Annotated in this window: 54 protein-coding genes and 1 pseudogene (2 of these 55 running past the window's edge); 28 read left to right on the top strand and 27 right to left on the bottom strand. The window is 65.7% G+C overall.

All coding sequences use genetic code 11. From position 1 onward, the window contains the following. Both ACV7NN_RS08670 and ACV7NN_RS08665 read left to right on the top strand, forming a co-directional pair. On the top strand, window positions 1–3,678 hold the 3' portion of the coding sequence (locus ACV7NN_RS08670; protein ID WP_463349168.1) for an RHS repeat domain-containing protein. It extends 2,697 nt beyond the left edge of the window; the window shows 3,678 of its 6,375 coding nt (coding positions 2,698–6,375); the start codon falls outside the window, past its left edge; its stop codon occupies window positions 3,676–3,678. A 974-nt stretch (window positions 3,679–4,652) separates the two neighbouring features. After that, window positions 4,653–5,201 (top strand): hypothetical protein, encoded by a 549-nt coding sequence (locus tag ACV7NN_RS08665; RefSeq protein WP_463349167.1) that lies wholly within the window; start codon window positions 4,653–4,655, stop codon window positions 5,199–5,201. Between the two features lie 37 nt (window positions 5,202–5,238). On the opposite strand, the gene ACV7NN_RS08660 is transcribed toward ACV7NN_RS08665, so the two are convergent. Beyond that, window positions 5,239–6,108 (bottom strand): IS3 family transposase, encoded by an 870-nt coding sequence (locus ACV7NN_RS08660; protein ID WP_463349166.1) that lies wholly within the window; start codon window positions 6,106–6,108, stop codon window positions 5,239–5,241. Beyond that, window positions 6,108–6,395 carry a transposase gene (locus ACV7NN_RS08655; protein ID WP_463349165.1) on the bottom strand — a complete coding sequence of 96 codons (288 nt, stop codon included), beginning with the start codon at window positions 6,393–6,395 and terminating at the stop codon, window positions 6,108–6,110. Before ACV7NN_RS08655 ends, ACV7NN_RS08660 begins: the two co-directional genes overlap by 1 nt. Between ACV7NN_RS08655 and ACV7NN_RS08650 the strand changes: the two genes are divergently transcribed. After that, the gene (locus ACV7NN_RS08650; RefSeq protein ID WP_463349164.1) at window positions 6,383–7,561 is read left to right on the top strand and encodes an RHS repeat-associated core domain-containing protein; all 1,179 of its coding nucleotides are present in this window, start codon (window positions 6,383–6,385) and stop codon (window positions 7,559–7,561) included. The two genes, ACV7NN_RS08655 and ACV7NN_RS08650, sit on opposite strands and share 13 nt — an antisense overlap. Before the next feature lie 710 nt (window positions 7,562–8,271). Then, window positions 8,272–8,766, top strand: a complete 495-nt coding sequence (locus ACV7NN_RS08645; RefSeq protein WP_463349163.1) for a DUF4265 domain-containing protein — start codon at window positions 8,272–8,274, stop codon at window positions 8,764–8,766. A gap of 430 nt (window positions 8,767–9,196) precedes the next feature. Here ACV7NN_RS08645 and ACV7NN_RS08640 read toward each other — a convergent pair whose 3' ends face one another. Then, window positions 9,197–10,048: a tyrosine-type recombinase/integrase gene (locus ACV7NN_RS08640; RefSeq protein WP_463349162.1), complete on the bottom strand. Its 852-nt coding sequence runs from the start codon at window positions 10,046–10,048 to the stop codon at window positions 9,197–9,199. Between the two features lie 417 nt (window positions 10,049–10,465). On the opposite strand from ACV7NN_RS08640, the gene ACV7NN_RS08635 reads away from it, so the two are divergent. Then, window positions 10,466–10,858 carry a VOC family protein gene (locus tag ACV7NN_RS08635; protein ID WP_463349161.1) on the top strand — a complete coding sequence of 131 codons (393 nt, stop codon included), beginning with the start codon at window positions 10,466–10,468 and terminating at the stop codon, window positions 10,856–10,858. Window positions 10,859–10,995: 137 nt separating this feature from the next. On the opposite strand, the gene ACV7NN_RS08630 is transcribed toward ACV7NN_RS08635, so the two are convergent. Further along, window positions 10,996–12,003, bottom strand: coding sequence for an alpha/beta hydrolase fold domain-containing protein (locus ACV7NN_RS08630; RefSeq protein WP_463349160.1), 1,008 nt, complete (start codon window positions 12,001–12,003; stop codon window positions 10,996–10,998). A gap of 231 nt (window positions 12,004–12,234) precedes the next feature. Here ACV7NN_RS08630 and ACV7NN_RS08625 point away from each other — a divergent pair, with 231 nt between their 5' ends. Beyond that, the gene (locus tag ACV7NN_RS08625; protein ID WP_463349159.1) at window positions 12,235–12,861 is read left to right on the top strand and encodes a class I SAM-dependent methyltransferase; all 627 of its coding nucleotides are present in this window, start codon (window positions 12,235–12,237) and stop codon (window positions 12,859–12,861) included. A 23-nt stretch (window positions 12,862–12,884) separates the two neighbouring features. On the opposite strand, the gene ACV7NN_RS08620 is transcribed toward ACV7NN_RS08625, so the two are convergent. Further along, window positions 12,885–13,274 carry an MmcQ/YjbR family DNA-binding protein gene (locus ACV7NN_RS08620; RefSeq protein ID WP_463349158.1) on the bottom strand — a complete coding sequence of 130 codons (390 nt, stop codon included), beginning with the start codon at window positions 13,272–13,274 and terminating at the stop codon, window positions 12,885–12,887. A 374-nt stretch (window positions 13,275–13,648) separates the two neighbouring features. Between ACV7NN_RS08620 and ACV7NN_RS08615 the strand changes: the two genes are divergently transcribed. Continuing rightward, window positions 13,649–13,933, top strand: coding sequence for a putative quinol monooxygenase (locus ACV7NN_RS08615; protein ID WP_463349157.1), 285 nt, complete (start codon window positions 13,649–13,651; stop codon window positions 13,931–13,933). Between the two features lie 188 nt (window positions 13,934–14,121). On the opposite strand, the gene ACV7NN_RS08610 is transcribed toward ACV7NN_RS08615, so the two are convergent. Next, a complete protein-coding gene (locus ACV7NN_RS08610) occupies window positions 14,122–14,289 on the bottom strand; it encodes a hypothetical protein (protein WP_463349156.1) in 168 nt (55 codons plus the stop codon). Window positions 14,290–14,623: 334 nt separating this feature from the next. Here ACV7NN_RS08610 and ACV7NN_RS08605 point away from each other — a divergent pair, with 334 nt between their 5' ends. After that, a complete protein-coding gene (locus ACV7NN_RS08605; RefSeq protein WP_463349155.1) occupies window positions 14,624–15,202 on the top strand; it encodes a dihydrofolate reductase family protein in 579 nt (192 codons plus the stop codon). 214 nt (window positions 15,203–15,416) lie between these two features. On the opposite strand, the gene ACV7NN_RS08600 is transcribed toward ACV7NN_RS08605, so the two are convergent. The 3 genes and pseudogenes from ACV7NN_RS08600 to ACV7NN_RS08590 all read right to left on the bottom strand — a co-directional run. Beyond that, complete coding sequence (locus tag ACV7NN_RS08600; RefSeq protein ID WP_463349154.1) at window positions 15,417–15,791, bottom strand: hypothetical protein; 375 nt, start codon at window positions 15,789–15,791, stop codon at window positions 15,417–15,419. 165 nt (window positions 15,792–15,956) lie between these two features. Beyond that, on the bottom strand, window positions 15,957–16,226 hold the full coding sequence (locus ACV7NN_RS08595; protein WP_463349153.1) for a hypothetical protein: 270 nt from the start codon (window positions 16,224–16,226) through the stop codon (window positions 15,957–15,959). Between the two features lie 27 nt (window positions 16,227–16,253). Beyond that, a pseudogene (locus tag ACV7NN_RS08590) lies at window positions 16,254–16,421 on the bottom strand (cupin domain-containing protein); the annotation flags it as partial. A 540-nt stretch (window positions 16,422–16,961) separates the two neighbouring features. Here ACV7NN_RS08590 and ACV7NN_RS08585 point away from each other — a divergent pair. Beyond that, complete coding sequence (locus ACV7NN_RS08585) at window positions 16,962–17,507, top strand: HIT family protein (RefSeq protein ID WP_463349152.1); 546 nt, start codon at window positions 16,962–16,964, stop codon at window positions 17,505–17,507. A gap of 239 nt (window positions 17,508–17,746) precedes the next feature. Here ACV7NN_RS08585 and ACV7NN_RS08580 read toward each other — a convergent pair whose 3' ends face one another. From ACV7NN_RS08580 to ACV7NN_RS08560, 5 genes are all read right to left on the bottom strand, one after another. After that, entirely contained in the window at window positions 17,747–18,280 is a 534-nt protein-coding gene (locus ACV7NN_RS08580; protein WP_463349151.1) for a hypothetical protein, read from the bottom strand. A 577-nt stretch (window positions 18,281–18,857) separates the two neighbouring features. Further along, on the bottom strand, window positions 18,858–19,313 hold the full coding sequence (locus tag ACV7NN_RS08575; protein WP_463349150.1) for a YybH family protein: 456 nt from the start codon (window positions 19,311–19,313) through the stop codon (window positions 18,858–18,860). A 10-nt stretch (window positions 19,314–19,323) separates the two neighbouring features. Further along, a complete protein-coding gene (locus tag ACV7NN_RS08570) occupies window positions 19,324–20,127 on the bottom strand; it encodes an alpha/beta hydrolase (protein WP_463349149.1) in 804 nt (267 codons plus the stop codon). A 28-nt stretch (window positions 20,128–20,155) separates the two neighbouring features. After that, window positions 20,156–20,950, bottom strand: coding sequence for an SDR family NAD(P)-dependent oxidoreductase (locus tag ACV7NN_RS08565; RefSeq protein ID WP_463349148.1), 795 nt, complete (start codon window positions 20,948–20,950; stop codon window positions 20,156–20,158). Between the two features lie 61 nt (window positions 20,951–21,011). Beyond that, the gene (locus ACV7NN_RS08560) at window positions 21,012–21,824 is read right to left on the bottom strand and encodes a helix-turn-helix domain-containing protein (protein ID WP_463349147.1); all 813 of its coding nucleotides are present in this window, start codon (window positions 21,822–21,824) and stop codon (window positions 21,012–21,014) included. A 1,052-nt stretch (window positions 21,825–22,876) separates the two neighbouring features. Between ACV7NN_RS08560 and ACV7NN_RS08555 the strand changes: the two genes are divergently transcribed. The 4 genes from ACV7NN_RS08555 to ACV7NN_RS08540 all read left to right on the top strand — a co-directional run bounded on the left by ACV7NN_RS08555 (window position 22,877) and on the right by ACV7NN_RS08540 (window position 27,705). Then, complete coding sequence (locus ACV7NN_RS08555; RefSeq protein WP_463349146.1) at window positions 22,877–23,077, top strand: hypothetical protein; 201 nt, start codon at window positions 22,877–22,879, stop codon at window positions 23,075–23,077. A 296-nt stretch (window positions 23,078–23,373) separates the two neighbouring features. Next, window positions 23,374–24,057 carry a hypothetical protein gene (locus ACV7NN_RS08550; protein WP_463349145.1) on the top strand — a complete coding sequence of 228 codons (684 nt, stop codon included), beginning with the start codon at window positions 23,374–23,376 and terminating at the stop codon, window positions 24,055–24,057. Between the two features lie 1,567 nt (window positions 24,058–25,624). Further along, complete coding sequence (locus ACV7NN_RS08545; RefSeq protein WP_463349144.1) at window positions 25,625–26,791, top strand: DUF3238 domain-containing protein; 1,167 nt, start codon at window positions 25,625–25,627, stop codon at window positions 26,789–26,791. A 23-nt stretch (window positions 26,792–26,814) separates the two neighbouring features. Next, complete coding sequence (locus ACV7NN_RS08540) at window positions 26,815–27,705, top strand: tetratricopeptide repeat protein (protein ID WP_463349143.1); 891 nt, start codon at window positions 26,815–26,817, stop codon at window positions 27,703–27,705. A gap of 4 nt (window positions 27,706–27,709) precedes the next feature. Here ACV7NN_RS08540 and ACV7NN_RS08535 read toward each other — a convergent pair whose 3' ends face one another. From ACV7NN_RS08535 to ACV7NN_RS08520, 4 genes are all read right to left on the bottom strand, one after another. After that, entirely contained in the window at window positions 27,710–29,998 is a 2,289-nt protein-coding gene (locus ACV7NN_RS08535) for a cell wall-binding repeat-containing protein (RefSeq protein ID WP_463351266.1), read from the bottom strand. Between the two features lie 399 nt (window positions 29,999–30,397). Beyond that, window positions 30,398–31,102: an ABC transporter ATP-binding protein gene (locus tag ACV7NN_RS08530; protein WP_463349142.1), complete on the bottom strand. Its 705-nt coding sequence runs from the start codon at window positions 31,100–31,102 to the stop codon at window positions 30,398–30,400. 8 nt (window positions 31,103–31,110) lie between these two features. Further along, window positions 31,111–32,145 (bottom strand): ABC transporter permease, encoded by a 1,035-nt coding sequence (locus tag ACV7NN_RS08525; RefSeq protein WP_463349141.1) that lies wholly within the window; start codon window positions 32,143–32,145, stop codon window positions 31,111–31,113. Window positions 32,146–32,360: 215 nt separating this feature from the next. Then, a complete protein-coding gene (locus ACV7NN_RS08520) occupies window positions 32,361–32,939 on the bottom strand; it encodes a TetR/AcrR family transcriptional regulator (RefSeq protein WP_463349140.1) in 579 nt (192 codons plus the stop codon). Window positions 32,940–33,109: 170 nt separating this feature from the next. On the opposite strand from ACV7NN_RS08520, the gene ACV7NN_RS08515 reads away from it, so the two are divergent. Next, window positions 33,110–34,768 carry an MFS transporter gene (locus tag ACV7NN_RS08515; RefSeq protein WP_463349139.1) on the top strand — a complete coding sequence of 553 codons (1,659 nt, stop codon included), beginning with the start codon at window positions 33,110–33,112 and terminating at the stop codon, window positions 34,766–34,768. A 28-nt stretch (window positions 34,769–34,796) separates the two neighbouring features. Here ACV7NN_RS08515 and ACV7NN_RS08510 read toward each other — a convergent pair whose 3' ends face one another. Further along, window positions 34,797–35,003 (bottom strand): DUF1653 domain-containing protein, encoded by a 207-nt coding sequence (locus tag ACV7NN_RS08510; protein WP_463349138.1) that lies wholly within the window; start codon window positions 35,001–35,003, stop codon window positions 34,797–34,799. 204 nt (window positions 35,004–35,207) lie between these two features. Continuing rightward, window positions 35,208–36,395, bottom strand: a complete 1,188-nt coding sequence (locus tag ACV7NN_RS08505; RefSeq protein WP_463349137.1) for an AI-2E family transporter — start codon at window positions 36,393–36,395, stop codon at window positions 35,208–35,210. Between the two features lie 250 nt (window positions 36,396–36,645). Between ACV7NN_RS08505 and ACV7NN_RS08500 the strand changes: the two genes are divergently transcribed. Next, window positions 36,646–37,938: a PucR family transcriptional regulator gene (locus tag ACV7NN_RS08500; protein WP_463349136.1), complete on the top strand. Its 1,293-nt coding sequence runs from the start codon at window positions 36,646–36,648 to the stop codon at window positions 37,936–37,938. On the opposite strand, the gene ACV7NN_RS08495 is transcribed toward ACV7NN_RS08500, so the two are convergent. The 3 genes from ACV7NN_RS08495 to ACV7NN_RS08485 are packed head-to-tail and all read right to left on the bottom strand — an operon-like array spanning window position 37,821 to window position 39,897. Further along, complete coding sequence (locus tag ACV7NN_RS08495; protein WP_463349135.1) at window positions 37,821–38,621, bottom strand: glycosyltransferase family protein; 801 nt, start codon at window positions 38,619–38,621, stop codon at window positions 37,821–37,823. The genes ACV7NN_RS08500 and ACV7NN_RS08495 overlap by 118 nt on opposite strands. After that, the gene (locus ACV7NN_RS08490) at window positions 38,621–39,223 is read right to left on the bottom strand and encodes a TetR/AcrR family transcriptional regulator (protein ID WP_463349134.1); all 603 of its coding nucleotides are present in this window, start codon (window positions 39,221–39,223) and stop codon (window positions 38,621–38,623) included. The genes ACV7NN_RS08495 and ACV7NN_RS08490 overlap by 1 nt, the downstream gene beginning before the upstream one ends. A 47-nt stretch (window positions 39,224–39,270) precedes the next feature. Continuing rightward, window positions 39,271–39,897 (bottom strand): TMEM175 family protein, encoded by a 627-nt coding sequence (locus ACV7NN_RS08485; protein ID WP_463349133.1) that lies wholly within the window; start codon window positions 39,895–39,897, stop codon window positions 39,271–39,273. Window positions 39,898–40,305: 408 nt separating this feature from the next. Here ACV7NN_RS08485 and ACV7NN_RS08480 point away from each other — a divergent pair, with 408 nt between their 5' ends. Further along, entirely contained in the window at window positions 40,306–42,888 is a 2,583-nt protein-coding gene (locus ACV7NN_RS08480) for a helix-turn-helix transcriptional regulator (RefSeq protein WP_463349132.1), read from the top strand. A gap of 7 nt (window positions 42,889–42,895) precedes the next feature. Here the strand turns inward: ACV7NN_RS08480 and ACV7NN_RS08475 are convergent, their stop codons facing one another. Continuing rightward, complete coding sequence (locus tag ACV7NN_RS08475) at window positions 42,896–43,372, bottom strand: iron chaperone (protein WP_463349131.1); 477 nt, start codon at window positions 43,370–43,372, stop codon at window positions 42,896–42,898. Window positions 43,373–43,488: 116 nt separating this feature from the next. Between ACV7NN_RS08475 and ACV7NN_RS08470 the strand changes: the two genes are divergently transcribed. The 10 genes from ACV7NN_RS08470 to ACV7NN_RS08425 all read left to right on the top strand — a co-directional run bounded on the left by ACV7NN_RS08470 (window position 43,489) and on the right by ACV7NN_RS08425 (window position 52,645). After that, complete coding sequence (locus tag ACV7NN_RS08470; protein ID WP_463349130.1) at window positions 43,489–44,193, top strand: DUF805 domain-containing protein; 705 nt, start codon at window positions 43,489–43,491, stop codon at window positions 44,191–44,193. A gap of 59 nt (window positions 44,194–44,252) precedes the next feature. After that, the gene (locus tag ACV7NN_RS08465; protein ID WP_463349129.1) at window positions 44,253–45,008 is read left to right on the top strand and encodes an IclR family transcriptional regulator; all 756 of its coding nucleotides are present in this window, start codon (window positions 44,253–44,255) and stop codon (window positions 45,006–45,008) included. Between the two features lie 92 nt (window positions 45,009–45,100). Continuing rightward, entirely contained in the window at window positions 45,101–46,270 is a 1,170-nt protein-coding gene (locus tag ACV7NN_RS08460) for a 4-hydroxybenzoate 3-monooxygenase (RefSeq protein ID WP_463349128.1), read from the top strand. Window positions 46,271–46,284: 14 nt separating this feature from the next. Beyond that, window positions 46,285–47,049 (top strand): protocatechuate 3,4-dioxygenase subunit beta, encoded by a 765-nt coding sequence (gene pcaH / locus ACV7NN_RS08455; protein WP_463349127.1) that lies wholly within the window; start codon window positions 46,285–46,287, stop codon window positions 47,047–47,049. After that, window positions 47,042–47,620 (top strand): protocatechuate 3,4-dioxygenase subunit alpha, encoded by a 579-nt coding sequence (pcaG, locus tag ACV7NN_RS08450; protein ID WP_463349126.1) that lies wholly within the window; start codon window positions 47,042–47,044, stop codon window positions 47,618–47,620. The genes pcaH and pcaG overlap by 8 nt, the downstream gene beginning before the upstream one ends. Next, entirely contained in the window at window positions 47,613–48,752 is a 1,140-nt protein-coding gene (locus tag ACV7NN_RS08445) for a lyase family protein (RefSeq protein ID WP_463349125.1), read from the top strand. The genes pcaG and ACV7NN_RS08445 overlap by 8 nt, the downstream gene beginning before the upstream one ends. After that, a complete protein-coding gene (gene pcaDC / locus ACV7NN_RS08440; RefSeq protein ID WP_463349124.1) occupies window positions 48,749–50,011 on the top strand; it encodes a bifunctional 3-oxoadipate enol-lactonase/4-carboxymuconolactone decarboxylase PcaDC in 1,263 nt (420 codons plus the stop codon). Before ACV7NN_RS08445 ends, pcaDC begins: the two co-directional genes overlap by 4 nt. Next, window positions 50,004–50,786 carry a CoA transferase subunit A gene (locus ACV7NN_RS08435; RefSeq protein WP_463349123.1) on the top strand — a complete coding sequence of 261 codons (783 nt, stop codon included), beginning with the start codon at window positions 50,004–50,006 and terminating at the stop codon, window positions 50,784–50,786. The genes pcaDC and ACV7NN_RS08435 overlap by 8 nt, the downstream gene beginning before the upstream one ends. Before the next feature lies 1 nt (window position 50,787). Continuing rightward, window positions 50,788–51,438 (top strand): CoA transferase subunit B, encoded by a 651-nt coding sequence (locus tag ACV7NN_RS08430; protein WP_463349122.1) that lies wholly within the window; start codon window positions 50,788–50,790, stop codon window positions 51,436–51,438. Beyond that, window positions 51,431–52,645 carry an acetyl-CoA C-acetyltransferase gene (locus ACV7NN_RS08425; RefSeq protein WP_463349121.1) on the top strand — a complete coding sequence of 405 codons (1,215 nt, stop codon included), beginning with the start codon at window positions 51,431–51,433 and terminating at the stop codon, window positions 52,643–52,645. Before ACV7NN_RS08430 ends, ACV7NN_RS08425 begins: the two co-directional genes overlap by 8 nt. Window positions 52,646–52,925: 280 nt before the next feature. On the opposite strand, the gene ACV7NN_RS08420 is transcribed toward ACV7NN_RS08425, so the two are convergent. From ACV7NN_RS08420 to ACV7NN_RS08410, 3 genes are all read right to left on the bottom strand, one after another. After that, a complete protein-coding gene (locus ACV7NN_RS08420; RefSeq protein WP_463349120.1) occupies window positions 52,926–53,897 on the bottom strand; it encodes an aldose epimerase family protein in 972 nt (323 codons plus the stop codon). A 219-nt stretch (window positions 53,898–54,116) separates the two neighbouring features. Then, a complete protein-coding gene (locus ACV7NN_RS08415; RefSeq protein WP_463349119.1) occupies window positions 54,117–54,329 on the bottom strand; it encodes a hypothetical protein in 213 nt (70 codons plus the stop codon). Then, entirely contained in the window at window positions 54,326–54,997 is a 672-nt protein-coding gene (locus ACV7NN_RS08410; RefSeq protein ID WP_463349118.1) for a sigma-70 family RNA polymerase sigma factor, read from the bottom strand. The genes ACV7NN_RS08415 and ACV7NN_RS08410 overlap by 4 nt, the downstream gene beginning before the upstream one ends. Before the next feature lie 136 nt (window positions 54,998–55,133). Between ACV7NN_RS08410 and ACV7NN_RS08405 the strand changes: the two genes are divergently transcribed. Both ACV7NN_RS08405 and ACV7NN_RS08400 read left to right on the top strand, forming a co-directional pair. Beyond that, window positions 55,134–56,273, top strand: a complete 1,140-nt coding sequence (locus ACV7NN_RS08405) for a lactonase family protein (protein WP_463349117.1) — start codon at window positions 55,134–55,136, stop codon at window positions 56,271–56,273. Window positions 56,274–56,384: 111 nt separating this feature from the next. After that, window positions 56,385–56,894, top strand: partial view of an adenosine deaminase gene (locus ACV7NN_RS08400; RefSeq protein WP_463349116.1) — the 5' portion only. The gene runs 513 nt beyond the window's last position; 510 of the gene's 1,023 nt are visible here — the first part of the coding sequence; it begins with the start codon at window positions 56,385–56,387; its stop codon lies off the right edge, out of view.

The raw sequence follows: 56,894 nt of genomic DNA, 5'->3' as shown, positions 1-56,894 counted from the left end.
GACACGGTCACCACCCCGTGGGCTTCAGCGGTCACCGCGAACAACGGCACGATCACCGCTAGGCTCACCGGCGACGCTGATGTGCTGACCACCGAACCGGTCTCCACCGGCGGCAACCGCACCACCCACACCGTCACCACCTTTGACCCCGCCACCGGTCTGCCCACCCAGGTCAACGTTGCCCCGTCCGATGCCCCGCACACGTGCACCACCACCAGCTACCTCAACAACACTGCTGTCGGGATCATTGGCGCCCCCTATGAGATCAAAAAGGTGGGGGTGGACTGCGCCAACCTGGCGTCCGCGTCGTACCCGGCGGATCTGATCAGTGACACGAAAACCGCGTACGACACGTTCGCGTTCGGCACCATCCCGATCAAGGGCGACCCGACCGAGACCGACACCGTCAACGGGTACGTGTCCGGTGCGGCGACCTGGGCGAAAACCGCCCGAACCGGCTACGACATCATGGGTCGCCCGCTGGTGGTCACCGATGTCCTCGGCCACACCACCACCACCGCCTACACCCCGCCCGCAGGAGCTACCGCCGGGTCCGGGGCGACCACGGCGATCACGGTGACGAACACCGCCCCGTTCAGCTGGCCGGTCGTAACCGTGTATGACCCGCGCTGGGAGGTCGAAACGAAAGTCACCGATCAAAACAACAAGGTGACCACCGCCACCTACGACGCGTTAGGTCGGCGGGTCGGGGTGTGGTTGACCGACCGCGCCCAAGCCTCCTTCCCGTCCGCACCGTCGATCGGGTACGCGTACACGCTGTCGAAAACGGCACCGAACACGATTGCGACCACCACCCTCGGCGCGAACAACACCGTCACCTCCTACCAACTGTTCGACGGGCTCGGCCTGCCCATCCAAACCCAGTCCCCGTCCGGCGCCGGCGGCATGTTCGCCGCCGACACCATGCGCGACTCCGCCGGCCGAGTTCGGCTCACGAACAGCGCGTATTGGACCACCGCGTCCGCCCCGTCAGCGACCCTGTTCCTGCCGTCCAGCGAATCCGCGATCCCCGACGAAACCACCACCAGCTACGACGGTGCCGGCCGCCCCACCACCAGCACCGTCTACTCCCTCGGCGTGCAAAAGTCCGTCACCAGCAACAGCTACACCGGCGTCGACCGGGTCGACACCACCCCACCCGCTGGCGGCACCCCCACCACCACGATCAGCAACAGTCTCGGCGAGCAAACACAGCTCACCCAATACTTGAACTCCACCCCCACCGGCGCTTCCTTCGAAACCACCAACTACACCTACGACGTGCAGGGGCAGATGGCGTCCATGGTCGACCCCGCCGGCAACCACTGGACCTGGTCCTACGACGTGTTAGGCCACCAAACCACGGCGGTCGACCCCGACACCGGCACCACTACCAGCACCTACGACGACGCCGGCAACCTCCTCACCTCGACCGACGCGCGTGGGGTCACCCTCGCCTACACCTACGACGCCCTCAACCGGAAAACCAGCCAGCACACCACCAGCCCAACCGGGCCGATCCTCGCCGCCTGGACCTACGACGCCGCGGCGAAAGGGCAACCGGCCGCGTCGACCAGTTACGTCGGCTCCACCGCCAGCACCCCCGGTGCCGCCTACACCGCCACGGTGACCGGGTACGACGGCGGCTACCGACCCACCGGAACCACCATCAGCATTCCCGCCGGGGCTCCCGCGTTCGCCGGCACCTCCTACACAACCGGGCTGCAGTACTACCAGAACGGTGCCCTCGGCGATGCGTCCTACCCGGCCGAAGGGAACCTGCCCGCCGAAGACGTCATCACCCAATACAACGTCGTCGGCCTCGCCTCCAGCCTCTCCGCCACCGCCAACATCGTCACCGGCGTCTCCTACACCGGCATCAACCAAATCGCCCAAATCCACCGCACCGGCACCAACACCGCCGACAGTAGCTACCAATACGACCCCGCCACCGGCGCCCCCACCGACATCAAAGACACCACCGGCACCGGCAGCACAACCACCACCCAAGCCGACCGCGCCTACACCCACAACCCCGCCGGCGACACCACCGCTATCGCCACCACCGGGGCTGCCGGGGCCGACAACCAATGCTTCAGCTACGACTACCTGCACGATCTCACCCAAGCCTGGACCCCCACCACCACCAACTGCACCACCGCACCATCCGCAGCGACCATCGGGGGAGCGGCCCCGTACTGGACCGACTACTCCATCGACGCCGCCACCGGCAACCGTACCCAGGTCACCCACAACGACACCACAGGCACCGGGACATCGACGACGGACACCTACGCCTACCCGGCCGCCGGGGCTGCGAACCCGCACGCCGTCCAAACCGTCACCCACACCGCCGGCAGCGGATCCACTGACAGTTACGGGTACGACGCCGCCGGGAACACAACCACCCGTCCCGGGCAAACCCTCACCTACGACCCCAACGGGAAACTCTCCACCGTCACCGCCGGCGGGGTCACCCAAACCAACATCTACGACGCCTCCGGCAACCTGCTCCTCCAGTCGGATCCCACCAACGGATCCACCCTGTACCTGGGCGACACCGAACTCCACGTCGCCGCAGGGAGCAGCACCGTCACCGGAACCCGCACTTACAGCGTCAACGGCATCCCCGCCGCCGAACGCAACGGCACAACTCTCACGTGGTTGGGTGTCGACGCGAACCACACCGGCGACATCAACGTCAACAACACCACCGGTACCGTCACCCGCCGCTACGCCGACCCCTACGGTAACACCCGCGGCACACCCGCCACCTGGTCCAGCGACCACGGGTATTTGAACGCCCCCACCTCCACCCTCTCCGGGCTCACCCAGTTAGGGGCGCGCGCCTACGACCCCACCCTCGGCAAATTCTTGTCCGTCGATGGCGTTCTCGCCCCGGCGAACCCGCAACAGAACAACGGATACGCCTACGCGACGAACAACCCAGTTACTCTGGCGGACCCATCCGGCAATGAACCAACTGACCCAACCTGCAAGACCGTTGCGTGCCGAGACGCTTACTATGGAGCCACGCCTCCAGCAACCGCACCCGCGCCCGCGTCCGCGGGAAATCCCGGAGGCGGAGGCAAGGGCTCCAATCCGAAGATTGACCCACCGCTTTCCTACCTTCACCCGAAATGCACTCAGAACGGTTGCGGTATTCCCAGTAGCCAACTCAAGGGTCTCATTGCGACCCCTGGCGCCAAACCGTTTGTCGTTCAGTCAACTGGGTTGTGCGCATCCGGTTCGTTCACTGTCATGGTCGGTGTCGGGCTCTCATACTGCGGTATGAGATACCCCGACGGCCATGTTTCACCGGCGCTGGTGGGTTCGTTAAGCGCCGGAATCGGAGCCGGCTCGGTCTTCAGTCTTACCGGGGTTACGAGCAGCGCAAAGTCGGAGAGTCAGGTTCAGGGGATTAGCTGGAACACGGTCGAAGACTTCGGGTCTGGGGCAGGCGTCGAGACGACCCAGACTCTCGGAGGAGGCGGGTCGGCTGGGGTCGAGGTCGGCGCAAAAGCGTTCGTTGGTGAGCAAGTAAGCTTCACTATTGCCGGAAGGGACGTGGCGGTGGGTCCGCAACTGGGATACAGAATCACCGGCGGACAGATCGTTCCCAGCGGCAGCGGATTTGATTACAATAACGGCTACGGGTCGACAATCGGATGGCGATGAGGTGCGTTCACATGGAAGAGCGCGAACAGTCGTCAAGGGGCTGTGATTCTTAGGATGACGATATTTCCCGACACGATCCTCGTAATCGCGTTTCCTGCAACGATAGTTTTCGGCATCATTCTCATTGCTGGCAAGAATCGAATTCGGCTCAAGCTTCGATATAGCGGACAACCATGGGCCGAGAAGCCAAGGCTCATGAGACCGACCGAGTTACTGCTCGTAGGAGTCGCATTGATCATCGTTGGGTGTATCGGCACAATCACCCTTTTTATGAAACTCTTATCTCAATGAGTCGATCGCACCGGCCAATCGAGCCTAGTGATGAGGATGCTCAGTGGTTCGGCTGGGATAGCGGAGACGCGGGAACGCCCGAGGAGACCACGCCAAATTCACCTCGGACCGTTCCGCCGTGGCGCGCCGTAAGTGACGGACGAAGGGCGCTGTCCTTAGCTCTCGGCGTTGTCGTTGCCTCGTCGATCATGTCGGCACTCGTCGGCCTGTTTGGGACCAGGTCTCATCTCAGTTCCGTCTCCACCCTGGAACATGGTTGGTGGTTTGTGGGCGTCTTCTTCCGTTTGAGCCCCGATATTGCGCTGGTGGCACTTCAGTGCTTCTTCGGGACAGTGTTCGGAACCTGGGCACTTGTTCAGGGCGTGCGAGCAATAGGGCGCAATCGCGGAAAATCGGACGGAATCGTCGCCGTCGCTCTAGCTGGCATCGCACCCTTCGTAAGTCTGTTAATTTGGATCCTGTTCGCAGACGCAGTTGCTAGCACATGAGCGTTATCACCCTCAGCGCCTGTTAACGCTCCCTTAGAAGTGCGTGTTAACGCTCTTCTAGAAGTGCACCATTTTCGCTCGACGGAAGTGCGCTACTGGCGTCAGTCTTGGCTGCGGCCGTTGTAGAAGCCGACGACGGCCGAGGCGAGGGCGGCGGGCACACCGATAGCTCCCATCAATAGGGAGAACTGGTGATTGTCGACCCAGTGCGCCTGGACCCCCACCGCCAACCACTGCCAGACCACACCGTCCGCGGCGCCATCGGGGGAGCAGCCCCGTACCGGAACCGGGTACACCATCGACCCCGCCACCGGCACCACCACCACGGACACGTACGCCTACCCGGCCGCCGGGGCTGCGAACCCGCACGCCGTCCAAACCGTCACCCACACCGCCGGCAGCGGATCCACTGACAGTTACGGGTACGACGCCGCCGGGAACACAACCACCCGTCCCGGGCAAACCCTCACCTACGACCCCAACGGGAAACTCTCCACCGTCACCGCCGGCGGGGTCACCCAAACCAACATCTACGACGCCTCCGGCAACCTGCTCCTCCAGTCGGATCCCACCAACGGATCCACCCTGTACCTGGGCGACACCGAACTCCCCGTCGCCGCAGGGAGCAGCACCGTCACCGGAACCCGCACTTACAGCGTCAACGGCATCCCCGCCGCCGAACGCAACGGCACAACTCTCACGTGGTTGGGTGTCGACGCGAACCACACCGGCGACATCAACTGACCTGTCCCGGGTTTTCCGGACGGTTTCTTTGTGTTGATCATGCCGCGGTCGCGGCGTCGGTGTGAAGGGCTTCGAACTGGTTGGGGCTGTGATAGCCGATGCCGGAGTGGCGTCGGGTCGGGTTGTAGAACGCTTCGATCCATTCGAAGATCGCAGCCCCGAGCTCGGCCCGGGTGGCCCAGGCGCGGCGGTCGAGGAGCTCGATCTGCATCGAGCCGAAGAACGATTCCATGAGCGCGTTGTCGTAGGCGGAGGCGACTTTCCCCATCGAGCCCATCAGCCCGGCCTCACGAAGCCGGGCGCCGAACAGCCAGGACGTGAATTGGGTTCCGCGATCGGAATGGATAATGGTGCCGACGGGTTTGCGTCGCCAGCGAGCCATGTCGATCGCGTCGACGACGAGTTCGGTGCGGAGGTGATCGGCGATCGACCAGCCGACGCATCGGCGGGAGAACACGTCGACCATGCAGGCGCAGTAGACCCAGCCTTCGCTGGTTCGGTGCTGGGTGATGTCGGTCACCCAGAGCTTGTCTGGCGCGTCCGCAGCGAAGACCCGTTTCACCCGGTCCTCGAACACCGCCGGCAGCCGGCCGGGCCCGCCGCGCCGCCAACGACGGTGGTGGACACCCTGGAGTCCCGCCAACCGCATCAGCCGTTCCACCCGCCCGTGACCGATGTTCAGGCGCCGGCCGAGGACCAGCTCCGCATGCACACGCCGGACACCATAGGTGCCGCGGGCAGCAGCATGAAGGGCGCGGATCTGGTCAATCAGGTGCGCATCGGCGAGGTCACGATCCGAGGGGCGACGGGAACGCCACTCGTAATAGCCAGACGTCGACACCCTCAGCACCCGGCAGATCACCGCGACCGGGAAGTCGCGGCTCAACTCGTGGACCAGCCGGAACACTATTTTGGGAGAACGTTCTCCTTCGCGAAATAGGCGCTCGCCCGTTTCAGGATTTCGATCTCCATCGCCTGGACCCGGTTCTCGCGACGCAACCGGACCAGCTCGGCACGCTCGTCAGAAGTCAAACCCTCCTTCCGGCCCTCGTCGACGTCAGCGATCGCCATCCAACGTCGCAAACCGGTTTCGCTGATCCCGAGATCCTTAGCGATCTGAGCGATCGGCTTCTCACCCAAACGAGCAAGCTCCACCGCCCTGCGACGGAACTCCTCTGGCTTTGCAGCAGGCATTATCCGGACTCCTCCCGGGACGATCATCGCCCCAACTCGGGTGTCCGGGAAAGTCGGGACAGGTCCGATCCACCCTCACCTGGTTAGGTGCCGACGCCAACCACACCGCCGACCTCCAAATCGACGCCACCACCGGCACCATCACCCGCCGATACGCCGACCCCTACGGCAACACCCGCGGCACCCCAGCCACCTGGACCAGTGATCACGGCTACCTCAACGCACCGGTATCAACCCTCAGCGGACTCACCCAGCTCGGAGCACGCGCCTACGACCCATCACTTGGCAAATTCCTCTCCGTGGATGCGGTCCTAGCGCCGTTCGATCCGGTCCAGAACAACGGATACACATACGCAGGAAACAGTCCAATCACCGGAAGCGACCCCTCCGGCTACTGCTATCAGACAAACTCGGACTCATTGAACCACAGCACAAACTGCATAGGTTCGTCGGGAAGCGCGGCAGGAAACGGAGCCGAATACGTCGCCCATGGGGTTCCATTGGCAGCCGGAAATTCAAGTGCTGACTACGGAATTTACCACGCGTTTACGACGTCCCACGCTGGAGGGAGCGGCTCCAGTCCAAGTGGCTGGGTCGACAAGCTCACTAGTTCTGGCAAGTCGAACTTCTACAACAGTGGGGGCAGCCCCTCATACACACCGACGTGGGGTTCGGAGTTCGCGCGTGACGCTCCTGGCTACGTTGGGCCGATCGTGCTTAGCACCGTACTATCTCTGCCGCTTCTTGCTTGCACGGTGGCCTCCGACGGCGTTTGCGCCGTTGGCGCCGCTTCCACCTTGGGGGCCTCGGCCGCCGAGACCGACGGCGAGGTTGCGGCGTCTCGCACCTTCCAGACCTATACCAAAGTCAACCAAGAAACCGGCGAGGTCTACTCGGGACGAACCAGCGGATACGGAACCCCCAGAGAGAACGTTGCGAGACGCGATTCGTCTCACGCCTATAACCAACAAGGGTTCGGTCCTGCGACCTTGGACCAGTCTTCCGAGGACGCTTGGGCTATTCGTGGACGGGAACAAGACCTCATTGACTACAATCGAAGCCTTGGTGTCGCTGCGAACAAGATCAATGGGGTTAGCCTAAAGAACCCGAACTATGTCAATTACATGAGACATGCTTTCGAGTTGTTCGGAAACCTCGGGGAGTAGAGATGAAGCACCGAACGCCTCGCGTCGGAGAAGTGATTCAGTTCTCCCTCCCAGACGGGAACTACGCCTACGGACGTCAGCTTCGGGACAGCGCTGTTGCGTTTTATCGTGAAGTTTCATCGCAGCCGGGCAGACCGCCCATCGGCAGTCGTGACTTTCAATTTGTTGTCGGCGTATACCTTGACGTCGTACGGTCCTTGGACGTTCCAATCGTTGGAGAAGACCCACTCAGTGCCGACGAAGACGGATGGCCGCCGCCCGGGTGCATTACTGACCCCATCACAGGTGCAAAGCGGATTTACGAACATGGCACAATTCGGCCGGCGGTCGGTGACGAATGGGTCGGCCTGGAAACCGTTGCGGTATGGGACAAAAACCACCTGATCGACCGGCTCATGGGTAGCGGTGAGAAATGGCTGAACCTCACGAAACGGTGACCCCTTGGGAGCGCGAGGTGTCTGCGGGGAACGCGTTCCCGCAGTCGATCAAGCAGGGGGCGATTCAGGAAAACCTCACGGCGACTGGCGGTGACAAGCCGGTGTGCGTGTGGTGCCACATGGAAACGCAAACTCCGCACATCGACCACGCCTGGCCGAAATCGCTCGGTGGAAATGCGACACTGAGAATGCTCAAGTGGCTTGCCCTCACTGCAATCTTTCCCGCAGTAACGGACCTTATCCAATCACCCCGCCTGAGGGATATCCGGGTCCGTGGAGTCCGGGCTGGTGGCCGTGATGGCTAGGAGCGAGGTTCAACATCTCGAGCCGGTGTGGAAGGGTCGAAGCAATTTCATCATCGCGGCTGACATTTCCGCCGAACATTCCACAGCCCTACGCGAACAGCTGTGGGCACGACAGGTCTCAGAGAATCAATTCGAGCTGTGCTGTATCCCGTTCTTTCTCTATGACATTGCGTTAGGTGACATTGTGGAAACGTACACGGACAGCGCACGCAAATATACGATTCGGCAGGTGGTAGAGCCTTTCGGACGGTTCGTGTTTCGAGTTTGGTTCGGCGAGTCGTTCCAGCCGCGGGACAAGATCGCGCAATCTCTCGCTGACATGGGAGCGTTGCTCGAATGGTCATCAACGAACCTTCTAGCTGTCGACACTCCTGACGCTGGATCTGCGCAAGCGATCGCCGGTTACCTGTCCACTTGTGAGACAGAGGGAAAGCTGATTTACGAAACTGGGCGCCGCGTCTGAACACCCACCAATTGCACTTCTAGACGCCTTGCGAATTCCTGCTTCTTCGTCCACGACGTAGCACTTGGCCACACCACAGAGACCGTGACAGAAGGTGAGCGCCAGTTTGTCTTCAGTCGTGATTTGAGTTCGTGAGGGCGGTACGTTTTTCGTGCGTTCTTCGCACGGGCGCAATATCGTCATCGGGGCTCAGCACTCGAAAGTGTTTTGTCGCTGGGAGCTCAAGTCGAGTGGTCATCGCCAAGCCTTCTTGCGATCGACATGGAAGGTTACGCAGCTCAAGATATGGCCAACGTACTGGGCGCTCTCGAGGGACAAGCACGATTGATCTAGACCGGCAAGACTGGTAACGAGGCAGAACCTGGTGTTGAGGCTCCATGGACATGAGCCCCCGCAAAGAATGTGGGCTGCCAGCGCGCCCGCTCTATCGTCACTTGGGTGGCGGGAGGAGGTCGATCGCCGCCTGCCGAGTCTGGTCTTGGACTCCGGCATATCGTGCCGTGGTCGCAATATTCGCGTGCCGCATGATCACCTGAATCGTCCGCGTCGGAACGCCCCTATTGGTCAGCTCAGTGGCCAACCAGTGACGGAGCTGGTGGGGGTGTCCATTGGGGATGCCGACGCGCTTCATGGCGTTGCCGAGGACGGTGCTGACCGAATCGCCCCGGACCGGACCGCGGCGGAACGGCGACGGAAACCACCAGCCACGGGTCGTATACCGCTCGGTGATTTCGAGGACCATCGGATGGAGTGGGACGGGTGCGACCAGGCCGCCCTTGCCGCGAACATGGAGCTTCCCAGCGCCGATGTCGAGGTCGGCGCCGCGGAGGTCGGCGATTTCGCTGACTCGGAGGCCGGCGTAAGCGGCCAGGATGAACTTGTCGCGGGTCTGGGGCGCAAGATCGCTTGCGAGGATGCGGTGCAATTGATCGGTTGAGATCGGGTTCGGGTATGAGCGAGGGACTCGAATCGGATCGATTCGTAGCGTTGGGTCGTCATCGCGGTATCCGGTGCGAACGAGCCATTTGCTCCACGCCCTCACCGCGGTGAAATAGGTTGCCTTGGATCCTGCGGTGACGGGCGCGACGGCTAGCCATCCGATCAGCTGTTCACTTGAGAGTTCGCTTGGGTGAGTGCCCGTGTCTTCGGCGATACGACGGACGATAGCCGGCTGGTCATGCCAGGTTCGGGGGGAGAGGTTGCGTGCCCGCATCGTGTCCTGCCAGCGGGCGATGAGTTGATCGTCCGCAGCAAGAGATTGCATCGCCTGGGGTGAACTCACCGGTCCACGCTATTTAGCCGAGGTCGCAATTAGGCGGCGGTGGCAACTCATTAGGCGCATCAGACTTCGAATTAGAAGTCGGACGCGGTCGACGGAACCAGATCTAAGGGCTGATCCGTGCGCTCACCACGCAGAACTCGGTAGTCGTCGAGGCTGACTATCCCGTGGACATCGGACTTCGGATCAGAAGGTTGGGGGTTCGAATCCCTCCGGGCGCACTTCACAAATACCGCATTTGATCAGGGTTTTTCTTCACCGGGCATATTTGCGGGCGGGTCTTACGGGAATCGCCCTCCCGCGAATTAGGCGATCCACCGAATTGGGACCGGGCCTCGACGGGTGTCCCGACGATCGACCGCATAGCGCATGCTGTCGCCGACCCTCGACAGGGTGTATACCTGCGACTAGCGTGGCGACATGATCACCGGTCTTCACGCGATCGTGTACAGCGACGACCCGGAGGCGACGCGGGCGTTCTTCCGGGAGGTGCTCGTCTTGCCTTTCATCGAGGCCAGGCCGGGGTGGCCGATCTTCGATACCGGTGCGAGCGAGACCGCTGCGCACCCGCGCACCTGGGAGGGGAGCGATCAGCAATACGCCCAGCGGCACGAGTTGTCGTTGCTGTGCGACGACCTCGACGCGACGATGGAGGAGCTGCGCACGCGGGGAGCAACCTTCGCCGGCGAGGTCGATGAGCGCCCCTACGGCCGATGCGTGTTCCTCGAAGTGCCCGGCTTGGAGCCCATGCTGATGTACCAGCCGCTGTACTCGCCTGCCTGGGAGGGCCCGGGCGGAATCACGCTCCCCTGAGCAGGTCGGAGCTCCCCTCAGGCACGCGATAGGTGTGGCGCGAGAACACCCCAATGCAACTGTTGCGCTCGTCGCTGAGGCCGGCGCGGTAGACGACCGGCATTCGGTGGGGTCTGCGGACTCGACGAAGTGCTTCTCTAGTGGAGGTATCGGTCGAAGAAGCCAACCAGGTACTGCGATGTGAGGACGATCGGGTGTGTCGTGGTCTCGTGTCCTCGGTCGGTGGACTGCGCCTGTGCGCCGAACTTCACGCTGGCGTCGCTCAGGAATTCCATCGCTTGACCGTGCTGACCTCGCGGCAGCAAGACAAGCTGTGCTCGCCCTCCTGCGCGCTGGATCGCTTGGAAGAGCAGGAGGCTATCCTGCCACGGTACAAGCGTGTCCTGCTGGCCGTGCAAGAGCAGCAGCGGCGGGTCGTTCGCGGAGGCATAGCTGATCGGGTTCGCGGCGGCGACCCGGTCCGGACACGAATGGATCGGGCACCCGAGCATTGCGGAGAAGTACTGGTCCGCGGCGGCACATTGCCCGGCACTGGGCGGCGAGCACGCGACAGGCAGGTACTTGTCCGCGCTCAAAAAGTTCGTCGGCGGGTAGAAGGCGGCCGCGGCCTGAACTCGGCTGGAGGTGCCCGTGACTCCGACATCTCCTTCCAGCGACGGGACATCCCCGGTGAGGGCTGCCATCACGGCCGCCCAGGCGCCGGAGGAGTCGCCGGCGACGCCGAATCGTCCGGGGTCGAGGTGGTAGCGCTCGGCGTTGGCACGCAGGAACCGGATCGCCGCCTTGACGTCGGAAACCTGCCCCGGAAAAGTGGTCTCGCTGCTGGAGCGGATGTCTATGCCGGCGACAGCGTATCCGTGCGGCGTGAAGATCTGTGCGAGTTGTCCTGCCGTGTTCGCGCCGGTATCGTCCACCCACGCATTGCCGCCCGACCAGATAATCAATGGCACCGGCCTTGAGGTGTCCTTGGGCAGGTAGATGTCCAGCAGGTGGCCCGCCGTCCCGGGAGGCTGTGCGGGCGCATAGGCGATCCTGTCGATGATCCGCGGTGGCGGACTTTGGTGCGCGGGCGCCCCTTGGGAGCACCCGACGAGAAGCATCATCACGGCCACCGCGATGGCAGTGGCTCGGAGCCACGCCGACATGAACGCATTCTCCTCTCCCGACGGCATTTGCGCACCGACGTCGGCGAGCGACTACGGTGTCTACCCTGTTCTTGACGCAGCCGCGCGTGGTGACGACTGGACCCGAATCGGGTGCCGCGCTAGCCGTCGACTCGCATCGAGGCGCGGCGCGGAGTCCTGTGGCGGTTGTGCTTCTGAACTGCCACATGGGTCGCCCGATCACGGACCGGCTTACGGGCACGTGGATCCGCCGTGCGTAAACTCGATCGCGTGATTGACCACGGGGCCAGCGCCGCATACTCACGCCGTGCAGCTGAATACATTGAGCTCTTCGGATCGATGAGCGCCGTGCACCCTTCAGATCGTCAGCTTGTATCAACATGGGCCAATGAGGTTGAGGGCAGCGTCATCGATGCAGGTTGCGGGCCCGGTCAGTGGACGAACTTCCTCACCGAACGAGGCCTTTCTGCCCAGGGCATCGATTTGGTGCCCGAGTTCATCGAGCGTGCGCGAAGCACCTACCCCGACGTACCTTTCACGACCAGCAGCCTCAACGCCCTCGACGTCAGAGACGGTTCCGTCGGCGGGATTCTCTCCTGGTATTCCCTGATCCACCACGAGCCCGGCACGATGCGGGTGCCGCTTCAGGAGTTCAGCCGAGTACTCAAGCCTGGAGGCGCGCTGTTGATCGGGTTCTTCGAGGGCCCTGTGGTTGAGGAGTTCGCTCACGCGGTCACGCCGGCATACCGGTGGTCCGTGGAGGCCCTCAGCGAAGAGCTGACAGCGACTGGCTTCGACGTGATCGAATCACACGTCAGGAACACTGCTGGTCAGCGGTCTCAGGCTGCGATTATTGCCCGACGTCGGGGGGACCGCTGAAGGATCCTTGTCTGACCGATCGTCTAACGGCCGATGTCGTCGAACTCACGCCGCAGATACTTCGGAGCCTGCACACGCCACGCCTCCGTCACGAGTTCGGCAAGATGGTCTTCGTCCATGCCGGCCATGCGGAATGCGACCTTCGGCTGACCCCAGGGGGTCGTGGTGCGCAGGAACACGTCGGGCGCCATTTCGATAAGGGCGAGTGCGTCCATGCGGTCGGCGACCTTCACCCCGACGACGAGCTCGGCCGCGACTATCTCGCGCATATCAGCGGGAACGCTTGGCCAGGGATGGCACTCCCACGCATACAGCTTGCCGCGAACGAACCAAGCAGCGCCGCCCGTCGTCGCTCGCTCCCCGCTACCGGGCAACCCAGCGGCGGTCCGGCGCAGGTCGTCGAGAGTTGCCACGGTTTGACCGTATGCCGCACCACCGACACGAAAGCGCGAGGCATCAGTTGACCATCGGCTTGCTCCGCAAAGCGATTAGCATGCCGCCGCAGGATAGAGCGCCCGCCCTTGGGTCGCTGCGCGTGGGATTCCTGCGGCGGGCACGCTTGTCGCACAACCGAACGCCACACGATCCGGATGGAGAAAACTCGCCCTCTGTTCGTCGCATTGCTAGACCACAGCCGATCCGCGCTTTCTGCGACGGGTCACTGGTCGCGGAGTGAGCGACTCGCCCTTCGAGCGTCGGAGGCCAGGAATCGCGAGGCGATGATCGAGCTATTCAGGGATCGGCTACCGGGCGGTCACAGTAACAAGTTCCAACCTAGGCTGTGAGCATGGGCGGCGTTTACCTCACGGGCGAGCTGGTCTGCGCGAACCAGGACGAGGCGCGCGTCGTAATCATTCACCTGCCGGAGCACGTCCGCCTCACCCGCGCCGAGGCCGGCTGCCTATCTTTCGACGTCACTCCAACCACAGACCCACTGGTCTGGACAGTCGCGGAGCGTTTTGAGAACGAGCACGTCTTCAGGATGCACCAAGAACGCGTCGCAAACAGCGAGTGGGGACGAATGACCGCGCATATCCAACGCCACTATTCGGTCGGGGGCCTATCCCGCTGAACGATCGATCACCGTGCAACGGATACCGATCGACTTGCGGGCGGGGCTCTCTGCCAGCCTCCAGTCCCCGCCCTCGCTGGGTGGATCGCGAGTCCGAGATCAGCGCGCCATACGGGTGCGTTAGGCCGCAGTGCGACGCGCTACCAGGTAGAGCGGGAAGAAGAATACGAACAGCACCGCGCAGAACATCAGCCACGCTCGGGCCCCTCAATCAGCAAGCCGCCCATCTGGACAGAAACCGGACGGTTCTCCTCATCTCGGGATCGCGCATCGAGGTAGACCCACGTGTCCAAGATGGCCAACGCGGCGATCGCCATCACGGTGACCGTCAGACCGACCACGATGTTGTCACCCATGACGACGCTCCATCTCTTTTGCCCGATTCAATTTTGTCGGTTATCGGCTGACATCGACCGTTCCACGATCCCCCATGGGCCGAACGGAAGAAGGCGCGGCTGGAACGCTGCGCGGCGCTCGAACGCTTCTCCGGTGGTCGGACGTCACCGGCTCCGGCACCGCTCTGTGAATCAGGCGTCGCGAAGACATCCCGCTGGCAGGAGCGAACCTGATCGTGGCGACCTCGGAAACGGTGAGTGTGTCAGGACAGGGCCAACTGAGTTGGGTGTGACGGGCGTAACGTGAAGCTCACGTTCGCCGCAGCGAAGCTGGATTACATCACATCGGAGTGTCATGCAGACGGTCACAGTGGATTTCATCATTTCCCTCGACGGGTACGGCGCCGCCGAGGGCTGGCCCGGTTTCTGGGGAATGGAGGGCCCCGAATATCTTGCATGGCTCGATGAGTCACCGGACAAGAACGACATCCTGCTGATGGGCGCGAACACGTATCGCCTGATGTCCCAATTCGCGGCCTCCGGTGAAGAGGGAACCTCTGCACTCGCCGAGGCGCCGAAGATCGTGTTCTCCTCCACCCTGCAGACGCCGCTGTCGTGGGAGAACACCCGGCTCGTTTCGGGAGACGCCGTCGAGGCTGTGCGGGAGATGAAGAATTCCGCCGACCGGCCGATGCGGACGCTGGGCAGCCTGTCATTGAGTCGCGACCTGCTGGAAGCTGGACTAGTTGACCGCTATCGCGTGGTCATCTTCCCCGTGATCACCGGGGCGACCGGAAGCGACCGCATCTTTGACGGTTACCCGGACGTACGGCTAGAGCTAGTCGAGAGCCGTCTTTTCGACGGGCGGCTGCAGCTCCTTGAATACGTGCCCACTTTGCTTGATGGGCCGCCAGGGTCAGGAAGCGCCTCCTAGATCGCCGCCGCTAGCTGCGTGCGCTGGGAGGCCGATCGACGAGGTTCGTGGGAATCAGACAGCGAGCTGAGGGAACCGCCGAGCCGCAGCGCGAGTTGGTGGCTGGATCTCTCCGTGGCCAGATCGGCGACTCGTTGCTTCCTCGAGCGGAGCTTCGTGTGGGGAGCAAAGAGCTGAACGAAGCTCCGTGACGTCGTCTGAGACGTGGGTCAGATCAAGATGCCAACTTCTCGCGGATCTCCGCAGCGAGCCGCCGAGTGTCCGCGGCATCCTCCAGCCATTCGTCGCGCGACTCCGCGAATTGGGGAAGCACCGCAAGGTAGTCGGAGGTGACAGCACCCTCGTCGAGGGCAGCCGCGATGAACTCCCACTGCTTCTGCGTCAGGGTGACGGACGAGGTCTGGCCGGGTGCCGGCCAGTTCGTCAGATCCTCGCCGTGTTTCGGCCAGTCGGGGATCTGACGCCAGCCTTCCTCACGGATTCGAGTGGCCCGCCAGTGGACCTTCTTGTCGTACGAATCGATCGCGTTCGAGGAGGCGTTGTCCATCGTCCCGTCGATCACCACCCAGTCCGTCGTTGGAAGAGTCAAGGTTATCTTGTCGGTCCCCATGGGATCGGAATCTATCTGGAACGCCGAATCGAGGTGAGCCCCAGCTCTGGTGTCACGGTCCGGAGCACAAATGCCCACCGGACAGGCTCTGTGCGATGCGCGCCTTCAACTCGTCGCGGCTGGCGATCCGATGTGGGCCGCCCATCAGGCAAAGGGCGCGGCGGATGCAATCGTCGGGTGACCGCTTTTCATTCTGAAGCGACGACCGATGAAGGCGGCCGCTGTCAGGAGCGGACTGAGTACGGCGTGCTGCGCCGGTGTCGCAAAGTCCAATTCGTCACGGAAGGCGTCGAGCACGACGGCCATCTGCAAAGGATTACGCGGCAGTCCGGACGATGATGCCTTGCCTTCGGCTGCTAGCCGGCAGAACACGGCGAAGAAGTCTTCGATGTGGAGCGCCGGTGTCAACCGCACGATCGCATGCGATTCCGTCCCAGCCGCGTTGCCCCACTTATGGGGCGTACCCGCCGGGACCACCGTCTCAGCACCGGGTTCGCGGAGCGTGGTCTCGCCCGCGACAGTGACCCTGAGACCGCCGCGCACAGTGGTGAAGCGCTCTTCCTGATGGGGATGGCGGTGGGCTGCAGCAACCTTGGCGCCGGGCGCCAGGAACAGATCAAACTCGCAATAGGCGCCACCGGTAGACGCACGAGTGGCCCGCTACACAAACCGTTCACCCGATTGCACGTTCGTCATCTCATCGCCGACAGCGACCATGAGGCTGAGCATAACCCCGAACGTCGCGGTGGGCGTCCGTTTCGCCGTTCTCTTCCTTGCCCTCGGAGCGCCTGCCGCCGGCACGGATCCCGAACCGGACTCATGCGGCGCAACCTCATTGGCCCGGGTGAGCCGGAGGGGGACACTTGTCCTATGGACGCTCATTCGATGGCCGCCAAGTTTTTGGATGGTGCCGTTACGAACGAGCAAGCGGTTATGCGCTGCGATCCCACCACTTCGACTGAGGCCATCCGAGCAGAAGTCCGTCGACTCGCGAGGGAGCGGCGCATCGCAATTCGCACGGGAATGGTAGGGGACGTCCTCGCCGTAATTCAGACCAGACGCACACCTGTGGTCCGAGCCGGCCACCGCAATGAAGGCCAAGCTTGCTGTGTCCTCGAAGCTCAGCGTCGTCCGATAGCCGATCGGCTTATGGACGTCAAGCAGGACTCGACGCGGACCGCAGATATCGTTGATCTCATGGACTGGCGTGAAGATCGGATTGGTTCGGCCGCACGTGGGGAGAATCCCACCGTGCTCGCGGAATTGCAGGGCGGCTACGCCGTGATCGGAGACGTCCAGTTCCTGCCCGGATACTGCGTGCTACTCGGCAAGGATCCGAATGCAAAATCGCTCGCGGAGATGCCGCGGGCCGAGCGTGTCCAATTCCTAGCCGATGTCGACCTACTCGCCACCGCCGTGGAGAGAGCGTGCCGACAATCGGACTCAGCTCTTCGTCGTGTCAACATCGACATCCTCGGCAATGCCGACGAATTTGTGCACGCGCACATCTGGCCCCGGTATGAGTGGGAGCCCGAGGAACTGGTCTGGCGGCCCGTGTGGCTGTATGACCTCGGGAACTGGAGCAATCCGTCGACACAGCTCAGCGAGCAACATGCTGCGCTCCGGTTCGGCATCACCAGCGAACTACGCGCGCTCGTCGACGACGATAGCGTCAGAGTTGTGAGCAACGCCTAACGAGAGCGCCACGTCTGCGATCGCACGTTACTGGATCCGCTTGCGGGCGTCGTTACAGGCGTAAGCCCGATCGCAAGTGCGGGCATTTACGGAAGGGCTGCGTCTGGCCGTCCTTGAGCAGGGTGATAGCCTTCGGCGAAACTCAGCGAGTGAACGATGAAACGCACGAAGTCATCGAACCGTGCGAGCCTCTGGATGGTCTCGAGCGCGCCGGAGCGCCCTGGATCAGGTTGGTTCGGTCAGATCCGGACGACGTAGGTGACGGTGTCGCTGCCGACAGTTTCGCTGACCTGCCAGCAGCCGGTGGCAGAGAAACTCACTACCGTCGGCCACCAGTTCACCGCAGTGCCGTCAGGAAGGGTCGCGGTCGCATAACCACCGACAGTACCAGAGCCGCGTCCCTGCCCGTTGAGGGCCTTCACGCTCACTCGCGGCGGTCCCGATGTGGAGGTCACCTTGCCGTCCTTGAGCGTCCACGTCGGATACTTCTCCCGATATGGGTACGTAGAATCTCCGAGGCCCTTCGAGCGGACTTGTTTGATGGACTGGGGAATGACCCACCACGCCCCGACCCACAAGTTCCCATGGCTGAAGACCGGAGACGCCCACTGCACCCCGATCGAGGCGGGAACGTCATCACGGGCGGACGGGGTGACCGGACACGCCTCGGCGACGAGCGCGCTGGAGGCCGTCGTCGGCGAGGAGTGTCGGACAGGCGGCTGCATCCCAGTGCAACCGGCCGACAGAAGCACCGCTACTCCGAGCCCAGCCAAGCCCGCACGCTGACGCTTTTTCGTGGCCACTCCCCACATTCGTTATCTCTTCGAGCCAGAATATCGGCATTGGTCATAGGCCGACGGCGCTCGGATACCGCTCGCGCAGGCCATCGGCGCAGAACTGCCTCGATGCGCGAGTGACCCTGCAGGTTTTGTTCCTCCCGCAGCGCCGTAGCGAGCGTTGCTGCACCGTTTCGACTGCCCACCGCGAAGCGGGTCTGCATCGGGCGCCCCTTTCGCGACTCGATCGTCTAGCGTGCTAGCGGGTCCCCTTCCGGTTCGTCTGGCCGGCCCTCCGCCGCGTCCGCGATCTCTTTCCGTAGCGTGTCGATCTCGTCCTGGAGGTCGAGGACCAATCCGATTCCCGCGAGGTTGACGCCGTCCTTCTGCAGGTCGGATCCAGCCGAAGCCGTCTGACTTCCTACTCGCTGTACCGGCGCGTTCCACCATCCGTTACCGGACGCGAGGCTCCGGCTCAGAACCGCACGACGATGGGCATCTGAGCGGAGGTCCCGCTGCGGGTGCTTCGGTCATTCGCGCCCGAATCGGTTGGATGTGGCGACTGCTTTCAACCTCAGCGACGCCCGTTCGGGTCTATCTCGACCGTCATGAGGGAGTCGCCGTGGCGGTGGATCACCTTCCATTCGCCTTTCTCGCGTCGGTATACCGTCGTTGCTCGGAGGCTCATCTCCTCGGTTTCGATTCCTACGGTTCGGGTCAGGTGTTCGAGTTCCACGGTGAAACCAAGCTCGGGGCCGAAGCTGGACGCGAGCGTCTCGGCCTCCCAGGTCTCGTAGTTGAGTGTCTTGGCTGCCGCTGTGAGCAGCTCGGTGACCGCCTCGATACCGACCTGGTGGCCTCCCACTCCGCCCATGAGTGAAACGTCATCGGCGCGCGACCAGAGGTCGAGGAATGGTCCCGGGTTGCCACTTGTGTGCTGGTGGAGGGCGTGGTGGCATTTCTCCAAGAATCGTTCGGCGTCGCCGTCGACTGCGTTTACAGGCACTGTCTCTCTCCCATCACTTCTCACACCCTTCGGGTCACTTCGATTGGAATCCCTTGGCGTCGAGCCACTCCAGCACGACGTTCGCAACGTCCTTCCAGCCGGCGTCCAACGTGAGGGAGTGACCTTTCCCTTCGAACTCGTGGTAGTCCGTCTCGGAGGAGGTGTTGTCGGAGTAAAGCTTCGCGACGGCGACCGTCACGGCCTGGGGGACCGTGTGATCTTCCGTCCCTGATGTCAGGAGGAGTGGTCCGCGGACTGCTGTGTGCGTGTCCACCGCTGCAGGCGAATTGCGCACGAAGTTGGCCGTTGCGTCCTCGAACAGCGGGCGTCCGGGCCCCGGGATGGTCCAGGCCGCGTGTAGCGCGTCTGATTCCTCCTGGCTCAGCACGTTGCCGAAGGCGTACTTGAATTGCTTCTCGTTCAGGGACACTGTTCGTGACTTGTTGGCAGGATTGCCGAGCACTGGGAACCCGGACTTCAGCTGCGCGAAGGGCAGCACCTTCACGCCTTTGATCGGGGCCGGGTCGATTGCAATTGCCGCGGCTACAAGGTCGTTGGCAAGCAGCTCTTGGGCGATGAGGCCACCGAAGGAGTGACCCACGACGATCGGCTTCTCGTCGAACTTCTCGATGAAGTCGGCATAGTGGTGACAGATCTCGGCGATCCCCTGATTGTTGAGCCCTTCCGGGTTCGCTCGCGTCGCTTCGACGGTGTCGAGATCGCCGGGCCAGCCGGGCGCCACGGTTGTGTAACCGTTCTGCTCGAAGAGGTCTTGCCACGGTTTCCAGGCGCTGGAGTGGATCCACAGTCCGTGGATGAAAACGACGTTCTTGGTCATGTGTGCTCCTTGTTGGGTTCTGGATGAGTCAGAGGGTCTTGATGAGTCCGCCGTCGATGAGGAAGTCGGCTCCGGTGACGTTGCCGGCACGGTTGCTGGCAAGGATCAGGGCGAGGTCCGCGACCTCGGAAGGTTGGGTGAATCGGCCGGTGGAGAATCCTCCCTGGCTGGCGACGACGCGGTCGCGCGCCGTATCGAAGTCGACGCCCATGTTCTTCGCGGCTGTTGCGGCCACGCCGTTCTCACCGAGCCAGAGCTGGGTGGCGACGGGCCCCGGGCTGATGGTGTTGAAGCGGATGTTCTGAGCTCCGAATTCCTTCGAGAGCGCCTTCGAGAGGTTCCAGACGGCGGCTTTTGCCGCGGAGTAGTCGACCACAGGCGGGTCGGGAAGGAAGGCGTTGACCGATCCGATTGTCACCACGTTGCCCCCGCCTCGCTCGATGAGAGCAGGGATGGCCGCTCGCGTCGTGCGCACAGCGGCAAGGAAGCTGAGGTTGATGGTGCCGAGCCACTGCTCGTCGGTGATGGCCAAGAATCCGTCGAAGCGGAAGGTGACCGCTCCAACATTGTTGACCAGGATGTCCAGTCCGCCCAACTCGGTCGACCGTGCGATAAGTCGCGCCGGTGCATCCGGTGTTGAGAGGTCGACGCTTTCGAACAAAACGGCACCCGCTGCGACGAGTGCGTCCAGCTCAGGCGATGATGAGCGCGCACCCGCGACAACCCTCGCGCCTTCGGCCACAAGCCCTTGGGTTATCGCGAGACCAATGCCCTTGCTTGCCCCGGTGACGACAGCCACCTTTCCGGCGAGTCCTAGCTCCATAGGCCGAGACTAAGGCTCGTTGCTTGCTCCGCGCGTGCCCGAGTCATGCCTAGTACTGTCGCTACCTCCCTGACGCGAGTTCAACGAATGCGCTTTCAGAGCGCGACCCTGGCTCGGTGTAATACAGGAAGATCGAGTGGTCCTTTGTGCCGACAAGCGGAAGCTGGGCAAAATGGAGTTCCAGGACTCCCGCCGCAGGATGGCTCAGTGGATGTGTGCCCTCTGCCAATCCGGCGATGTCGTGGCGGTGCCACAACTCCCTGAATCGGGCGCTGTCCCGCGTCAGTTGGGCGATCAGTTCCTGGGTTCGCGCGTCGTCTGCGCCGAGGCCCGCCCGTGAACGGAAGAGGGCGATCGAGCGCAGGCTCAAACCCTCCCAATCCGGGTAGAGTTCGCGCACGTCAGGGTCGAGCAAGAGCACGGTGACCGCATTGCGCCCCGTCTGGTACGCGGGGATCAGACGAGACATCAACGGATTTGTCGCGACGATGTCCCAGTGGCCGTCAAGAATCATTGCTGCAGTCATCGACCAAGAATCGATAAGCCAGCGAGAACGCTCGACTCTCGGCGGGGCCGTTGGCTGACTGGCCTTCTTCTCCAGACGAGCGAGCGCGCGCAGATACGAGGTCGCGGTGGCGTCCAGCCTCAGCGCTCGGGACAGCGAGTCGAGCACTTCGTCAGTGGGGTGCGTCTCCTGACCCTGCTCGAGTTTGACGTAGTACTCGGTGCTGATCCCGGCAGCGGCCGCTACTTCAGCACGACGCAGACCGGCCACTCTTCGCAGCCCCGGGCCCTGAGCAAGCCCAACGTCGGCGGGTTGTAAGAGCTCACGACGAGCTCGCAAGTAGTCACCGAGTGGGCGAGGGCTGGGCATTGCCGGATTCTATCGAATTGCACGTCGCGCCCCGACTACAGCGACGCTCTACCAGGCGAACAGCGGGCCCACGCGGACACAGGCGGCGATTCTTCCGCGAACCGGCTCAAAGGCCGGTCCTACGCCGTCCTTGATGTTGGAACTGCACGAGGGTGATGGCCGACAGCTCGGCCGTTCGCGTTTGGTGTGGTCTCTCATCTCATGGGTTCGGCACACTTCCGTTACGAGACACTCGTAGGCGCGGTAAGGGACCCCTAAACGGGCGCAACCGGGTTTACGTCGAACTCTGGTGTCCTGGCCGTTTTGAGACTCCTCCTTCGGAGTGCCTGCGTGCATTACCTTCCTTCATCCCTTTCGTTCATTAACTTCCTTCATCCCTTTCGTTCGCCTTTCCACCCTCCGTTTCTCTCTTCTCCCTGGATCCGTCCATCAGCGGTCGTTTACTCATAGGGTTTCGATATCTAGCCAATGAGGTTCCCGTCACCTTCGTTCGTTCCCTCATTTGTTGCCGGCGGTCGAAGCCGACAATCCGTTGACGCTGCCGGTCCGGGGTGGGACGGTTCGGACGGGTGCGCTAAGGAGGCACGCTTCGCTTTCGCGCCGACCGCCGGCCGACCCTGCGAGTTCCGTTTCCGAGCGGGCGAGGCGCGGGGTCCCTCACGACTAAGCGGGGTCAGACGATCGCAGGTCCGATGGCGGAACAGCAACACTGTGACGCTGACGTCCAAGCCACTGGGCCGGGAGCCTGCCTCCTCATCGACCCCGGTGGTCTCGGGTTGTTCAGTTTCGAGTCCGTTCGACCCGTCCTGAACGGTGACGCAGACAGGATTTCGGCGCGTTAATCTACCCCAGTTAGGGTTACGCGCCCCTTGACGGTTCCGCGTGATTACGCGGGCTATTGATTTCCGTCTGTTTTCACATCAAGTGTCGATGCCGCGTTCTATGTCTAGGATCGCTCCGACGTGCCTGTTGCACGGGCGACCTGTAAGGGAGGCTCTCATGGTCTTTCCGACTCGACCGGTTGGGCAACGGGGCCTTTGGGGAATACCAGAATGGCTGATACCGCGCTGATGAAATATTCACGTTGGATGGTTGTCGGACTCTATTGCATTGCAGCCGGATTTGGCGCCACGGCTGCGGTTTTGGCCGGCATTGGGATCGTCGCGCCGAGTTGGATCATCGTCGGCGGGACCACACTCCCGGCCGTGCTCGCCACTTACATGTTGACGAGGGGCGAACCAAAAAAGCCATGATGACTTTGAGCGGTGACACTCCTGGAGACATTTCACGCCGTTTGCCTCCGATTCCCGAGAAGCCCATCGCGAGCTTCTATCGGTTCCCTCCGCCTTCGAATGAGTGGCTGTACTACGACGGCGAACGATGGGTCGGCGAACCGGTGATGCTCCCGTGGTACAGGCGCCCGGTACCGTGGGCAATCGGTCGAGCCCCCGCTGGCGCGGTGGTCGGGCTCTCGCTTGGAATCAGTATTGCGACTGCCGTCTACTGTGTAGACAAGCTCTAGGCCTACGCGACGGGTTGAACAATTCTTATGTCAAAACTGCCTAAGGGGCGTTGGATCGGCGCCCTGCTTTTCATGGTTGTCTGGCTGGTCTTCATGGTTGGCGTCGTTGTTGGCCGCATCCAGAATTCTCCGCTCGGTCCTTCGACGGAGGTCACTATTGGCTTGGTGACCTCGACGCTGGTTGTTGTGGTGGTTGCGTTCGTCGTCTGGGCGATGGTGCGACCGAACGTGCTTCGGCGCCGGCACCTGTTGAACGCGCATCCGGATGGACTGGTGATTACTGTTCGCCGAACGCAAGACCTCATGGACACCGTCGAAGCGCAGTCCCTGCAATCGTCAGACGAGGCGCAGCCTCCCGCGGGATTATGGCTGAGCGTGCTGATCGCAAATCGAAGTCTCAGCATCTGGGCGGGTAAGGAAACGCCACGCGAGGTGCTTTCGGTGAACGCGTCTCGGATCACCTCGATTTCGAGGGGGACGCTGTACGACGCCGGACGGCCATTCGCCGGACTCGAGGTGAGCGCGCGGGACGGCGTTGCGAGCTTTGAGTTCACACTGATTCCGAGTAGCGATCTCTTAGGCGGCCTCTATCCGGCCCTTCCAAGAACCGTTGAAACCATCAGAGCCGAAATGAGTCGGCGGTTGGGTCCTCGATCGGAACAATCTGAGTCGGACGGCGAATCATTGATCCGTGGGGCGAATGGCGAATAAAGCTCGATTTAGCGACGTAGTAGACATCATCTGGGGGATTGACCCGATCGGTGTAGGACCCCGAATACCAGAAAACGATGACGAGTACGACTCCGTTGCATCGGAACTGCTCCTCCTGGCATCGCAAGGGCAATCGGAAGCTCTCATTTACAAAAGGATTCTTGAGACATTCGTTTTCGATTGGGGCGCCCGGGCTTCACGGCGAAGCCTGCACGACGATTGTTGCCAGATCGTCCAACGAGCCTTGCGCTTACACTCAACCGAGGATTGAACCCCTAGACCAATGAGTCGAGAGGTTCGGGCCTGACGTAACGCAGAATGATCCAACAGAGACAGTATGTGACCGAGAGCCCGGGCGCATTCGAAGGAGACTTTTTCTTCCAAGTTCTGCAGTTTGGGACCGAGCTTAGCGACGTAGTTGGAGGCCTTCGATGAACCGTGAGCCAATGGGTCTATTGACCGGTCTCCTGCTTCTATCGATTCGCGGATTGTTGCTGTGGATTGTCATTCCGTTGAGTTGGGTCGCATGGCTTGTGACGATTGCGATCTGGCGCAGACGCGGCGTGACCATCGGCCAGTTCGTCGGGTGGGTTGACAACAACCTGACAGTCCTGATTGAGCGGAGTGTCCTCCGACCCCTCTTTCCAGCATCGACCACACCGTGGATCTCGGTTCGAGACGTCGGTCGAGTGAAGCACAGAGTGCGAGAGAACGATCTATTTTAGGTACCGCCGTGAGCACAGAGAATGCGGGATGGGACCGCTGAAGATCTTGGTGATTGCTCGACTGGCTGACCTTCTTAGGGCAGCTGGTGGCCGATCTAGTTTGATAGTTGTCGTTGGTGCGACCTCGTGGGCAAGTTGATCTCAACACCGATGGTGCCAGCGAAGGACCCACTGTCATAGGCGGGCCTCTGTCAGTTGCACACCGTGTTCTGAGCCGCGCCCTTCCCACACAAAAACCCCACAACTGTGTGGGAACACGGGAGATCTTGTGAGATCACAGCGCACTCGAAATCCGCGGAGACTCAAGGGATTTTCAGCCTTTTGGCTAGATCTCGGGGCCTCCGATTAGAGTTCGAATCCCTCCGGGCGCACTTCACAAATACTGCAATTTCTTGACGGCCGACCCGAACCGTCCGGTGACGCTCCTCGGAGTTCGCAGGTGCTCCATTCCCGGGCCAAAGACCCACTGCTCCACGATCCAGATACCGACCGGGCACCCTGCGTATCGTCATTACGCGCACCCGCGAGCAACGCTGCGATTTGCCGGTAGGGTGCGATGCAGGGGTTCTTGCGCACGCGCCCACCGTATGATATGACTGCCAATGCCCGATCGTGCTGCGTCTTCCATCGGGCGCCCGCATTGGGGGTGGCTCATGCCCGACGTTCATGAGATCCGAATCTGGGTCAACGCGTTCATCCCGGGCCACATCCCTGGCCACACGCAACCGCGGCCCGGTCATCCAGGCCAGTACATGCTTCAGTCACCGGCGGGGTTCTTCGCGACCGACAGCCGCGGCTTCAGTGCTGATCCGAACGCGACCGCGCGCGCTCATGTCGAGCTGGTGATCCGCGAGCCGTTCTCCGACCATCCTCAATTCGAGCGCGTCAATCCGCCCAGCAGCACGACATTCGAACTCGATGGGGCGACGGGGGCGGTCTTGCGCACGGCGATAGGGACCGTGGAGCGTCCCGACTCGACTTCCCGAGTGGATGACACCGGCTTCATGGCACCGCGTGAAGGCGCGGTGATTGGCGACCCGATTGCCGGGGTGCACGATCTGCAGGCGCCTCACGACCCGGGAGACTCGGTGCTCGTGGTCGACGTGAACATGGACCGCGGCAATCCGTTGGTTCCGGGAGTGCCGCGCATGGATCTTCAGGGCACCGTCGCCATCAATCTGACAAAGGGCACGATCTCATTCGAAGGCGTTGTCGACGATTTCCCGTCCTACGAGGGCTATTACCAGGTTGACGGCGGGGAGGCGCATCCACTGTTCCAGCATGAGGCGATCGCGCCGGGCGAGATCTTCGACGTCTTCGGTGGCGGGGGGCTGTTCGGCCCTGCCCGACTGCCGGTCGCATCCACGTCGCCCCTCATCGAGGTTCCGATCACCGACACGAATGCGGGCGAACCCTCCCACGTCGGGCCGGGCGAACACCCGAATGTGGGCGAACCCTCCGACGTCCGGCTGGACCAAGACGCGACCGCGGGTGTCCTCCCTCCACTGGACTTAGACGACACAGCAGCGACAGGCGACTCCACCCATGCCGATCTCGGTCGAGATGTCGCATCCACACCACCACACGGTGATGGACAGCCGTCATACGCCAACGCACTCGACCCCTCACATCCTGAGGGCTCTCCTGGCGGAGTGGATCCTACCGATATCGACATCCTGCAAAACCTCACGGTGTGGACGCCGGACAACACCGACTACGTCAGAGTCGACCCGGCGCAAACAGCCCCCGCGGTTCACCCGGTTCACCAGGACGATGGGGCACGTTTGGACCCTTCGACGAATGACGGGCCCCCGGCCGCTACCGGCGATGGAGGGTACAGCTCCAACGCTGGGACGCACGTCTACCAATCCGCTGACGGCCAGCAGCTGGACCCGCTCGATCCATCCGCGACTCCGGCGGCGAACCAGCCGGAAGCCACCGTTCCGGAGCAGCCGCCTCCAGAGAACCCCGACGGCGGCGAACTCGCCACCGGGGCCGTTCATCACTAGGACTCGAAAACGAGGGTTTTCATATGCCGAACAACAGGTGGGATCCGGGCAAGCGTGCAGGGGCATCCGTCAACCCGGCGTCCCTCCAAGCCGGGATGGAGCGGAAGATCAAGGAAGGGGAACAACGCGGACAACATCCCGACCCGACCTCCGCTGCTACGCCCGACCAGACACTCGCCGACGCGAACGCGGCTTTTCGGGCTGGTGACTTGGCGCAGGCACGCCGTCGCTACGAGTTGGCGCGGGATGCATCCCCCGATATGAGTACGAGATCAGCCGCCGTCTACGGCCTCGGCGTCACCATGTTCCAGGAGGGGAACAACGTCGGCGCACGGCAAGCGCTGAACGAGGTGGCGGCCATGGATCCCGGCAACTCGAACGCGCTGTACTACCTAGGTGCTGTGAGTCAGCGCGAGGGCGATCAGGCGAGTGCGAGCGCCTGGTTCCAACGCGCGCTGCAGGTGAACCCACAGCACGCCGCTGCGCTCGTGGCCCTCGGCCAACGCCCACCGAGCACGACTGAACAGGCACCCGGCAGGGCACCTGCAGCGCCGGCACCAAGCCGGCCGTCGGGGATGCCGACCCCTCCATCCGCCGCGCCGCCCCACCGACCTAGGTCCAGCTACTCGCTCGTCGGGGTCGCTGCGCACATTCGCCAGCAAGTGGTCCCCTGGCGGGGGAAGCCGGCGTCGATGGTGCAGCTCTCCTTCCGACTGAGCGTGAACACCGGCAAAGGCGATCCGGAGGTCTACGGATTCGAGATGCGAGGGCACGAGATCATCGGGGCGATCGACGAAGGCGATTGGATCGAGGTGCCGCCCGACCAGAACCTCGGAAAGCCCTTGAAGACGGTCCACAACCTGACGACGGGTCAAGAGGTGAAGTCGAAGTACCGTGTGTTCGGCGCGTCGTAGCTCGTCAGGGCGCGTAGTTGGCTAGCGCCGTCTGTACGGATTGGCTGACCGCTCCGCTGCCTCCGACGATGACGATGGAGCTGGGTTTCAATCTGGTCAATTCGGCCGCGACGGAGGTAGGGATCGCGTCAGGAGCGACCAGGAGAATCGGTGAATGATTGGGTCCGGCTGCTGTCGCGGCCGAGAGAGCGTCGGGGAATGCGGTCCCGGACGCGATGTAGGCGCGGCTTGTGGAGGCGGGAAAGGTAGCTGAGACGGCCGCGCTCGTCGCATAACGGTCAGAGCCGGCGAGTCGCGTCACCGTCCCAGTCGTGTAGTTCTTCAGTTGTTGAGCGACGGCGGCGCTCACGGATGCTGTGCCCCCGACGATCACGATCTTCCCGGCATGGAGGCGGGTCAGCTCTGCGCCGATCACTGGTGGGATCACGCCGTTCTCAACGAGGAGCAGCGGCCCCGCGGCCGCGCCGCCGCCCAGTGAGCCTGCCGAGATCGCGTCAGGGAAGTTGTCTCCCGCAGCGATGTAGACGACGGGGGAGGGGGCCGGTACTGTCGCGGCTGAGATCGCGGCGCTCGTGGCGTAGCGGTCGGGGCCCGCAAGGCGGGTGACCGTGCCCGTCGTGTACGTTTGGAGCGTCCTGGCGACCGCTGCGCTGACTGCCCCGGTGCCGCCGAGCACGACGATCCGGCCGGGGGAGAGTCGACGGAGCTCGGCGGATATTGACGCCGGGATCGCTTTCGGGTCCACGAGCAGGAGCGACCCTCGGCCGCGGGCTGCCGCGGGCCCACCGGAGAGCGCATCTGGGTAGGTGAGACCGGAGGTCACATAGGCTACGGGCACGCCGGACTTATAGGTCGCCGCCGAGATGGCCGCGCTTGTCCCATACCGGTCGACGCCGGCGAGCCGCACGACATTCTGGGTCGACGGTGGAAGGGCGAACGCGCGAAGGCCGCCATTGCCGTCGGAGTAGTAAAGGTGCCCGTTGACAACGATCGGGCTCTGCCAGTGGAGCCCCACTGTTCCGGAGCTGTCCGACCACAGCACGTGGCCGGTGGCGGGGTCGAGTGCGCGGGCCCCGGCGTTGGTGAGGTAGAAGGCGACACCGTTCGCGACGATCGGTGAGGTGCCACCCAGGGCATCCGTCCACACCGGCACCAGCCGGGGGCTCCCGCCAGCGGTGGCAGTCACCTTCAAACCGGAGATACCGTTTCCGGTCGCGACCAGCACCCAGGACGAACCATCGGACGGGTCGACCCAGGCGGCCGGTTGGGTGAACACCATCCCGCCCTGCGGGACCGGGAGCGTTTGCAGCTCGCCGCCGACGTGCCCGGGACCGCCCTGCCTGCTCAGGTCACTCAGGTTCAGTAACCGCAGCTTCGCGTCCTTGCCGCCCTGCACTCCGAGGTTCCGCACCGACGACCCCGCCGGGGCTGTGACGATCGCCGGGGAGGTACTTCCAATGTCCAGGTCATCAGCGTTCAACGTCGCCTGGTCGGTCGGGGTATACGTGTCGACGGGTTTCCCGCCGGCGCCGGTACCGTTCGCGTTGATGGCCACCACGGTGTCACCCCAATTGTGGACACCATCGAAGAGGCCGTTGCCCGTGGCGAAATAGACCAGACCGGTCGCCGCGTCATAGTCCACACTGGGCCGAGCCCAAACCGCGGACTGAACCTGCGGACAATCGGTGGCCGGCGTCAGCGTGAAATGGATCGTCTCATTGCTGCACAGCGTATTGAACACGGTCTGGGCGCCGGTCGCCAAGTCGATTGTCGTCACATGCCCCTGATAGTCGCCCCGGTCGCCCGGATATCCGCCGTTGGCGACGTAGAGATACGAAACCCCGCCCACCGTCGCAACAGTCAGCGCAGGCGAGCTCTTCTCATCGAACGGCTTCCGGGTCGCCAGCTCGGGCCAGGACGCGTCCACCACCTCGGCGCCGGTACCCACCGCATACTTGTGTACCCGCCCGTCGAGGCCATACGAATACACATCCGTTCCATTCGGGTCGATCGCGGGTGACGAAGTGGTATAGCAAGGCTGCCCGGCGTTGTTGATCGTGCAGCCGCCGGGCCCGTTCTGATGCGACCAGACGATCGCACCGGTCATCGCATCCACGGCCACGATCCAGCCGTTCTTCGTTGTCGTGAAGAGCAGATCCTTCGACCCGCGCGCAGTAGCAACCCCGGACAGTTCCACAGGCGGACTGTCAGCGACGCCAGGCAGCGTGGCCGTGAACGCGTGCTGTAGCGCACCAACCGTCGCCGGCCCAATCGCCGTCTCCGAGAGGTTCACACCCGGGTGGCCCGGCCCGTCCCCGAACTGTGGCCACGACACGGGGATGGCTGCCTCGCTCCCCGGAACGCCGGTCCCCAACGTCACTATCGCCGCCACCGCGGCGACGATAGTCGCAGCCCGCAGCCCCGGATGACCTTTGACGTCGGTCCCCGTCCCCCTCGGTCGACTGAGCACTCACCCCTCCGTTCGTCTGTAGTGTCCGCCCGTCCTGGACCGAAAGCAAGGCCACTCGCAAGGATGCGGTGCAAGCGAGCCGTTGCCTCCAGCTCGCTCTTGTACCACCGGCTCGTGCCGTGAAGCTCCTGGTTGATCCATGGGCCAGGTGACACGAGAAGGCCCGACGCGCGGGATACGTCGAGCCTTCTCAGCGGGTGCTTGTTGGTTGCTTGACCAGGTCTAGGCGGTGACGAGTGCTGCTTCCGATGCGTCGGCGAGGATGCCGTCGATCATGGTGTGGACCTGATCCATGCGCGCGAGGTGGGAGCGGTCATGGGTGACCAGAAGGGTTGCCGTATTGCGCTGCGCGGTCATTTCGATGATCAAGTCGATGATGGCTGCACCGCGCTCCTGATCGAGAGCGCTGGTCGGCTCGTCGACGATCAGCACGGACGGGTCGTTCATCAGTGCTCGGGCGATGTTGATCCGCTGGCGTTGGCCGCCGGAGAGAGCGCTTGGCCGTTTGCCTTCCTTGCCTTCCAGACCGACGGCCGCGAGGAGTTCCGCTGCCTTCGCGCGCGTGTCCTTGCCGTGGCGAGTGCGTGCGCTCGCGCCGAGGTGGGTCATGACCTGGAGTTGTTCGATAGCGGTCAGCGACGGAAGCAGGTTGGACTGCTGGAAGACCATGCCGATCCGCTCACGGCGGAGCCGCGCGGCGCCTCGCTGATCGAGCGACGTGACGTGGATGCCGTCGATTGTGACGGTTCCGCGCTGCGGTGTCGCCAGGGTGGCGGCGACAGCCAGCAGGCTTGACTTACCCGAGCCGCTCGGGCCGGTGATGGCGGCGACCTGACCGGGCTGCACGGCGAGGTTCGCGCCGGCGATGGCCGTGAGTGTGTCTGCGCCGTCAGGGTAGGTGAGGGTGATGTTGTGAAGGTTGATCATGGCGTCTCTCAGCTGTTCTGGTTGTTGAGGGCAGTGAGCGGGTCCGCTTTCACGACCGAGCGGAGGGCGAACGCCGCGCCGACCAGTCCGAGCAGGACCATCGCCGCCCCGGGCAGGATGGTGGTGATCGGGCTGACGACGAACGGGACGGCGGGCGGCATGGCGGCGCCGACAGCTGCGACCACCCCGATCCCGAGGCCGACCCCGATGATGAGAAGGACCAGGGCTTGGCCGAGGGAATCACGCACCAGGCTCCCGGTCGATGCGCCGAGTGCTTTGAGTACTGCGATGTCACCGTGGCGCTGCATGGTCCAGATCGTGAAGAACGCACCGATCACCAGGACCGAGATCCCAAGCAGCAGACCGAGCATCATGATCAGGGAACCGATTTCGCTCTTGAAGCTTTCGATGTTCATCAACGACAGCAGAACCGAGGAGGAGGTCGTATGGGCACGAGCATCGATCGCCGAATAGTCGGTTCCGCCGGAACCCCGGACCGCCAACACGGTAGCGACCGGCGCTTTCTCCTTCGTTTGGGCGGCGTAGGTCGAACGCCAGTCGTCGATGTTCATCCAGATCACCCCCGTGTGGGCGAACTCGGCGCTCCCCGAAATCGCCGCCACGGTGAAGTCTCTGCCGAAGACCTTGACGGTGTCACCGATACTCGCCTTCAGGGCGACCTGCGAACGCTTCGAGAGCACCAGTGTCCCCGCGCTTTGCGGAACCTGCTGGTCGGGAGAGATCGTTGTGAACGAGGGCTGCACGCCGAAGAGGGAGACCGTTTCCTGGTTGTCCTTGGAGGTGACCTTGCTGATGAGGATCCCCAACGGTTCGGAGACCGCCACGCCGGAGGCGGTCTGCCACGTTTCCGCGGCGGCACCCGTGATCTGCGAGTCGGAAAAATTCAGGGTAGCGCCCGCTTTGGGATCAGCGAGCACCATCCGATCGGCCTGGAACGGAGTGATTGCGGAGATGTTGGCATTCGCCAGCCCTTGGGTGAGACCACCAAGGAAGCCCACAAGCAGAGTGATGAGTAGAACCACCGAACCGATGAGGGTGAACCGACCACGAGCAAAGCGAAGATCTCGCCAGGCGACGAACATGAAGAAGCCCCTTGCGGACAGAAGTGTTGGGAAGATTTCCTCACCATATCATTTGCTGACACCAGCGTCGGTACGACGGCATGTGCACAGCACGAGGGCGGCCCCAGCTTCAGGTTGTGTATCGGCTCGCCGCCGGTGATTCGCGTCGGCGCAGTTCAGTCGTCGGCGACGGCGGCGCGCGTGATCTCAATCGCGCGCCTGGTCACAACATCGAGATCGGCCCCACTCTCGACCGCTTTCATCGCCGATTCCACCATGCCGCCGAGGAGCTGGGCGGTGACGAAGAGGTCATCGATGTCCAGCTCTTGAAGCGCCGCCAGGAACGGCAGCATTTGGATATGGTGCAACTCGGCCAGTCGCGTCTGAACGTCCGCAGGGAGTTGCGCGGCATCCAGCGCGGACGCGACTCGATGAGCGCCGGCCGCGGCCTGGCGCAGCGTCTCCCGAATGTAGATGTCCATGACCTCGTGCGGCCCGGACGCGCCCTCGAGGGCTGCTTCCAATGCGGCGATCGAAGGAGGGAAGGACTCCTCGATGACCGCCGCGAGGATGTCCGACCGCGAGCCGAAATACTGGTACACGCTCGGCCTGGCCAGGCCGGTCGCGGCGCCGACCGCCGCGGGTGTGACCGCATTGACGCCATCGGAGACAAGGAGTTCAGTGGCCGCCGCGATCAGACTCTCGCGTTGCCGCTCACGATGCTCGGCGACGGTCGGGGCTGAAATCTTTGGCACGGCTATCCCTCCGGTGAACCGTGACCCAGCCTAATTCAGATGACGACCCTCCCGGCGGAGCGCGAGCAATGCACTGATGACGATTCAGCGTCTGCATCTTCCCGACACTTGCGTTGGCAACGTAGTATGATCCTGACGCACATGTTGACAACATCCTCGGAATGGACGCTATGACGGACACCACCTCGGGCACCGAGATTCAATCCCCGGACCCTCGCCGTTGGAAGGCGATGCCGGTCATCGCTCTCGCCGTTTCGATCATCATCATGGACGCGACTGTCGTGAACGTCGTGCTCCCCGTCTTGATCAGGGACATCTCCCTGACAGCCACCGCCGCCGAGTGGGTGAACTCCGTCTACGCGCTCGTGTTCGCTGCGCTGCTGATCACCGTTGGACGAATCGGCGATCTCTTCGGTCGTCGCAGGCTGCTGATCGTCGGCATCATCATCTTCGGTGTAGCGAGCATCCTGGCGGCACTGTCGGGGTCCGGTCCCGCGCTGATCGGCTCGCGTGTCTTGCAAGGGGTTGGCGCGGCGATGATCCTGCCGGCGACGCTGTCCACCGTGAATGCGCTCTTCAGCGGTCGAGAACGCGGCATCGCCTTCGCGATCTGGGGTTCCACGATCGGCGGAATGGCCGCCGTCGGACCTCTGGTCGGCGGATGGTTCGCCACCGATTTCAGCTGGCGTTGGGCATTCCTGATCAATGTTCCGATCGCCGTGATCGTGCTCATCGGATGTCTGCTCTGGGTGCCCGAGACGAAAGAGGAGTCCGCTGCGCGCGGCTTCGACCTCGGTGGGGTCGCCCTGTCGATCGTGGGTATGGGCGCAATCGTCTTCGCGCTGATTGAAGGACAGCACTACGGGTGGTGGCTGACCGCGGACCGTGCGTCCACCGGCTGGCCGTTCGCGTTGTCGCCGATTCCGATCGCGTTCGCCGTCGGGATCGTCGCCCTCCTGCTGTTCGTCGTGCGCGAGCGCCGCCTGGCCAAGGCGGGCAAGCATGCCCTTCTCGACCTCAACCTCTTCGGAATCCGGAGTTTCCGGTTCGGATCCATCGCCGCGCTCATCGTGGCCCTCGGCGAATTCGGGATGCTGTTCGCCCTCCCGCTATACCTCCAAGGCGCCCTCGGCTACTCAGCACTCACCACAGGACTCGTCGTTCTGGCGCTGGCGATCGGGACCTTCTTGATCTCGAGCGCGAGCGCGCAGCTCTCCCGGCGCCTGGGGCGGCGCGGGGTCGTTCGCGTCGGTCTACTCCTCGAAGTGATCGCTGTCGTAGGCCTGGCCTCGACCATCACTCAGACGGCCAGTGGGTGGTGGATCGCCGCCTGGCTCTTCCTCTACGGGGTCGGAGTCGGGATGGCGACCGCGCAACTGACCAATGTCATCCTCGCCGACGTTCCCGTGCGGCAAAGCGGGCAGGCATCCGGGCTGCAGAGCACCATCCGACAACTCGGATCAGCGCTCGGAATCGCGATCCTCGGCACCATCCTCGTGTCCACACTCGCCAACAGCACCGCTTCCAACCTCAGCGACGCCGGCGACCTCGACGCGGCAACACAACAGAAGGTCGTCACTGCCGTCACCGACTCCGCCGGCGCCGCAATTCCGGGGATCGCCGCAGTAGCCGACGGTAATCCGACCGCCCGCGCAGCCGCTGAAGAAGCCATGGTGACAGCTGCCCGCATCACCACCTACGCCGCCGCCGGCGCAATCTTCCTCGGACTGCTGGCGACCATCCCGCTGCCTCGAGATCGATCCGATGACGAGACAGAGGCGCAACCCGCGCGACCACGTTCTCGCTCGGCCCGACTGGCGAGGAAGTAGGGGCGCGCTAACGCGATGGACGAGCTGCTCAGTCGTCACCCATCCGCGCGAATCGGGGTGCGGGAACACCATCGACCTGGACAGTCTCCTCGAACATGTCCGCACTCCGGACCCACAGGCGCCCGTCGGCCGACCGGTAAACGACCATGGCCGCCTCTGTCTCCGAGTCAGTGGCAACGCCGACCACTTCGTAGACACCGCCTTTGAAGTGTCGATACCTTCCGGGTTCAACCATGCGTGTTGCCTCCAACGGGCGGATGTTGATCGGGGCTCGGCTCCTGCGCGGCGAGTAAGAAATCCAGGCTCTAGAGAACCCTACGGCCGCACGCGGATGACCGGCTTACCCGTGCGGCGCTCGGTCGGGCTGCTACCGGGAGTGCGAGGTGTCGATGCTCGATGCTCGATGCTCGATGCTCACTGCTCACCCGCACGCACCGGATCACAGCGCGGCGTCGGCGTCGACCTCTGCCCGAGCGCGGGATTTCGGGCGCGCCCAGCGTGCAGGAAGGTTCTCGCCGTCCCACACCTGCACGACGCCCCAGACCGCGGCCGTGAGCGGAACTGCGATCAGGGCTCCGACGATTCCGCCGACGGCCGTGCCGGCTGCGATCGCGAGGAGCACGACAAGCGGATGCAGGCTGACGGTCTTGCCCATCAGAATCGGCTTCAGGACCGCCCCCTCGAGATGGTTGACGATGATGACGATGAGCACGACGAGTGCCGCATCGAGCGGGCCGTTGCTCACGAGTGCGACCAGAGCGGCGACTGCGCCAGCGCTGACGGCGCCGACGATCGGGATGAACGCGAGCACGAAGGTGAGGATCGCGAGCGGTGCCGCCAAGGGGACCTGCAGAACGAGGAGGCCGATGAGGATTCCGACGGCGTCGAACAGTGCCGCGGCGACGGTGGAGGACGTGTAGCCGCCGAAGACGTCGACCACCTTCCGCCGGATGCGGTCCGCACGTTCGTAGGCGGCGCCCTCGAACAGCCGGATGAGGAAATCCCACATCTTCGGGCCGTCCTTGAGCAGGAAGAAGAGAATGATCGCCATCATCCCCACGCCCGCTCCGAGTTCGGACACCGCGCCGATTCCGTTCACGGCTCCGGAACCGAATTCGGCACTCCTCACAAAGCCGGTGATCTGCTTCGTGACACCGTCCAGCTGATGCTGGTCGGGTGAGAACGGCAGGGATCGCGACCAGCCTACGACGCGCTGCAGACCTTCCTGTGATTTGAGGGCGAGGTCAGCCCCCTCGTTGCTGACCGACCCGACGATGAAGGCGACAGCGCCGACGCCGAGGGCGAGCAGAAGAACGAGCGCGAAGGTCGCCCCGAGCGCGGGCGGCCAACCGCGCCGTCGTGTCCAGCGCATCCACGGCGCGAAGGCCGCGCCGAAGATGAGGGCGAGCAGTAGAGGGATCGTGACGATCGACACGCGGGTCAGCAGCACGATCAGGGCCACGACGACGGCACCGACCAGGAGCAGCTGCGCCGATCGTGTTCCGGCGCGCCCCAGCGCGTCACCCCAGAGCCGTGCAGCGGAGCGCCGCGGCGAGCGTGCCGGTGTCGACGCTCGTGTCACCGTATCCGCCGGATCCGTGAGGGGTTTGTGGATTGTTTCGTCCATGGGGGTCAACCGTTCGTGTGTCGTTTCGGACATCGGTCGGGGCGCCGTGCACGACAGCGCCCCGACCGACGGGCGCTCAGGCTACGTTGAGCTTCTTCTTGAGGGCCGCCGTGCGTTCCTCGGCGTGGATTCCACGGATTTTCGCGGTTGTTCCACGTTCCCGCAGATCCGGCCGCGGGGCATCGTGCGCTGTGTCGCACGGTTGGGAACGCCGCTGTGCACTCTGCCTCAGGGGGTCTATGCTGACCGCGTGTCTACAGCGGAACGCTTGGCTGAAGTCATCTCCACGCTCGACTGGGATGGAGATGGCGAACCGGGTTCGCTCGCCGTCGACGACGCCGAGCAGTTGCGGACCCGACTGGGTGACGGGGTGGTCCGGTGGGTGGCCGGGGCTTCGGAACAGTCTCTATCCGTCCTCCACGAGCAGATCGAGGACTCCCTCGCGCCGTGGCCGGTCATCCGCATGCTCGCCCAGCGCGTGCTCAGTGCGACGATCCTGCGACTCGCGGGCGAGCCGGGCCCGGTAGCGGAGAGCGATGCGATCGATCGCGACCTCGCGGAGGACATCGTCAGGCGGAACATTCCGCTGTCCGCCATCACGAACGCTATGCGAGGCGTGCAGCAGGAGTGGCTGCTCATGCTGATCGACGCCGCCATCGCAGCGGGGCCCGACGGTGCCGGCGTCATCCCTGCCCTTGCTACCTCCGTGTGCGAAACCATGGATGCGTGGATCGGCGCAGCAACCGATGCGATCGTCGAGGAGCGCCGCCGCGTCGACCAGGCGGAGCAGGTTCGCATCCGCAGCACGATCGAATCGCTGGTGATCTCGGAGCCCGTGGAGGTCGAGTCGGCGTCACGCCTGCTCCGTATCCCTCTCTCGGGGTGGCATCTTGGGTGCGCCATCGGTGTCCCACCGGGTGGGACGGTCGAACGGCGCGTCCTCGATAGCGTCGTGCACGCGTTCGCGCGGGTTGTCGGCAGCGGTCGACTGCTGCGCTACGAAACGAACGCGGGCGCCGTTCACCTCTGGGCGACCAGCGAACGGCGGCCACGAACACCCGGGGTCGCGGAACTGCACGTGCCTGCGCCGCTCCTGGTCGGTCTCGGCGAACCGCATCTCGGGACCGCCGGATTTCGGCGAACCTTCATCGAGGCCTCCGACGCGCTGAGGTTGGCCTCACGCTCGGGCGTCGGTAGCGGTGCCTCCTACGGCGACGCGGCATTGGCGATCCTCCTCAGCCGCGACGAGGAACGCGCCGGCTGGTTCGTCGAGCACGAACTCCGGGAGCTGGCCGCCGACAGCCCCGAAATGGCAGAGATGCGCAACACTCTCCGGATCTTCTTCGATACCCGGATGCGGATCGCGCCGGCCGCAGAGCGCCTCTTCCTGCACCGCAACACCCTCATCAACCGGCTCGAGCGGATTCAGGGCGTTCTCGGACACGCCGTCGCCGAACGATCCGCGGAGACGCAGGCGGCGCTCGTCCTCGCCGACCTCGCCGCGCCATCCGCCGACGATGAGAACGCCGCCAGCGAGGGGTGAGCCTCACTCAACAGGAGATGGCCGAACCGGGGACGGTTCTCCCTGCCGGCGGGATCAGAACGGGGTATCCGCGTTCGGCACCGCCGTAAGGCACCTCTCGATTGCGTCGGCGGCCGCAGTTGAGCAGAAGTGACGGGGGGAAGACCGAGGTCGTGCCGCAGGGAATTCACACGGGGCAGCATGGCCTGTTCGACGGCGCCGAACACGATCTTCCGAACGACGGCGTCTCGTATCGTGCCGAGTGGGCCCGGACCGAAAGGCGGAGTCCCCGACGAGTCGAGGGCCGGCGTGTATGGTGCGAACGTCACCCAGGGGCCACCCCATGCCTCCGCGGCGAAACCCGCGCCCCAACTGTTGACGTCGACGATGACGACGTCGGGACGCACCTGCTCGATCGCCGAGGTGAGATCCGGCGCTTCGAAGACACCACGTTCGGCGAAGACGTCTGCGGATTGTGCGAGAGCGGCTTTGGGCCCCTTGGCCACATAGTCGCGCATCGGCACCGACTCGATGCGGGGGTCGATGGCCTGGGTCTCGAAACCGAGTGAACTCATCAGCTCGACCCGATCTTCGAGGGTGCGCAGGTGGATCCGGTGGCCTCTCTTCTGCAACTCGATGAGCACCGGAGTGAGCGGAAAGAGATGCCCGATCGCAGGCGAGGTATAGGCGAGTACAACAGACATCAGGGCACATCCCTTGTCAATGGAGCGAGCATCTCAACGAGCGCCTGCTCAGTCTGGCGACGACTCAGTCCGCTGTCACGACGCAGCAGCTTCCAGGTGTAGACGTCACAGATCGCGACGAACTGGGCCATGCGTCGGTCGCTTGCGACGCTGTCCCTTGTTTCGATGAACGGGCCGAACGCATGTTCGCACCAGTCCCGGTGAACTTTCCGGCCTTGCTCGACCAACGCCCTGATCGCGGGAACACGATCCTCTTCAGCGAGCATCCGCAGCACCCGCTCGCCCATCAGCTCGTAGTGGTCCATCAGATTCGCCACCGCTCCGGGAACATCACCGGGGATGACCCCGGCCCTCGCTTCCCCGACCTGCGCCGCCTGTCGCGCAACGGCGGCCGCGAACAGCTGCTCTTTGTTGCCGAATCGGCGGATGACCGTCTGAACCGTCACCCCGGCGCGAACCGCAACCTGCTCGAGCGTGATCCGGTCGGAGGGCTGCTCCCAAAAAAGGTCGGCCATTGCGTCGAGGATCCTGTCCGCAGTGGCAGCGGCGGCGTCGGCCCGCGCAGACATCGTGTAGCTTCGGGAGGATTCCGACACTTTCATGTTAATCAGACTAACGCGAAATCAAGGAAAGGGGAAGAAGACCAGGTTCACTGACCGCCGATCAGCCGACGGTCCGGGATCGACCAGATGATCGCGACCGCCGCGTAGAGCGCGATGGACACCAAGGGGGCGAGAAACGCGAGACCGCAGCCGACGGCGTAGATGACCACCGAGCCGAGTCCCTTGTAGTCGCGGCGGATGCGGTCGGAGAACGCCAGACCCGGATTGGCCCGGGCGATCGCCTGCTGCAGGAACCGGTAGGAGAGGCCGATGATCAGGCAGACGAGACCGTAGAGGAACACGGGCCAGGTCATGAGGTAATGGTTCGGCTCACCGAGCCACGCGGTCGCGAACGGGATGAGGGCGAGCCAGAACAGCAGGTGGAGGTTCACCCACATGACGCGAGGGTCGATCCGCTCGGTCGCGCGGATCAGGTGGTGGTGGTTGTTCCAGTAGATCCCGACGAAGACGAAGCTCAGCGCGTAACTGAGGAAGGTCGGGATCAGCGGGACCAGGTCGGTGAGCCGTCCACCCTGGGGGACCGCGAACTGCAGCACCATGATCGTGATGATCACGGCGAGCACGCCGTCGCTGAAGCTGGCGAGGCGCGTCGGCTCGATCGCGGTGGAGGTGGCACCGTGTCCCGCATCGGCCTCCGGGTCGTTCGTTGTCACGGAATGGCCTTCTCTCTCGTGGTTGGTGCGTCGATTGTCTCCATCCCGAGTTTGCTCGTCCAGGCGCTCGCGTGGCTACCGAATCTTCGGGGTCCCGTTTGATCGGTAGCCGCCACCTGGCTGTGTGCCAGAACGCCTAGTCGGCCTGAATCGCCCTAGGCGGTCGTGCGCGTATACGCGCATCCCAGGCTGCGCGGACGCCTATTTCGAAGCGCGCCGCGCGGTCTGACGCGAATGCATCCCTATCGTTTGGGGTGCGGTCCCACCTCCGGGTTGGAGGCGTTCCGGCCGCATTGACGAGACGTCGGGTTCTCGTCGACCCGGCCGGGGTCAGCCCGCATAGTGCGCGGCCCCGGCCCCTCATCGTCCAGACCCCGATCGTTCCAACGCGTGTACTCGGAGGCCGTGATGATTCCGGATTTCGTCCTGTACGACCTCATGGGCGCGCGAAATCAGACCGGCGGTGTGCAATCCACGGTGGATGGGGTCACGGTGTTCATGCGCGAGCGCGAGGCGAGGCGAGTCGGGACCGAGTCCATCAACGGGTCCTGTGTCGAGGTGGTCGGCGACGCATGGTCCGGCCGCACGAGTGTCCTTCAACGAGTGAGGGACATCTTCGGGGAGGCGGGTTTCGCCGTCCTGTCGGTCAGGGGCGTCGGAGAGCGCTTGGCGCTCGACGCGCTGCGCATCGGGGTGGCCCTGATGGAGGCAGAGCAGTCCAGGGTCGCGCTCGGGACCCCGCAGGCCACATCGCCCTCGGCACTCCTCTTGCGGCTTCAGGAGGCCCGACCGGCTGTGATCCTCATCGATGATGCCGACAGGCTCGACCCGGTCTCGTGGGATGTGATCGAGGCCGTGTGGAAGGCGCTGCGGATTCCGATCGTGGCGGCGACCACGATGACCACGCCGGTGTCGGAGCGCGCATTGCTCAGGTTCGCGCATCCAGTCGTCCGTGTCGAACTGCTGCCGTTCTCGGTCGACGGCGTGCATGACATGCTCGAGGGCCTCGTGGACGGTCCTGTCTCGCCTGTGCTCTCCAGTCGCATCCACACCAAATCCGCGGGGTGCCCCGGGCTCGCCGTCGCCATCGCCGAGGCGGCGCTTGCCAGCGGCCGGATCCGGAACGAGGGCGGGATCTGGTCCGACGCCGAGGACCTCTGGATCGATGAGCTCACCGTCGTGTACGAATCCCTCCTCTCCCGTCAGCCGGCCGAGACGCTCGACGCGCTGAACTCGCTGGCGCTGCTCGGTGTGACCGACATCGTCACAGCGAGGAACGTGCTCGGCGAGGAGGTGCTCTCGGGTCTCGATGCGGCGTCCCTGATCCGGACGCTCACGGCGGACGGGCAGACCCTCATCGCGCTCAACCCGCCCGGGCTCGGCGACTACTTCCTGAGGCGCCCGCGCGCGCCTCGAGCGCTGCAGCTCTCGGGCCGGGCCGAGAATGCTGCAGCGACAGTTGTCGACCTGCCCCTTCTCGGCCGAGTCTTCGGGGACGCCTATCGGTCCCAGCTCGCCACGGCCATCGCCGACTGGAACGCCGAGCGTACGGTCGCGACGGCCAATCGCGTCCTCAACCTCCAGCTCTCCGGTGCCCGCGATCGTGCGATCGTCGACCGGGTGCTGGACAACACTGTCCTTGCCGGGTCGCGGCCGCGCGATGAGCTCACCTTCCGCTATCTGCGGTCCCGCTGGGAGCTCACCTCCGGCGTCATCCCGTCGGTCATCGCGGCGGGCGTGCTGGCGGATGTCCACGACGGGTTCGAGTTCTCGCCGTCACTCGAAGCGCTCACGATCGCGCTCCGGTTCGAGACCGAGCGGATCAGCGACGCCGACCTGGTGCGGCTGCGCGACCTCGCAGAGCTGCACGGAACCAATGGGGATATAGCCACCATCGTCCTCGCTTACGGGCTGGCGCTCCGCGGGGAAGGAGAGGAGGCGCTCAGCGCGCTCAGCCGGGTGCCGAGTGACCCATCGTGTCTGCTGCTGGGGCAGTACGACGTCGTGTACGGTCTCGCACTCTACAGCTCCGGACGGCTGGAGGAGGCCGCAGCCTGGGCGACCGACCGCATCCAGCGATGCATCGTCGCGGCCGATCGGCTGCCCCTCGTCGCGCACACGTACGTAGCAGTCCTGGCGCACGCTGCTCTCGGACGCTTCGACGAAGCCGTCGCCGCCTCCCAGACCGTCATCGCGGCCCGCGTCGACGGCGGTGCGCTTCTCTTCCCGGCCGATCACGCCCTGCTCCACCTCCTCGCGTTCGTCGCGATCAGAACGGACCGGCTCCGCGCCACGGTCGGCCTGCGCGAACGGGCGGGCCAGTTGGAGGGCAGGAGTGAAGCCCTCCCGTTCGGCACGATCGACTTCGTCGACGCAGCGGAAGTCTCAGCTTCGGAGAACGCGAAGACCGCTGCCCTCCTGTACCGGCGCGCGGCGGCCAAGCTGACGGCCAGGAACTACCGTCTCGCCGCCGCCACCCTCACGATGCTGTCGCTCGTCGCCCAGTACGACCCCGAGCAGGCGGCGGAGTTCCGCCAGCAGGCGGAGGCCATCGGCGGCGCCATGTACACCGCCTACTTCGATGCCCGCGACGCCCAGCTCCGCAGCGACCCGGATGCACTTGTCACCGCCGCGCGGACCCTGCACCGGCACGGCGCCCACGACGAGGCGGCCCGGTTCCTCACCGGCGCCGTCAAGCTCTACCATTCCAGCAGGCAGGAGGCGCAGGCAGTCGAGGCGCGGGAACTCGTCCACCGGATCCTCGCTGAAACGCCGGACCAGCTGACGACGCCGGCCGAGCGCATCGGTCTCACGACGCGCGAATCCGAGGTCATCTCCCTCATTGCGCAAGGCCTGAGCAACGTCGTGATCTCCGAGTACCTGAACGTCAGCGTCCGCACGGTCGAGGCGCACCTCCGGAACATCCGGAAGAAGACGGGGACCATCGCCCGCGATGACCTCGCCCGCCTCGCGAACATCCAGACGCGCTGACCTGGGTTCAGCCCGCGGCGCGCTTCACGAGTTCGCCGATGCGCCCCTCCACGTCCGCATCCAGTGTCGTGATCGCGAAAGAGGTCGCCCACATCGAGCCGTCGTCCAGCCTCGCCGCGTCGTTGAAACCCAGCGTCGCGTACCGGGTCTTGAACTTCTTCGCCGGCTGGAGAAAGCAGATGACCTTGCCGTCCTTCGCGTAGGCGGGCATCCCATACCAGAGGCGAGGCGCGAGCCCAGGGGCGCTCAGCATGATGACGGTGTGGATGCGTTCGGCCATCGCGCGATCCGAATCCTCCAGCTCGGCGATCTTCTCCTGCACATCGGCTTCGCCGTCGGCGTCGTCCGCTTTCGCGCCGCGCCGCCGGGCCGTCCTGACTTCCGCGGCGCGCTCCTTCATCGCCGCGCGTTCCTCGTCGGTGAAGACCTGTCCCGTCTCGGCGGCGGCGGTGTCGTCGTCGGCCGCCTCGTGTGTACCGGTCATCGGATCGTCTCCTTCGTCGCAGTCGGTGCCATGCGAACCCCATCCTAGGAAGCTCAGCGCGGCCTGACCAGAACTGGGGATGGGCTGCATCCCGCCGCCCCTGACACACTCGGAAAATGGATGAAGCCACCCCCGTCCCCCCGACCTCGACGCCGGCGCCGGGCTGGTACCCGGATCCGCTGGACGGCCGGCAGCTCCGCTGGTGGACGGGGCAGGGATGGTCGGAGCACACCCAGCAGCATCCGGCGGCCGTGCCCGCCGCGGCCCCCGCTCCCGCTCCTGCTCCCGCCTACGCGGCTCCCACGTATGCCGCTCCCACCAACGCGGCTCCCGGCTACGCGGTCCCGGCGTATCCGTCGTCCGCGTCCGAGTCATACACGCCGATGGCGTACGCGGCGCCCCGCTCCTCCTCGTTCGGGTACGCGCCGATCGACCCGGACTCGGAGCCGCTTCCCGGCGCATCCATCGCCCAGGCGTTCATCCGGTTCTGGACCAAGTACGCGCGCTTCACGGGTCGCGCGAGCCGCAGCGAGTACTGGTGGTGGCAGCTGGTCTTCGCCCTCTTCTACCTCGCAGCGGTCGTCCTGACGAGCGTCCTCGAACCCAGGTCGCCCGCGAGCACTCTGGTGGCTCTCGTCTTCCTCGCGGCGGCGCTGGCGATCATCGTCCCCTCGTGGGCGCTCACGGTGCGCCGGCTCCACGACGGGAACCTGAGCGCGTGGAACGTTCTGTGGACGTTCCTCCCCTTTGCCGGAGGGATCGTGCTCCTTGTGCTCATGTGCCGTCCCTCGGACCCGGCCGGCGCCCGCTTCGACGCCTAGCGCTCCCGGGCGCTCGCGAAAGGTGCGCGAGAAGGCCGGCCCGACCCTAGGCTGGCCGCATGGCCGGTGGTGCGAGCGATGAGCGCAGCGTCGCGGAGCGTGTCTTCGCCATCGCGGATGCGTTCGAGCGCGGCGGCGAACTGACCCTCAGCGAGGTCGCCCGCCGCGCCGGCCTGCCGCCGTCGACCACGCATCGTCTCCTGGCCGAGTGGGTCGCCTGGGGCGGACTCGTGCGGGGCGATGACGGCCGCTACCGGGTCGGGATGAAGCTCTGGCGGCTCGGCGTCCGCCAGCCCACCGCCCGCCGGCTCCGGGATGTCGCCCGCCCCTACCTCGACGACCTCCTCGAGGCGACCGGCGAGCACGTACACCTCGCCGTGCGCGACGGCCTCGGCGTCGTCTACCTGGAGCGGCTCTCCGGGCCCGGTTCCGTGCCGGTCATCAGCGACGTCGGTTCGCGCCTGCCCCTGCACGCGACCGCCGTCGGCCTCGCGCTCCTCGCCTACGCGCCTCCGGAGGTGCTGGCCGACATCCTCGCCGGCGCCCCGCGCAAGTACCTGCCCAACACGCTCACCGGTGAGGCCGAGCTGCGGTCGCGTCTCGCGGGCATCCGCGCCACCGGGCTCTCGACGTCGGTCGAGGAGCTCACGCGCGGCGCCTTCTCGGTCGCGGCGCCGGTGCGCGATGCGTCAGGCGAGGTCGTCGCGGCCGTCTCGATCATCGCGCACGTCGAGCGGGCGGCCGAGCCGCAGTTCCCCCTCGGTGTCCGGATGGCCGCCCGAGGCATGTCGGGAGCGCTCGGCGCCCGCCGCTGAATTCCTTTCCACTCAGTGGAAATACATGCCCGCCCTCGACACCGATCGACGACGATGGACGAACCTTCCCATCGACGCGAAAGGCGGGAGCCGTGCGAACGCAGGTCGCCATCATCGGAGCCGGGCCCGCCGGTCTCCTCCTCGGCCACATCCTCCGTCGCGCCGGCATCGGCTTCGTGATCCTCGAGCAGAAGTCGCGCGAGTACGTGCTGGGCCGCATCCGCGCCGGCGTCCTCGAGCAGGGATCCGTCGACATCCTCCGTGAGCTCGACCTCGACGCCGACCTGCGGGAGCGCGGGCTCACCCACCACGGCATCTACCTGCAGTACGAGGGCCAGCGCCATCACGTCGACTTCCTCGACCTGGTGGGCCGCACCGTCACCATCTACGGACAGCAGGCGCTGGTCCATCACCTGCTGGAGGAGCACGACCGGTTCGGCTCCGACGTGCGTTTCGACGTGGATGACGTCTGCCCGCACGCGATCGACTCCGACTCCCCGTACATCACGGCCCTCCACGCCGGCGAGGAGCTGCGCATCGACGCGGACTTCATCGTGGGCGCCGACGGCTATCACGGTGTCTGCCGCCCGGCCATCCCGGGCGTCACCGCGTTCGAGCGCGGGTATCCATATGCCTGGCTCGGCATACTCGCGGACGTCCCTCCGTCGACCGACGACCTCATCTACGCCCTGCACCCCGACGGTTTCGCCATGCACTCGATGCGGTCGCTCCAGGTCTCGCGTCTCTACCTGCAGGTCGACCACGACGAATCGATCGACGCGTGGTCGGATGCGCGCATCTGGGATGCGCTCCAGCAACGTCTCGGAGTCCCCGGCTGGACGCTCCATGAGGGCACGATCACCGAGAAGTCGATCACCCCGATGCGCAGCTTCGTGGCGTCCACCCTCGGGCACGGGCGGCTCTTCCTCGCCGGGGATGCGGGCCACATCGTCCCGCCCACCGGGGCGAAAGGACTCAACTCTGCGATCGCGGACGTGGCGCTGCTGGGTCGCGCGCTGATCGCGCAGCGGGCCGGCGACGAGTCGCCGCTGCGCGCCTACAGCGGGTCGGCCCTCGCCCGGCAGTGGAAGGTGCAGCAGTTCTCGCAGTGGATGACCGAACTCCTCCACGTCGACCGCGGCCTGGAGCCCTCCGAGGCGGCCTTCCGCTATCGCACCCAGGTCGGCCGGCTCGAGTACACCACCGCGTCGCGGCACGCGGCGGCGGCGCTCGCCGAACAGTATGCAGGACTCCCCTTCTGAGGATGAGCGAGGCGATGACAGAACCCACCCAGGCCGAGATCAGCGGCGAGATCGCGGCGGTCCACGCTGCGGCGGCCGCAGCAGGGCCGCTCCCCGCGCAGGCGCTGCGCGACTTCGCGCCGTACCGGAGTTCCGTGCTGCGCCATCCCACCCACGCACTCGTGCGTGCCGACCCCGAAGAGATCGAACTGGTCTCGCCGGCTTTCGGCCACTCGGATGTCGAAGCCCTCGAGAACGACCTCACCATCCAGCACAGCGGCGAACCGCTCGGCGAACGCATCGTCGTCACCGGCCGCGTGCTCGACGGGGAGGGCCATCCGGTCCGGGGCCAGCTCATCGAGATCTGGCAGGCGAACGCAGGCGGGCGGTACGTGCACAAGCGGGACCAGCATCCGGCCCCGCTCGACCCCAATTTCAGCGGTGTCGGGCGCGCGATCACCGATGACGACGGCTCCTACCGGTTCATCACGATCAAGCCGGGGCCGTACCCGTGGCGCAACCACCGCAACGCGTGGCGGCCGGCGCACATCCACTTCTCCCTGTTCGGAACCCAGTTCACGCAGCGCCTGATCACGCAGATGTACTTTCCGGGTGATCCGCTCTTCGCTCTCGACCCGATCTACCAGTCGATCGTCGACCCGGCGGCCCGGGAACGCCTGATCGCGGACTACGATCACGACCTGAGCGTGCCCGAGTGGGCGCTCGGCTACCGCTGGGACATCGTGCTCACCGGCAGCCGAGCGACCTGGATGGAACCGGAGGAAGGCGACCATGCCTGAGAGCAGGGCGTTCGAGCAGACGCCGTCGCAGACGATCGGTCCCTTCTACGGGTTCGCCCTGCCGTACGACGGCGGGGAGCAGGTCGCGGCACCGTGGCGCCCCGATGCCATCCGCCTGCACGGAGTCGTCTACGACGGGGCCGGCGAGCCGGTTCCGGATGCGCTACTCGAGGTGTGGGGAGCGGACAGCGACGGCGTCCCGATCACCCGGGTGGGCAGCATCAACCGTGATGGCTACACGGTCACCGGGTTCGGCCGGGCGCCCACGAACCGCGCGGGCGAATACACGTTCACGACGGTCAAGCCCGGCCCGACCCGCGACGGGGCCGCTCCGTACCTTCTCGTGACCGTGTTCGCCCGCGGGCTCCTGCACCACCTCTTCACTCGCGCCTATTTCGGTGACGAACCCGAACGCAACGCGGCCGACCCCTTCCTCGCGGGGATCGACGCGGAGCGGCGCGGCACCCTCGTCGCCGTTCCCGACGCCGAGCGCAGCTACCGGTTCGACATCCGGCTCCAGGGCGACGGCGAGACCGTGTTCCTCGACTTCCGCGGAGACGGCCGTGGCTGACGCCTACGACTGGGGCCTGCTCGAACCGGCCGCTGGGTCCGCGGCCGCCTCCGGCGACGACGCGATCCTCGAAGCGCTCGTCGCCGTCGAACGGGCGCTCGTCCTCGCGTGGGCCGAGCTCGACGGCGGCGACGGCGAGGCCGTGGCCTCCGCGCTCGACGCATCGACTCTGGACCGGGATGCGCTGCTCGCCGGCGCGCGCAGGGACGGGATGCCCGTCGTGGCGCTCGTGGAACAGCTCAGGGCGCAGGCCGGCGAAAGCGCGGGGCGCGTGCACCGCGGCGCCACCAGCCAGGACATCATCGACAGCGCGCTCATGGTCGTCTCGCGCGAGGTTTTCGCGGGAGCGCGCGCCGACCTCGCCGAGGCGGGCAACGCTCTCGGGATCCTGGCCCAGCGCGAGCGCGCGACCCCCGTCATCGCCCGCACCCTCAGCCAGCCGGCCGAACCGAGCACCGTCGGCGCCGCGGTGGCGGACTGGCTCGACGCCGTCTCGTCGGCGCTCGCGGTTCTCGACGCCACCCAGTTCCCGGTGCAGCTCGGCGGGGCCGTCGGCACCGGCGAAGCGTTCGCCCGGCTCTCGGGCCGACCGGACGCGCCCGCCGTGCTCCGCGCATCCCTCGCCTCCCACCTCGGGCTCTCCGACCCCGCACGCGCCTGGCACACCGACCGTGCGCCGGTGCTCGCCGTCGCAGCCGCCGCGGCGCAGGTCTGCGCGACGGCAGGTCGAATCGGGCGGGCCCTCGGGCTCGGGGCGCGCGACGGAACCCTGTCGCCCGACGAAGGCGGCTCATCCTCAGCGATGCCGCACAAGCGCAACCCGGTCGACGCTGTGATCCTCACCGCGAACGGCCTCCGCGCGGGCGGGCTGGTCGCGACCCTGCACGCGGCGGCGCTCAGCGCGGACGCGCGGCCGACGGGCGAGTGGCACGCCGAGTGGCAGGCATGGCGCGGGCTGCTCCGGCTCGCGGCCGAGAGCGCGGCCGTTCTTTCCCATGCCGTCGACCACCTCGTGGTCTCCTTTCCGGCCGAGGATGCGCCGCCCACCGCGGTCGCGGCAGCCGGTGCGGTCGTGGAAGCCTCCCTCGCCCGGTTCGCCGCCCTTGCCCACGAAACGGAGAAGCCCCAGTGACCGTTCCCATCCTCCGCGGGTTCCTCTCGCCGGCGGCGCCGACGGCGACGGCCAGCCCGTTGCTCGTCCTGCTCCCGTCGCTCGGCACCACGACGGACATCTGGGACGGCCTCGTCGCCCGGCTCTCCGCCCGACCGGATGCCCCGCGCATCCTCCGCATCGACATCCCCGGGCACGGCGCATCGCCGGCCGCCCGCGAGCCGTTCGCCGTGGCCGACCTTGCCACCGCCGTGCTCGGGCTGGTCGACGAGGTCGGTGGGGGCGCGTTCCATGTCGCCGGCGATTCGCTGGGCGGAGCCGTCGCCCTCGAACTCGCGATCGCAGCGCCGGAGCGCGTGCTCGGCCTCGGGATGTTCTGTTCCGGCTCGCGGATCGGCACGGCGGAATCGTGGGCGCAACGGGCAGCCCAGGTGCGCGCATCCGGCACCGCCTCCGTGGTCGCGGGCAGCGCCGAGCGCTGGTTCGCGCCCGGGTACCTGGATGCGCATCCCGACGGTCCCGGTCCGCGAGCGCTCGCGACACTGATGGACGTCGACGACGAGTCGTACGCACGGTGCTGCGAGGCCCTCGGCGCTTTCGACCGCACGGGCTCGCTCGCCGACGTGCGGATCCCCGCCCTGATCGTCGCGGGCGGACACGACCCGGTCTGCACTCCCGAGGCCATGCACGAGCTGGCCGCGTCGCTCCCGGATGCGCGCTTCGTCGAACTGCCAGGCGCATCCCACCTCGTCCCCCTCGAAGACCCGGATGCGACCGCAGAACTGATCGCCGCCCACCTCACGACGCCGGGGACCTTCGAGCGCGGGATGGTCGTGCGTCGTGCGGTGCTCGGCGACGCGCACGTGGACCGTGCGACCGCCGCCATCACCGCCGAGACCGCCGACTTCCAGGACTTCATCACCCGCTACGCGTGGGCGGAGGTCTGGGCGCGGCCGCAGCTCACCCGTGCGCAGCGGTCCATCGCGACGCTCGCGAGCCTGGTGACGGGCGGCCACGAGAACGAACTGCGGATGCACATGCGCGCAGCGCTCCGGAACGGGCTCACCCGCGCGGAGATCGCGGAGGTCATCCACCACACCGCGCTCTATGCGGGGCTCCCGGCAGCGAATGCAGCGCTCGCGGTGATGCGCGAGGTGTTCGCAGAGCCGGATGCCGCGGGCCCCGCTCCCGACGCCGAAATCGATGCCGAAACCGAGACCGACGCCGAGACCGACGCCGAGACCGACGCCGCACCCGACCACGAGGAGAACGATGGATAAGACGTACGCGAGCGCCGACGAAGCTGTCGCGGACATCCCTTCCGGCTCCTCGCTCGCCGTCGGCGGGTTCGGACTGTCCGGTGTCCCCATCGTGCTGATCCGCGCGCTGCTCGCCCGTGGCGTCGACGGGCTCGAGGTCGTCAGCAACAACTGCGGCGTCGACGGCTGGGGGCTCGGCGAACTGCTGGCCGCTGGGCGCATCCGCCGCGTGATCGCGAGCTACATCGGCGAGAACAAGGAGTTCGCGCGCCAGTACCTCGGCGGCGAGGTCGAGGTCGAACTCACGCCCCAGGGCACGCTGGCCGAGCGGTTGCGTGCCGGGGGAGTCGGCATTCCGGCGTTCTACACCGCGACCGGCGCAGGGACCGCGGTCTCCGACGGCGGGATGCCGATCCGGTACGCCGCCGACGGCTCGGTCGCCGAGCAGAGCGGACCGAAGGAGCTGCGCCCGTTCGACGTCTTCGGGCCCACCAGGGAGTATGTGCTCGAGACCGCGATCAGCACCGACTTCGGACTGGTGCGGGCGGCCGTCGGCGACCGGCACGGCAACCTGCGCTTCGAGAAGTCGACACGCAACTTCAATCCGCTCGCGGGGATGGCCGGGCGCATCACCATCGCGGAGGTCGACCGGCTCGTGGAGCCCGGCGAGCTCGGCCCCGACGACATCCATCTGCCCGGCATCTACGTCGACCGGATCGTCGAACTGACGGCCGACGAGGCGAACGACCTGCCCATCGAGAAGGTCACGACCCGCCCGCGACCGGAGGAGAACTGACATGCCGCGCACCCGCGACGAGATGGCCGCCCGCGCAGCCCGTGAACTGACCGACGGCGACTACGTGAACCTCGGCATCGGCCTGCCGACGCTCATCCCGAACCACCTCCCCGGCGGCGTGCACGTCGTGCTGCATTCGGAGAACGGCATCCTCGGCGTCGGTCCGTACCCGTGGGAGGGGGAGGAGGATCCGAAGCTCATCAATGCGGGCAAGGAGACGGTGACGGTGCTGCCCGGAGCGAGCTACTTCGACTCTGCGGCGAGCTTCGGGATGATCCGCGGCGGCCGGATCGCGACGGCGGTGCTCGGCGCGATGCAGGTCTCCGCGGCGGGCGACATCGCCAACTGGGCGGTCCCCGGAAAGATGGTGAAGGGGATGGGCGGCGCGATGGACCTGGTGAACGGGGCCGAGCGCGTGATCGTCGTCATGGAGCACGTCGCCAAGGACGGCTCGGCCAAGCTCGTGCAGCAGTGCACGCTTCCGCTCACCGGCCGCGCCTGCGTCGACCGGATCATCACCGACCTGGCCGTGATCGACGTGACCGACGACGGTCTCATGCTCCGCGAACTCGCCCCCGGCGTCACCGTGGACGAGGTCGTCGCTGCGACCGGAGCGCCGCTGACGGTAGCACTGGAGGAAGGGGATGCCTGAGCTGCGCGATGTCGTGATCTGCTCCCCGTTGCGCACGCCGGTCGGCCGGATGGGCGGGGTGCTCGCCCCGTTGACCGCGCTGGAGCTCGCCGAGACCGTCCTTCGGGCGCTCGTGGAGCGCAGCGGGCTGGATCCTGCGGCGGTGGATGGCGTGATCGGCTCCCAGGGCTACCCCACGATGGAAGCCCCGGCCTTCGGTCGCGTCGCGGCACTCAACGCCGGGTTCCCGGTGACGACCACCGGCTACCAGCTGGATCGGCGCTGCGGCTCGGGCCTACAGGCCGTCGTCAACGCGGCGATGGAGGTCCAGACAGGGGTGAGCGACGTGGTGGTGGCTCTGGGCACCGAATCGATGTCGAACGCGCCGCTGTACACCGAGCAGGGCCGCCGCGGGCTGCCCGCGGGCGGCCTGCTGCTCCACGATGCCCTGGCCCGCGGTCGCGAAACCGTCGGCGGACGCGACTACCCGACGCCGGAGGGCAACGTGGGGACGGCGGAGACGCTGCGGCGCGAGTACGGCATCACCCGCGAAGCGCAGGACGCCCTCTCGCTCCGCTCCCACCGGCGGGCCGTCGCCGCCCAGGAGTCCGGCGCATTCGACGCCGAACTGGTGCCGGTAGAGGTGCGGGGCAGGCGCGGGTCCGTCGTCGTGGACCATGACGAGCATCCGCGGGCCGACACCTCCCTCGAAGCGCTCGCCGCATTGCGACCCGTCCTCCGGGGCGTCGACCCCCAGGCCACCGTGACGGCAGGCAACTCGAGCGGCCAGAACGACGCGGCCGCGGCCTGTATCGTGACGACCCCGGAACGCGCTGCGGCGCTCGGCCTCACGCCGTCGCTTCGGCTGCGATCGTGGGCGGTCTCCGGGGTCGACCCGCGCATCTTCGGTGTCGCTCCCGTGCCTGCGGCGAATCGCGCGCTCGAACGGGCCGGCCTCGGCTGGTCGGACATCGACGTGCTCGAACTGAACGAGGCGTTCGCCGTCCAGGTGCTCGCCTGCCTCGCCGATTGGGGGATCGATGCGGAGGACCCCCGCCTCAACCCGCGCGGCAGCGGCATCTCGATCGGGCATCCGATCGGAGCGACCGGACTGCGGATGCTCGCCACGCTCGCGCACGAACTCCCGGCCCTCGACGCGACACTGGCCGTCGAGACCATGTGCATCGGCGGCGGCCAAGCGCTCGCCGCGGTCTTCGAGCGAGTCTGAGCGGGCCCTGCCCCCACGGCCACGATTGTCGGCCGCCGCACACCTTCCGTTCCACCGCACAGGGTGCACCGTGTGCGCCGGGACGCAACGTGTGCGGCGGTCGCGCATCCTCGCGCACCGCACACATTCCGTTCCACCGCACGTGTCGCAGCGTGCGGCGCCCGCGCATCCTCGCGCACCGGTCGCCGCACGTGTTCCGTCCCACCGCACGTGTTGCAACGCGTGCGCCGGGACGCAACGCGTGCGGTGAGCGCGAAGACCTGCAGCGACGCCCGCGCGCCTAGCGGGCCGGGGTCGCGACGTCGCGCGAGACCGTCAGGCTCGTCCTGATCGTGGTCGACTGCTCCGGAGCGAGCGCGAGCACACTGCGCCGATCCGCGCCCGAGGTCTGGGTGCTCGCAGGCTCGATCGCCAACACACGGGCTCGCCGGTACCACGGGTAGTCCGGGCTGTAGTTGAGCTCCTCCCAGAACCAGGCGTATGGGAGCTGTTCGGCATCCCACTCCACCTCCACGGCCAGACCGGTGCGCAGGTTCGTGATGCGGTACCAAGGACGCTCGAAGTCGGAGAGCCAGCCGAAGACCAGGTGCGAGCTGCCCGGCGCTGGAACGACCGACAGGTCGAGCGGCTCGCCGTCGACGGTGGTGGCGTCCGGCCAGGCGAATGCGGCTCCCGCCGCCAGCGGACCGGTCGTCTCGGGGTCGGCCGTGAACCGGCGTGCTCCGGTCTCGACACGGCATTCGTCGGCGAGCAGGTCGGCGCCGAACGCCGGATGCTGCACATAGTCGAACTCGAGCGCCTGGGTGCTCAGGTTGACCAGCCGGTCCTGCACCTGCAGCGTGCTGCCCTGCAACCGCACTTCGCGTTCGATCCGCACCGGCACCGACAGCAATTCCAGGCGCAGGTCGGCGCGGTCGTCGCTCACGTCGACGACGGTCCACGCCGACACGGCGACCTCGCCGTGGAAGCCGACTGCGGCGCCGTGGATCGTCCGCGCCGCGCCGGCGTTCGGCGTCAGCGTCTGCCAGCCTCCGCGGTAGCCGGCCAGGAAGTTCGCGAACGAATCGGTGCTCACGAGGGGCGCTCCGGCCAGCACGTGTTCGGCACGGACGCGCGTCGGGGTGGACCACATCACTTCGGATCCGGTGCCGCCCTCCACCACGGAGAGCACGTCCGCACCGCGAACGGGGTCGAGCGTGACCGTGAGCTGGGGGCTCGTGAGGGTGACGAGGTGGACGGGATGTGCCGTCATCTGCATCCCACGTCGGAGCGGACGCCGATGACCGCCCCCGGCTTCCCGCAGTCCTCTACTGATACTGACACCGACGCCCCTCTGCGATCGTTACCACTCCATCCTTGAATACAACAGTAGTGTCCCTGGGCCCCGGCGGCCCGCCCAAGGATGCGAAAATACCTCCGCCCGCGCCAGAGTCCACTTTCCGCACCTTTCGGCGGGGCCGATCGGCGGCAATCACGCGGACAGCGCAGCAAGCAGCCCTTCGAAGTCGTCGCGGCAGCCCTCGCACCCGGCCAGGTGCGTCGCGATCCCCGGGTAGCGCTTCGCCGCATCGAGCCCGGCGAGGATGAGCTCGACATACACGTGCATCAGCGACATCGTCTTGTCGCAGCCCGCGTCGTCGGCGCCGGTGCGCAGGAATGCCGTCAGGCCGGAGCGCGCGCTCATCGTTTCTCCCTCCCGTCGGCATCCAGGTATCCGTTAGTGACAAGGTAGCCCCGCAACTTTCGTCGCGCGTCGAACAGCGTCTTGTAGAGGGCGCCGCGGGTGGACTTCATCTTGAGCGCCAGCGCGTCGATCGGGATGCCGTCGACCACGACCCCGAGGAAGACCTGCCGCTGGCGGCGCGTCAGTTGCGATTCCACGCCGGCGCGCACCGCGGCGAGGAGTTCCGCATCCTGCGTCGCGTCTTCGGGCGAGATCCCGAGCCGGTCGGGGAGCCGCTCCCAGTCCGGGGCCTCCAGCGGCACCGTCGGATGCTGCCAGAAATGCCGCCCGACCTTGGTCGACACCTCGAACATCGCGAACTTGCACGCCCAGGTGGTGAAGCGGCTCTCACCGCGGAACTCGTGGAGTCTCCGGAGGACCGCGATGACAGCATCCCCGGCGGCCTGGTGCGCGAGGTCGTCGAGTTCCGGCCCGCTGACCCGGATGGCGGCTGCCCGGCGCTGCACCTCACCTCGCGACACCCGCAGCAGGAGTTCGTAGAGACGTTCGGTCGCCTCGCGCTGCACGGCTCCGCCCGCGGTGAGCGCGCGCCGCCACTCGGCGGTCTCCGCCTCGGCTTCGGGGGAGGGGCGCCACAGCGGCTGCGGATTCGCGCGGGCGGCGTCCATGTCCCGATGCTACGGCGTCGGGCGCCGGCCCGAACCTGAGATTTGGCTGAGTGCGCGGATGTCCGGGCGTAAGCATCCGCGACCGCTCGCCACTAACGCGGGGAAGCACCACCCATCGAAGGACCGAAGGAGAATCATGAGAACCGCAGTTCGTCTTGCTCTTGCCGGTGTCGCGGCCGTGGCCGCCACCGCACTCTTCGCCACCCCGGCGCTCGCCTCGCCCGCACCGGCGACGGCCGCGTTCGTCCATCCCGCGTCGGCGGTGTTCGTGCAGACCGACGGCCTCTCCGGCAACGCCGTCGTCGCCTACGATCGTGCTCCCGACGGCTCCCTTCACCAGGCGGGCACCTACCCGACCGGCGGCCTCGGCGGCCAGCTCGTAGGTTCCGTCGTCGACCACCTCGCCTCGCAGGGCTCGCTCGTCTATGACCGCGGCCTGCTCTACGCCGTGAACGCGGGCAGCAACTCCGTGACCGTCTTCCTGGTGCACGGTGACCGGCTGATCCGGCTCGAGACGATCGGCTCCGGCGGAGCGTTCCCGGTCAGCATCGCAACGCACGGAGCGCTGGTCTACGTGCTGAACGCACGCAACGGCGGCGCCGTGCAGGGCTTCGTCCGGATCGGCGACGTCATCGTGCGCATTCCCTCCTGGAACCGCGGGCTCGGACTGGATGCGACCCAGACCCCCGAGTTCACCAGCACGCCAGGCCAGGTCGCGTTCACGCCTGACGGCTCGAAGCTCGTCGTCACCACGAAGGGCAACGGCAGCGCGATCGACGTCTTCGGCGTCAACCGTCTCGGCGCGCTCTCGCCGCTGCCGGTGAAGAACGCGGAACCGGGCACCGTTCCGTTCGCGGTGACATTCGACGCGGGCGGACACCTGGTGGTCGCCGAAGCGGGCACGAACGCTGTCGCGACCTTCAGCATCCACGCCGACGGTACCCTCACGCCCGTCGCCGTGGCCGCAACGGGCCAGGCGGCGACCTGCTGGATCGCAGGGTCCGGAGCATCCTTCTTCGCATCCAACGCGGGAAGCGGGAGCGTCTCCGGCTACCGTGATGCGGGTTCGGGAGCCCTGGTGGCCCTCGGCAACACGGCGACCGACGCAGGGACGGTGGACGCCGCGGTCTCAGCGGACGGCCACTTCCTGTATGTCCAGGCGGGCAAGGCGGGCATCGTCGACGCCTTCCGGATCGGCACGGGAGGCAGCCTGACCGCGGTCGGCTCGGTCGTCGTGCCCGGTGCCGTCGGCAGCGAGGGCATCGCGGCCCTCTGACCTGCACCATCGAGAGGTGCGAAAAGTGGCTTTCGGCCCCGGCGCCAGAGTCCACTTTTCGCACCTTTCGGCGTCCCGCGCGGGCCGCGGGCGCCGTGGGAGGATCGTCCCATGACTGCGCCGGACCTCTTCACGCTGCCGAAAGCCGAGCTGCACCTGCACATCGAGGGCACGCTCGAACCGGATCTCGCGTTCGAGCTCGCCGACCGCAACCGCATCCGGCTGCCGTTCGCGTCGGTCGAGGATCTCGCGGCGCACTACGACTTCTCGAACCTGCAGTCCTTCCTCGACCTGTACTACGCCACGATGACCGTGCTCCGTACCGCAGACGACTTCACCGAGCTGACCCGCCGCTACCTGCAGCGCGCGGTCGCCCAGGGCGTGCGGCACGCCGAGATCTTCTTCGACCCGCAGGCCCATACCGCACGAGGCGTGCCGTTCGAAGCGGTCGTCGACGGTATCGGCGCCGCGCTCGACGAGGCGCGACGCGATCATGATCTGTCCGGCGGTCTCATCCTCTGTTTCCTCCGCGACAAGCCGGTCCGCGACGCCGAGCGCATCCTCACCTGGGCGCTCGAGCGTTCCGATTCCCTGCTCGGTGTCGGGCTGGACTCGGCCGAA

Source organism: Leifsonia sp. Ger2509 (assembly GCF_055231915.1).
Note: the sequence above shows the minus strand (reverse complement) of the source record. Positions and strands in the feature narration are given on the sequence as shown.

What these genes read in the sequence shown, in the direction of transcription:
- ACV7NN_RS08465 (WP_463349129.1), top strand. Translation starts at nt 44,253, where the DNA reads ATGGCCGGTGGTGCGAGCGATGAGCGCAGCGTCGCGGAGCGTGTCTTC.
- ACV7NN_RS08405 (WP_463349117.1), top strand. Translation starts at nt 55,134, where the DNA reads ATGAGAACCGCAGTTCGTCTTGCTCTTGCCGGTGTCGCGGCCGTGGCC.
- ACV7NN_RS08555 (WP_463349146.1), top strand. Translation starts at nt 22,877, where the DNA reads ATGGCTGATACCGCGCTGATGAAATATTCACGTTGGATGGTTGTCGGA.
- ACV7NN_RS08435 (WP_463349123.1), top strand. Translation starts at nt 50,004, where the DNA reads ATGGATAAGACGTACGCGAGCGCCGACGAAGCTGTCGCGGACATCCCT.
- ACV7NN_RS08605 (WP_463349155.1), top strand. Translation starts at nt 14,624, where the DNA reads ATGCAGACGGTCACAGTGGATTTCATCATTTCCCTCGACGGGTACGGC.
- ACV7NN_RS08420 (WP_463349120.1), bottom strand. Translation starts at nt 53,897, where the DNA reads ATGACGGCACATCCCGTCCACCTCGTCACCCTCACGAGCCCCCAGCTC.
- ACV7NN_RS08475 (WP_463349131.1), bottom strand. Translation starts at nt 43,372, where the DNA reads ATGACCGGTACACACGAGGCGGCCGACGACGACACCGCCGCCGCCGAG.
- ACV7NN_RS08635 (WP_463349161.1), top strand. Translation starts at nt 10,466, where the DNA reads ATGATCACCGGTCTTCACGCGATCGTGTACAGCGACGACCCGGAGGCG.
- ACV7NN_RS08410 (WP_463349118.1), bottom strand. Translation starts at nt 54,997, where the DNA reads ATGGACGCCGCCCGCGCGAATCCGCAGCCGCTGTGGCGCCCCTCCCCC.
- ACV7NN_RS08585 (WP_463349152.1), top strand. Translation starts at nt 16,962, where the DNA reads ATGGACGTCAAGCAGGACTCGACGCGGACCGCAGATATCGTTGATCTC.
- ACV7NN_RS08560 (WP_463349147.1), bottom strand. Translation starts at nt 21,824, where the DNA reads ATGCCCAGCCCTCGCCCACTCGGTGACTACTTGCGAGCTCGTCGTGAG.
- ACV7NN_RS08615 (WP_463349157.1), top strand. Translation starts at nt 13,649, where the DNA reads ATGGGCGGCGTTTACCTCACGGGCGAGCTGGTCTGCGCGAACCAGGAC.
- ACV7NN_RS08550 (WP_463349145.1), top strand. Translation starts at nt 23,374, where the DNA reads ATGTCAAAACTGCCTAAGGGGCGTTGGATCGGCGCCCTGCTTTTCATG.
- ACV7NN_RS08610 (WP_463349156.1), bottom strand. Translation starts at nt 14,289, where the DNA reads ATGGGTGACAACATCGTGGTCGGTCTGACGGTCACCGTGATGGCGATC.
- ACV7NN_RS08470 (WP_463349130.1), top strand. Translation starts at nt 43,489, where the DNA reads ATGGATGAAGCCACCCCCGTCCCCCCGACCTCGACGCCGGCGCCGGGC.
- ACV7NN_RS08530 (WP_463349142.1), bottom strand. Translation starts at nt 31,102, where the DNA reads ATGATCAACCTTCACAACATCACCCTCACCTACCCTGACGGCGCAGAC.
- ACV7NN_RS08425 (WP_463349121.1), top strand. Translation starts at nt 51,431, where the DNA reads ATGCCTGAGCTGCGCGATGTCGTGATCTGCTCCCCGTTGCGCACGCCG.
- ACV7NN_RS08480 (WP_463349132.1), top strand. Translation starts at nt 40,306, where the DNA reads ATGATTCCGGATTTCGTCCTGTACGACCTCATGGGCGCGCGAAATCAG.
- ACV7NN_RS08630 (WP_463349160.1), bottom strand. Translation starts at nt 12,003, where the DNA reads ATGTCGGCGTGGCTCCGAGCCACTGCCATCGCGGTGGCCGTGATGATG.
- ACV7NN_RS08515 (WP_463349139.1), top strand. Translation starts at nt 33,110, where the DNA reads ATGACGGACACCACCTCGGGCACCGAGATTCAATCCCCGGACCCTCGC.
- ACV7NN_RS08505 (WP_463349137.1), bottom strand. Translation starts at nt 36,395, where the DNA reads ATGGACGAAACAATCCACAAACCCCTCACGGATCCGGCGGATACGGTG.
- ACV7NN_RS08540 (WP_463349143.1), top strand. Translation starts at nt 26,815, where the DNA reads ATGCCGAACAACAGGTGGGATCCGGGCAAGCGTGCAGGGGCATCCGTC.
- ACV7NN_RS08495 (WP_463349135.1), bottom strand. Translation starts at nt 38,621, where the DNA reads ATGTCTGTTGTACTCGCCTATACCTCGCCTGCGATCGGGCATCTCTTT.
- ACV7NN_RS08565 (WP_463349148.1), bottom strand. Translation starts at nt 20,950, where the DNA reads ATGGAGCTAGGACTCGCCGGAAAGGTGGCTGTCGTCACCGGGGCAAGC.
- pcaG (WP_463349126.1), top strand. Translation starts at nt 47,042, where the DNA reads ATGCCTGAGAGCAGGGCGTTCGAGCAGACGCCGTCGCAGACGATCGGT.
- ACV7NN_RS08415 (WP_463349119.1), bottom strand. Translation starts at nt 54,329, where the DNA reads ATGAGCGCGCGCTCCGGCCTGACGGCATTCCTGCGCACCGGCGCCGAC.
- ACV7NN_RS08570 (WP_463349149.1), bottom strand. Translation starts at nt 20,127, where the DNA reads ATGACCAAGAACGTCGTTTTCATCCACGGACTGTGGATCCACTCCAGC.
- ACV7NN_RS08510 (WP_463349138.1), bottom strand. Translation starts at nt 35,003, where the DNA reads ATGGTTGAACCCGGAAGGTATCGACACTTCAAAGGCGGTGTCTACGAA.
- ACV7NN_RS08490 (WP_463349134.1), bottom strand. Translation starts at nt 39,223, where the DNA reads ATGAAAGTGTCGGAATCCTCCCGAAGCTACACGATGTCTGCGCGGGCC.
- ACV7NN_RS08430 (WP_463349122.1), top strand. Translation starts at nt 50,788, where the DNA reads ATGCCGCGCACCCGCGACGAGATGGCCGCCCGCGCAGCCCGTGAACTG.
- ACV7NN_RS08655 (WP_463349165.1), bottom strand. Translation starts at nt 6,395, where the DNA reads ATGCCTGCTGCAAAGCCAGAGGAGTTCCGTCGCAGGGCGGTGGAGCTT.
- pcaH (WP_463349127.1), top strand. Translation starts at nt 46,285, where the DNA reads ATGACAGAACCCACCCAGGCCGAGATCAGCGGCGAGATCGCGGCGGTC.